Origin of the sequence: Hoylesella oralis ATCC 33269 (genome assembly GCF_000185145.2) — a bacterium.
Lineage (GTDB): Bacteria > Bacteroidota > Bacteroidia > Bacteroidales > Bacteroidaceae > Prevotella > Prevotella phocaeensis.
On the sequence record NZ_GL833119.1, the window covers coordinates 1,668,806 to 1,726,476 of the forward strand.

The 57,671-nt window shown below is 43.1% G+C and carries 39 protein-coding genes, 4 tRNA genes and 2 pseudogenes (2 of these 45 running past the window's edge); 33 read left to right on the top strand and 12 right to left on the bottom strand.

Annotation, left to right across the window (positions count from 1 at the left end; genetic code table 11):
• The 4 genes from HMPREF0663_RS09385 to HMPREF0663_RS09405 form a co-directional block, all read left to right on the top strand.
• Positions 1-3,590: the 3' portion of a hypothetical protein gene (locus HMPREF0663_RS09385; RefSeq protein WP_004370252.1), read on the top strand. It extends 1,219 nt beyond the left edge of the window; the window shows 3,590 of its 4,809 coding nt (coding positions 1,220-4,809); its start codon lies off the left edge, out of view; its stop codon occupies positions 3,588-3,590.
• Between the two features lie 349 nt (positions 3,591-3,939).
• Positions 3,940-4,086: a hypothetical protein gene (locus tag HMPREF0663_RS12210; RefSeq protein WP_016665164.1), complete on the top strand. Its 147-nt coding sequence runs from the start codon at positions 3,940-3,942 to the stop codon at positions 4,084-4,086.
• 254 nt (positions 4,087-4,340) lie between these two features.
• A complete protein-coding gene (locus HMPREF0663_RS12345) occupies positions 4,341-8,048 on the top strand; it encodes a hypothetical protein (protein ID WP_004370256.1) in 3,708 nt (1,235 codons plus the stop codon).
• A gap of 256 nt (positions 8,049-8,304) precedes the next feature.
• Positions 8,305-8,508, top strand: coding sequence for a hypothetical protein (locus tag HMPREF0663_RS09405; RefSeq protein ID WP_004370257.1), 204 nt, complete (start codon positions 8,305-8,307; stop codon positions 8,506-8,508).
• A 190-nt stretch (positions 8,509-8,698) separates the two neighbouring features.
• Here HMPREF0663_RS09405 and mobC read toward each other — a convergent pair.
• From mobC to HMPREF0663_RS09435, 5 genes and pseudogenes are all read right to left on the bottom strand, one after another.
• Positions 8,699-10,666 (bottom strand): annotated as a pseudogene (gene mobC / locus HMPREF0663_RS09410) (conjugal transfer protein MobC).
• A gap of 136 nt (positions 10,667-10,802) precedes the next feature.
• Positions 10,803-12,088 (bottom strand): annotated as a pseudogene (mobB, locus tag HMPREF0663_RS09420) (conjugal transfer protein MobB).
• A 178-nt stretch (positions 12,089-12,266) separates the two neighbouring features.
• Positions 12,267-12,340: transfer RNA gene (locus HMPREF0663_RS09425), tRNA-Asp, on the bottom strand.
• Positions 12,341-12,376: 36 nt separating this feature from the next.
• A tRNA-Asp gene (locus tag HMPREF0663_RS09430) sits at positions 12,377-12,450 on the bottom strand.
• 139 nt (positions 12,451-12,589) lie between these two features.
• The gene (locus tag HMPREF0663_RS09435; protein ID WP_004370262.1) at positions 12,590-13,924 is read right to left on the bottom strand and encodes an NADP-specific glutamate dehydrogenase; all 1,335 of its coding nucleotides are present in this window, start codon (positions 13,922-13,924) and stop codon (positions 12,590-12,592) included.
• A gap of 482 nt (positions 13,925-14,406) precedes the next feature.
• Here HMPREF0663_RS09435 and dnaB point away from each other — a divergent pair, with 482 nt between their 5' ends.
• The 7 genes from dnaB (at position 14,407) to HMPREF0663_RS09470 (ending at position 23,188) form a co-directional block, all read left to right on the top strand.
• A complete protein-coding gene (gene dnaB, locus HMPREF0663_RS09440) occupies positions 14,407-15,912 on the top strand; it encodes a replicative DNA helicase (RefSeq protein WP_004370263.1) in 1,506 nt (501 codons plus the stop codon).
• A gap of 316 nt (positions 15,913-16,228) precedes the next feature.
• Positions 16,229-17,731, top strand: coding sequence for a 2-isopropylmalate synthase (locus tag HMPREF0663_RS09445; protein ID WP_016665158.1), 1,503 nt, complete (start codon positions 16,229-16,231; stop codon positions 17,729-17,731).
• 43 nt (positions 17,732-17,774) lie between these two features.
• A complete protein-coding gene (leuC, locus tag HMPREF0663_RS09450; protein ID WP_004370265.1) occupies positions 17,775-19,166 on the top strand; it encodes a 3-isopropylmalate dehydratase large subunit in 1,392 nt (463 codons plus the stop codon).
• Between the two features lie 32 nt (positions 19,167-19,198).
• Entirely contained in the window at positions 19,199-19,789 is a 591-nt protein-coding gene (gene leuD, locus HMPREF0663_RS09455) for a 3-isopropylmalate dehydratase small subunit (RefSeq protein WP_004370266.1), read from the top strand.
• Complete coding sequence (locus HMPREF0663_RS09460) at positions 19,768-21,339, top strand: hydroxymethylglutaryl-CoA lyase-like TIM-barrel protein (protein ID WP_004370267.1); 1,572 nt, start codon at positions 19,768-19,770, stop codon at positions 21,337-21,339. Before leuD ends, HMPREF0663_RS09460 begins: the two co-directional genes overlap by 22 nt.
• 4 nt (positions 21,340-21,343) lie before the next feature.
• On the top strand, positions 21,344-22,405 hold the full coding sequence (gene leuB, locus HMPREF0663_RS09465; RefSeq protein ID WP_004370268.1) for a 3-isopropylmalate dehydrogenase: 1,062 nt from the start codon (positions 21,344-21,346) through the stop codon (positions 22,403-22,405).
• Between the two features lie 105 nt (positions 22,406-22,510).
• Positions 22,511-23,188, top strand: a complete 678-nt coding sequence (locus HMPREF0663_RS09470) for a tetratricopeptide repeat protein (protein WP_004370269.1) — start codon at positions 22,511-22,513, stop codon at positions 23,186-23,188.
• 151 nt (positions 23,189-23,339) lie between these two features.
• Here HMPREF0663_RS09470 and HMPREF0663_RS09475 read toward each other — a convergent pair.
• From HMPREF0663_RS09475 to HMPREF0663_RS09490, 4 genes are all read right to left on the bottom strand, one after another.
• A tRNA-Gly gene (locus HMPREF0663_RS09475) sits at positions 23,340-23,412 on the bottom strand.
• Between the two features lie 29 nt (positions 23,413-23,441).
• Positions 23,442-23,514 (bottom strand) — tRNA-Thr (locus HMPREF0663_RS09480).
• A gap of 62 nt (positions 23,515-23,576) precedes the next feature.
• The gene (locus HMPREF0663_RS09485; RefSeq protein ID WP_016665157.1) at positions 23,577-24,836 is read right to left on the bottom strand and encodes a type IX secretion system plug protein; all 1,260 of its coding nucleotides are present in this window, start codon (positions 24,834-24,836) and stop codon (positions 23,577-23,579) included.
• Between the two features lie 3 nt (positions 24,837-24,839).
• A complete protein-coding gene (locus tag HMPREF0663_RS09490; RefSeq protein ID WP_004370271.1) occupies positions 24,840-27,218 on the bottom strand; it encodes a TonB-dependent receptor in 2,379 nt (792 codons plus the stop codon).
• Between the two features lie 152 nt (positions 27,219-27,370).
• Between HMPREF0663_RS09490 and ileS the strand changes: the two genes are divergently transcribed.
• The 7 genes from ileS to HMPREF0663_RS09525 all read left to right on the top strand — a co-directional run bounded on the left by ileS (position 27,371) and on the right by HMPREF0663_RS09525 (position 37,228).
• Positions 27,371-30,976: an isoleucine--tRNA ligase gene (ileS, locus tag HMPREF0663_RS09495; RefSeq protein ID WP_004370272.1), complete on the top strand. Its 3,606-nt coding sequence runs from the start codon at positions 27,371-27,373 to the stop codon at positions 30,974-30,976.
• A 49-nt stretch (positions 30,977-31,025) separates the two neighbouring features.
• On the top strand, positions 31,026-31,406 hold the full coding sequence (locus tag HMPREF0663_RS09500; protein WP_004370273.1) for a TraR/DksA family transcriptional regulator: 381 nt from the start codon (positions 31,026-31,028) through the stop codon (positions 31,404-31,406).
• Between the two features lie 3 nt (positions 31,407-31,409).
• Positions 31,410-32,111, top strand: coding sequence for a lipoprotein signal peptidase (locus HMPREF0663_RS09505; RefSeq protein WP_004370274.1), 702 nt, complete (start codon positions 31,410-31,412; stop codon positions 32,109-32,111).
• The gene (locus tag HMPREF0663_RS09510) at positions 32,104-33,045 is read left to right on the top strand and encodes a DUF4296 domain-containing protein (protein ID WP_004370275.1); all 942 of its coding nucleotides are present in this window, start codon (positions 32,104-32,106) and stop codon (positions 33,043-33,045) included. Before HMPREF0663_RS09505 ends, HMPREF0663_RS09510 begins: the two co-directional genes overlap by 8 nt.
• A 6-nt stretch (positions 33,046-33,051) precedes the next feature.
• Entirely contained in the window at positions 33,052-33,900 is an 849-nt protein-coding gene (nadC, locus tag HMPREF0663_RS09515; RefSeq protein WP_004370276.1) for a carboxylating nicotinate-nucleotide diphosphorylase, read from the top strand.
• A gap of 99 nt (positions 33,901-33,999) precedes the next feature.
• Positions 34,000-35,574: a M23 family metallopeptidase gene (locus HMPREF0663_RS09520; protein ID WP_004370277.1), complete on the top strand. Its 1,575-nt coding sequence runs from the start codon at positions 34,000-34,002 to the stop codon at positions 35,572-35,574.
• Positions 35,575-35,581: 7 nt separating this feature from the next.
• Complete coding sequence (locus tag HMPREF0663_RS09525) at positions 35,582-37,228, top strand: dipeptidase (protein ID WP_036875498.1); 1,647 nt, start codon at positions 35,582-35,584, stop codon at positions 37,226-37,228.
• Between the two features lie 576 nt (positions 37,229-37,804).
• Here the strand turns inward: HMPREF0663_RS09525 and HMPREF0663_RS09530 are convergent.
• From HMPREF0663_RS09530 to rfbA, 3 genes are all read right to left on the bottom strand, one after another.
• Entirely contained in the window at positions 37,805-38,233 is a 429-nt protein-coding gene (locus tag HMPREF0663_RS09530; RefSeq protein ID WP_004370279.1) for a BT0820 family HAD-type phosphatase, read from the bottom strand.
• Positions 38,234-38,306: 73 nt separating this feature from the next.
• On the bottom strand, positions 38,307-40,814 hold the full coding sequence (locus HMPREF0663_RS09535; protein WP_004370280.1) for a GumC family protein: 2,508 nt from the start codon (positions 40,812-40,814) through the stop codon (positions 38,307-38,309).
• A 15-nt stretch (positions 40,815-40,829) separates the two neighbouring features.
• Complete coding sequence (gene rfbA / locus HMPREF0663_RS09540) at positions 40,830-41,705, bottom strand: glucose-1-phosphate thymidylyltransferase RfbA (protein WP_004370281.1); 876 nt, start codon at positions 41,703-41,705, stop codon at positions 40,830-40,832.
• A gap of 201 nt (positions 41,706-41,906) precedes the next feature.
• Between rfbA and HMPREF0663_RS09545 the strand changes: the two genes are divergently transcribed.
• From HMPREF0663_RS09545 to HMPREF0663_RS09620, 15 genes are all read left to right on the top strand, one after another.
• Positions 41,907-42,536 (top strand): DUF8491 family protein, encoded by a 630-nt coding sequence (locus HMPREF0663_RS09545; RefSeq protein ID WP_004370282.1) that lies wholly within the window; start codon positions 41,907-41,909, stop codon positions 42,534-42,536.
• A gap of 645 nt (positions 42,537-43,181) precedes the next feature.
• A complete protein-coding gene (locus HMPREF0663_RS09555; RefSeq protein WP_016665154.1) occupies positions 43,182-43,475 on the top strand; it encodes a coiled-coil domain-containing protein in 294 nt (97 codons plus the stop codon).
• Positions 43,476-43,484: 9 nt separating this feature from the next.
• Positions 43,485-43,787 (top strand): cell division protein ZapA, encoded by a 303-nt coding sequence (locus HMPREF0663_RS09560; RefSeq protein WP_004370285.1) that lies wholly within the window; start codon positions 43,485-43,487, stop codon positions 43,785-43,787.
• 112 nt (positions 43,788-43,899) lie between these two features.
• Positions 43,900-45,435, top strand: coding sequence for a ribonuclease Y (gene rny / locus HMPREF0663_RS09565; RefSeq protein ID WP_004370286.1), 1,536 nt, complete (start codon positions 43,900-43,902; stop codon positions 45,433-45,435).
• 346 nt (positions 45,436-45,781) lie between these two features.
• Positions 45,782-46,777: an AAA family ATPase gene (locus HMPREF0663_RS09570; RefSeq protein WP_004370287.1), complete on the top strand. Its 996-nt coding sequence runs from the start codon at positions 45,782-45,784 to the stop codon at positions 46,775-46,777.
• 38 nt (positions 46,778-46,815) lie between these two features.
• Positions 46,816-47,688: a DUF58 domain-containing protein gene (locus HMPREF0663_RS09575; protein ID WP_004370288.1), complete on the top strand. Its 873-nt coding sequence runs from the start codon at positions 46,816-46,818 to the stop codon at positions 47,686-47,688.
• A gap of 96 nt (positions 47,689-47,784) precedes the next feature.
• Entirely contained in the window at positions 47,785-48,837 is a 1,053-nt protein-coding gene (locus HMPREF0663_RS09580) for a BatD family protein (RefSeq protein WP_004370289.1), read from the top strand.
• Between the two features lie 51 nt (positions 48,838-48,888).
• A complete protein-coding gene (locus tag HMPREF0663_RS09585; RefSeq protein WP_004370290.1) occupies positions 48,889-49,887 on the top strand; it encodes a vWA domain-containing protein in 999 nt (332 codons plus the stop codon).
• Positions 49,888-49,930: 43 nt separating this feature from the next.
• A complete protein-coding gene (locus tag HMPREF0663_RS09590) occupies positions 49,931-50,953 on the top strand; it encodes a vWA domain-containing protein (protein WP_004370291.1) in 1,023 nt (340 codons plus the stop codon).
• 5 nt (positions 50,954-50,958) lie between these two features.
• Entirely contained in the window at positions 50,959-51,654 is a 696-nt protein-coding gene (locus HMPREF0663_RS09595; RefSeq protein ID WP_016665152.1) for a tetratricopeptide repeat protein, read from the top strand.
• A gap of 47 nt (positions 51,655-51,701) precedes the next feature.
• Positions 51,702-54,293 (top strand): BatD family protein, encoded by a 2,592-nt coding sequence (locus HMPREF0663_RS09600; RefSeq protein WP_016665151.1) that lies wholly within the window; start codon positions 51,702-51,704, stop codon positions 54,291-54,293.
• A gap of 30 nt (positions 54,294-54,323) precedes the next feature.
• Positions 54,324-55,025, top strand: coding sequence for a phosphatase PAP2 family protein (locus tag HMPREF0663_RS09605; RefSeq protein WP_004370294.1), 702 nt, complete (start codon positions 54,324-54,326; stop codon positions 55,023-55,025).
• A 16-nt stretch (positions 55,026-55,041) separates the two neighbouring features.
• Complete coding sequence (locus tag HMPREF0663_RS09610; RefSeq protein WP_004370295.1) at positions 55,042-56,256, top strand: S-adenosylmethionine:tRNA ribosyltransferase-isomerase; 1,215 nt, start codon at positions 55,042-55,044, stop codon at positions 56,254-56,256.
• Between the two features lie 20 nt (positions 56,257-56,276).
• Positions 56,277-57,497 carry a DUF2027 domain-containing protein gene (locus tag HMPREF0663_RS09615; protein WP_004370296.1) on the top strand — a complete coding sequence of 407 codons (1,221 nt, stop codon included), beginning with the start codon at positions 56,277-56,279 and terminating at the stop codon, positions 57,495-57,497.
• A gap of 20 nt (positions 57,498-57,517) precedes the next feature.
• Positions 57,518-57,671 carry the 5' end (the start) of an NAD(+) synthase gene (locus tag HMPREF0663_RS09620; RefSeq protein ID WP_004370297.1) on the top strand. It continues 1,880 nt past the right edge of the window, so the window shows 154 of its 2,034 coding nt (coding positions 1-154); it begins with the start codon at positions 57,518-57,520; the stop codon falls past the right edge of the window.

The following is a 57,671-nucleotide window of genomic DNA, read 5'->3' on the forward strand; positions in this document are numbered from 1 at the left end:
CCGACCACTACGACGCCCATTCTTTCTCACAGGAATTTATCGTGGTGCGCACCGACGAGAATAACACCGTTCTGATAAAAGACAAAAACGAGTGGGATATGTTCGCCTTTACGGTGAACGATCTTGGTTTTAACACGCTCAACGCCCACCTCGAAGCCGACATCAATCTCGGCACGAGCATCACGATGGTGGGCACCAGAAGCGGACAGAAATACGCCGGCACCTTCAACGGCAACGGGCACAGCATCACGATGAACTGGACGGGCGACAATATCGCGCCATTCAGTTTGGTGGAAGGCGCCACGTTTATGAACTTGCGCACAAAAGGACAAATCACCACCCGAAACGAGTTTGCGTCGGGACTTATCTCCGAGGCGTATGCGTCTTGCACCATTTCCAAGTGCGTGAGCGAGGTAAGTATTACATGCAATGCCAACAAACGTTCCGGTTCTGCCGGTTTTATAAAAAACATCAAGACCTCTGCCAAAGTTACATTCGACGATTGTGTTTCTTCGGGCACGTTCAACGGCTCGACAAGTGCGGCGAAAGAGGGCTGGGCAGGTTTTGCCCGCTACAACAACGGCGAGTGCACGCTTAACAACTGTCTTTACATCGGCACGAACAACGCCGGCAATAACAGCTACACCTTTACTCCCAATGCCAAGACAAAAAACTGTTATTACCGCGATGCCTGCGGCGAGGCACAGGGCACGCAGATAACCGCAGAGCAGCTGCGGAACGGCGAGGTGGCTTATCAGTTGCAAAAGGGCAGAAATGAGCAGGTGTGGGGACAGACCATCGGCACGAACAACGAGCCGCGGCTCATCGCCTTCGACAACTCGGCGAAGAAAGTATATCAGGTGAACTTCACCTACAACAACGAGGTGAAAGCCTCACGCTACGCCAACAGCGGCAAGACCGTCAGCCTGCCCACCCTTACCGCAAAAGACCTCTTGGGCACCGGCTACAACGAGCACCATTATTACACCCTCGCCTTTGCTGAAGGCTTCAACGAAAACACCACCGTTACGGGCGACAAGCAGGTGCGCATCAACCTCACCGAAAAGGATTGCTACGAAATCACATCGAAAGCCGACTGGAAAGCATTTTGCGACCTCGTGAACGGCGGACAGAACAAGCTCGACGCCAAGCTGACGCAGAATGTCGACCTCGGCGGGGACATCGTGCAGGTGGGCACTTACAATAAAGATTACGGCGGCACCTTCGACGGGCAGAACCACACGCTCACGCTCAACTGGAATGCCACCGCCAGCGACATCGCCCCCTTCCGAAGAGTGAGCGGCGCCACGATCAAGAACCTGCGCACCGAAGGGACAATCAAGTCGAGCCATATGTATATAGGAGGACTGATTGACGAGGCGTATGGCGAAAACACCGTCACGGGCTGCGTCAGCAATGTGAACATCACAAGCACCTTTTCCACCAACAGAAGCGGAGCAGGAGGATTGATTTCCTATATAGGCAGCAAGGGCAGCGTCAACATCACCGACTGCCTCGTCAAAGGCAAGATCGACGCCACCACCGAAAAAGGCAAGGAAGGTATAGGCGGATTTGTATATGCTAATAACGGCGCCTGCACCATGAACAACTGCCTCTACCTCGGCGAGAACAATGCGACCAACAACACCGGCGAAAGCCATACCTTTGCCAACCGCGCCACTATCACCAACTGCTACTACCTCAACCCCTGCGGCGATGCACAGGGCGACCGGGTGACCGCAGAGCAGCTGCGGAACGGCGCGGTGGCTTATAAGTTGCAGAACGGCAGAAGCGAGCTGTTCTGGGGACAGACGCTCGGCAGCGACAACGAGCCGATGCCCACCGACAAGATAGAGAAGCGGGTGTATAAAGTGGAGTTCACCCTCAACGACGAGGTGAAGGCCTCACGCTACGCCAACAAGGGCGGCCACGTGGCCAGCCTGCCCACGGCCCAGGAGCTGCTCGGCACGGACTACGACGCAAGAAAAACCTATACGCTCACCTTCGACGGCGACTTCTCGGACGCCACCACCATCGATGCCAACCGCACCGTGGCTGCAACCGTGGCAGTAAGCTGCTTCAACATCGCCACGAAAGACGACTGGAAGGAGTTCTGCGACCTCGTGAAGAACGGACTGGACAAGCTCAACGCCAAGATGACCGCCGACGTCGACCTCGGCGAGGAAATCGTGATGGTGGGCACAAATGTCGCTTATCGTTATTCCGGCACCTTCGACGGACAGGGACACACGCTCTCTATCGACTGGCATCCCAGTTCAGACGACATAGCCCCCTTCAAGTATGTGAGGGACGCCACCATACGCAACCTGCACGTCAAAGGGAAGATCACATCTGGAAGTTGCTGGATTTCCGGATTAGCTTATGGCGTGTCCGGCACAACCACCATCTCCAACTGCGTCAGCGATGTGAATATCACGAGCAGCTATGCCGATGACTTTTGCTATGCGTCGAGCATGATTCGTAGAATATACAACAGTGGTTGGGTTACATTTAACGACTGTCTCGTAAAGGGAACGCTCAACGCCACGACGGACAAAGGCAGGGAATATATGGGCGTATTTGTATCTAAGCAGTTTGGCAAATGCACCCTGAACAACTGCCTCTACGCAGGCACGAACAACGCCAGCAAAGGCGGCTACACATTCGCTCCGAACCCCATCCTCAACAACTGCTACTACCTCAACCCCTGCTGCAACAAACAAGGCATACAGATAACTGAGAAGCAGCTCAAGAACGGCGAGGTGGCCAAGATGCTGCAGGGCGACCGCAAGGACAACAGCTACTGGGCACAGGTGCTGGGCGAGACGCCGAGTCCTTACAGCGAAGCCGACAAGGCAAAGGCCAACTATGTATATTATAATAAGGTGAACAACGACTGGATGTGCGACAACTTCGTGCTCACCGACGAAAAGCCACTGCCCATCGGCATCGACTTTACTGCTGCCAACGCCACCTACGAGCGCGACTTCACCGCGGAAAAGGGCACTCTCTGTCTGCCTTACGAGCTGCCCGTCAGCGGTTTCAAGGCATACATCCTCTCGGGCGGCCAAGGAAGCAAAGTCTACTTCAATGAAGTGAACGATAAGCTCGAGGCCTATAAGCCGTATCTGCTCACAGCCAACGGCACGCTGCAGCTCGGCGGCACGAACATAGAGGTGAAAGCATTCAAAGCCGACGCCCTAAAGACCACCGTCGGCACGGGCCACAGCATGACAGGCACGGTAGACGGCGTGGACAACGCTTCCGCTGCCGCCGCCAACGCCTACATCTTACAGCCCGACGGCCTGTTCCACAAGGTAACAGCCGGCAACACCGCCGCCATGGTTCCCGCTTATCATGCCTATATCACTTGTCCTAAGGGCTCGGGTGCCAAGCAACTCTCCATCATCTTCGACGACGAGACCACCGGCATCGATGGCGTAACGACGGACGGTGCGACGGACATGAAGAACGGTCCGGTGTATGACCTGCAAGGCCGCCGCGTGGCCGACCGTCTTGACGACGCCGCACGCCACCAACTGCCCGCGGGCGTGTATATCGTGGGAGGACGGAAGGTAGTCGTGAAGTAAAATATCTTTTCATCGGGGGCGCGGCGCAGGGGCGTGATTTATCATGTTCCGCTCCAACCGGAAACGGGCGCGCCCCCGATAACCCGCAACCCTATATATATATATAATAAGGTGAAAACGACAAACGACGGCAGGCTTGCCGGGCTCGGGGAACACATCCCGACAAATGCCGAGAGGCTTGCAGAACCTCTGCAAACGCCAAAGTATAACGGATGTTAAATGCAGAACCTCTGCAAACGCCACGGCAAACGACGGCAGACTTGCAGAACCTCTGCAAACGCCACGGCAAACGACGGGACGAAAAACAAGAAATATGTTTTAATCATTTAATCAAAAAAAAGAATTTATTATGGCAAACGAAGGTAAAATCATTCAGATTGGCAGTATTCACCTGTCGGCTCATCAACTCGTCTCGGCGAAGCTGACTGAAAGAGTGTGCCTCACGGCACAGAAATTCTACAAATCTGGACAAATTGAACAAATAGAAAAGAAATAGATAATGATAAAAATTGGAGGATTTGGAATGATTTGGAAAGATTTGGGGGATTTCTCGGCGAAGCCGACTGAGGGAGTGCCCTGCGGGCAGAAATCCTACAAATCGGGACAAATCATAACAAATAATTATTTTCAAACTTCAAATTTCAAAACGCAACGCTTATGGTTTAATTTCAAATTCAATCTTAATGATTCATTTCAAACTTTAATTTCAAACTCAATGTTTAATTATTTAAATTTTAATTTCAATTTAACATGAAACATTTAATTACAATTCAGAGGCTCTGCCTCTTTCTATTAGTCTTCTTGCTGGCCGCGCCGGCGTGGAGCAAATCCGAAACATGGAAGGCACGCGACCGAAAGAAACGCGAAGTAGAGGGCACACGTACGTCCGCCGACGGTATTGTTACCGTCACGTGGAGCGACTGCAAGACCGGGCCGGCATTGACGGCTGCCAACCGCAACTGGGTGATGAAAAATGGTTCTTCCGTTACCATCAGCTGTAAGGATGGCTGGCGGGTGCGCGGTTTTCGCATCCGCGAACAGCTGGAGAACCCAACCTACATCAACTGCGTGGATGACAATCGCTATAAGAAAACTTATTATGGATCCAGTGACGAAACTCATGAAAAATCACTAAATATCAGCTGCTGGGACGCGCCCAGCCAAGACATTAGGATAGAAGCGATAAACGACGTGGAGTTCGCGGTGTACGAGATAGATTATGTAAAGGCCGTCAGCGTGGGATTTAAGCATTCACAGTATAATGTATACTCCATGTCGGGTTGGATAACGCCCGAAATCATCTCCAATGGGCACACCGGCAATGTCCGGTACTCTCTGGAGAATAATGGCACTATCGCGAAAGTCCTCGATGGGGGTAAGTTACATATTATGCGCCCCGGAAAGGGAGTCTTCACCGTCACTTACCTTGCCAATGGCACATATGCCAAATCGGAGGGTAGCACTACTATCAACGTGATGCGCGACAAGGTAACCTTCAGTAAGAAAAATGAGGTCAACCTGATTTCCTGCGGCGATGATTACGGCATATTCGAGTTGTTCAACCATAACACGAGCAGTCACAGAGATTACAATACGAACAATGGGGGATTCAGCGTTACCAGCAGCAATCCCAATGTCATCAAATTTGACGGCAGGCTTAGGTGTGGCAGTAAGGCTGGCGAGGTGACCATCACCATCAAACAGGCGCAGAACGATTACTACGAGGCGGCCTCCTTCTCGCAGACTTTCTATGTGATACGCAGGGACCGCAACGGCGCGATGCTCATCAAGGACGCCGACGAGTGGAAGCTGTTCTGCAAACTCGTCAACGAAAAGGGCATGACCAATCTCAACGCCCGCCTCGACGGCGACGTCAACCTCGGAGGGGACATTGTGATGGTGGGTACTTCCAGATCTTACTCCGGCACCTTCGACGGACAGGAACACGCGCTGAAGATCAACTGGAATAGCGGCGATAGAAAATGGATAGCTCCTTTCCAAAATGTGGACGGCGCCACGATCAAGAACCTGCGCACCGAAGGAGAGATCAATTCGAACACCCACTTTTTGTCAGGATTGATTTGCAACGTCTATGGCACCACCACCATCTCGGGCTGCGTCAGCGCAGTGAACATCACGAGCACCTATAACGGTAGCGGATGCGACGCGGCGGGCATGATTGAATGCGTATGGCATAATGCCAAGGTTACCATCACCGACTGCGTCGTCAAGGGCAAGTTCAACGCCACGACGGAGAAAGGCAAGAGATATATGGCCGGATTTGTAAATAATCAGTATGGCACCTGCACTCTGACCAACTGCCTCTACGCCGGCGAGAACAACTGCTCCAGGGGCTACACCTTCTGCACGAACTCTTTCTCCGGCACCACCCTCAACAACTGCTACTACCTCAACGCCTGCGGTGAGGCACAGGGCACGCCGGTAACCAAGGAGCAGCTAAGGAACGGCTACGTAGCCTATAAGCTGCAGGCCGGCAGGGGGGAATACACGATTTGGGGACAAGATCTCGACAGCGACGCGCAGCCGATGCCTACCAACGCTCCCTTGAAGATGGTGTATGAAGTGAAGTTCAGCTACAAAGGACAGGTGAGAACCACCCGCTACGCCAACCGCGGCAAGGGTATCTACGGCTCGCTGCCCACGGCGAAGGAGATATTGGGCAGCAACTTCAACCCTCAAGATACTTATAATTTCACTTTCTCAGGCAAATTCACGACTTCCACCCCCATCACAGCCGACCGCACCGTGATTGTAACCATACTCATAAATAACTGTTACATGATAGGTTCGAAGGAAGAATGGAAAGAGTTCTGCGAACTCGTGAAGGACGGACAGACTAATCTCGATGCCAAGATGACTGCCGACATCAACCTCGGCACGGACATCGCGATGGTGGGCAATAATGAGTACAGCTATGCCATCGTCGGTTCCGGCAGACCCTACACCGGCACCTTCGACGGGCAGGGGCATACGCTCAATGTCAGCTGGTATCCAAAAGAAGGCTACAAGATAGCCCCCTTCCAAAGTGTGAACAACGCCACCATCAAGAACCTGTGCGTTACAGGAAACATAAATTCTGAAATGGATAGAGGTATCTTTGGCGGATTGATTAGCAATGCGGACGGCAATACCACTATCACCAACTGCATCACCGATATGCGTCTAACGATTAAAGATGGCGATGTTGGCGGCATGGTTTGCGAGATATTAGGAGGTAGTCTTACCATGACCAAATGCGTTACTAATGGCGTGATCACACTTGACAACAGGGGATATGGCGCCGGCATGATTTACTCTGGATATAACGCCTCGATTACCATGACCGACTGCCTCGTCAAAGTATTTTTCCGCCCGTCTGACTGGGCCCGACTTACGATGTCCGGGTTTATATATTCTCTTGATTATAAGAACGAGCCTACAACAAAACCAGTTACGCTGAACAACTGCCTCTACCTCGGCGCAGGCAATGTTACCCAATTGTACGGACCTTTAAGAACCTTTGCTCCCGAGAAGTACACCACCCTGAACAACTGCTACCACCTCAACAAATGCGGCGAAACGCCACAGGGCACGCAGGTAACCGAGAAGCAGCTCAAGAGCGGCGAGATAACCAAGCTCCTGCAGAACAACCGCACCGACGTTTGCCATTGGGCACAGGTGCTGGGCGAAATGCCCAACCTCTACCACGCGCCCGACAAGAGCAGGACCAACTACGTTTACTACGACGAGGCGAACAGCCGCTGGACGTGCGAAGACTTCCGCCTCACCGACGGCACACCGCTGCCCATCGGGCTCGACTTCCTTGCCGTCAAGGCTACCTACGAGCGCCCCTTCAGCAGCAAGAACAACGCCACGGTGTGCCTGCCCTACGAGCTGCCTCGTAACGGAAGTTTCGATGTCCACACCCTCTCGGGCGGCCAAGGAAGCAAAGTCTACTTCAAGCCTGTGAACGACAAGCTCGAGGCATACCGGCCGTATTACATCACGGCCAACGGCACGCCGCAGCTCGGCGGCACGAACCTGCAGGTGAAAGCTTTCCATGACGACAATCTGAAGACCACCACCGGCACGGGCCACAGCATCACGGGTACGGTAGACGGCGTGGACAACGCCACCGCAGCAGCCGCCAACGCCTACATCCTGCAGGACGACGGCCTGTTCCACAAGGTAACGACCGAGCACTCCGACGCCACGGTTCCCGCTTACCGCGCCTACATCATTTGTCCGAAAGCCTCGGGCGCCAAGGAACTCTCCATCATCATCGACGGCGAGACCACCGGCATCGACGGCATGACGGACGATGCGGCAGGCACGAAGGACGGTCCGGTGTATGACCTGCAGGGCCGCCGCGTGGCCGACCGCCTCGACGACGCCGCACGCCACCAGCTGCCCGCAGGCGTGTATATCGTGAACGGCCGTAAGGTAGTCGTGAAGTAAAATCTCTTTTCATCGGGGGCGCGGCAGGCGCAGGGGCGTGATTTATCATGTTCCGCCCCATCCGGAAACGGGCGCGCCCCCGATAACCCGTAACCCTATATATAATGATAAAAATTGTAGGATTTGAAATGATTTGGAAAGATTTGGGAGATTTACTCGCCTGTCGGTTCATCAACTCGTCTCGGCGTAGCCGACTGAAAATTACCAATCCATTTTTATAAACATTCAAAATCAACTTTATAAACATTCAAACAAAATGAAAAAGTACATCAAACCAGAAATGAAATCGAAACTCATCGAGTTAGAAAACTGCATCCTCGCCGGCTCCATCAGCGTGCCCATCGGCGACGACGACGATCCCGCAACGGGGCCGGCCCTGTCGAAGGATAACATCTTTGACAAGGAGGAAGAGGAAGAGGGCAACTCAGACTGTTTCTCATTCTCGCTGTGGAACGATTAACGCTCTCTTTTCATCGGGGGCGCGGCGTGCAACAGGTGCCGAGCCCTCCCGATGATTAAAAAATAGACGCACATATACAGTCCTAAATATATTCTCTCGAACATCTATCTTTCCATTTCCAATGGTAAGGTAACTATTCTCGGATCCTTTGCAATAAACAGATGCTCGGAGACATCGGTTGGTAAATGGGTTACTCCTTGTTCAAATGGGCAAGAGTCGGGTCCGTCTTGATGCGTTCCTTCTCTGATTCCACAAGTGAGAGAATCTCTTTTTTGATGCGTTTATAGTTGGCTTCGATGGTCTCTTTGAGATTATCGGAGCTGTCTTCGTTTGTAAAGTCGGCAATCGTGGGAATAGGTTCGTAAGCCTTTGTTTCTGCAGATACCTTGGCAGAATCCACCACAATCTCTGCATGGAAAATTTTCTGGTCGATGCGCTCGTCGAAGTTGTCGGACACAGTTCCCACGAACATACCCTGTGTAAGGTTTAAAATCTTACTTGCAGGGATGAGACTGTCCATCTGGGTGGGGATAGAGGTGGACTTATTGTTGCGATTGATGGTCATCGAATGCCGTTGCTGAAGCACCTTACCGAAACGTTCTGAAAGCGTCTTGGCGGTTTCTCCCACGACCTGCCCACTAAAAACATTACCAACCGTGTTCTGTATCACTTTACTCTCCTTGTCTCCATAATCACGGGTATACTGTGAGAAGTCCTGAAAGCCCAGACACACCGCCATCTTATTGCTGCGCGCCGTGGCAATAAGGTTGTCGAGTCCCTTGAAATAAATCGTGGGCAGCTCGTCGATGATGACCGACGATTTGAGCATCCCTTTCTTGTTGATGAGTTTTACTATGCGCGAGTTATATAACCCCAGCGCTGCTCCGTAGATATTCTGGCGGTCGGGATTGTTGATGTCGAGCGTGAACTCATTGCTCGTCATCACCCAGTACAACTGCGGTGAAATCATCCTTGACAGCGGTATCTTTGCTGAGGCAATCTGTCCTGCCAGCTGCTCCATCGCTTCGCCTTGCCACGCGTCCATGAAGGGAGAAAGATAATTCTCCAATTCGGGATACGACGTGAGAATGGGAAACACATCTTCATATTTGCGGTTGAGCAGTTCAATGGCGTGCGGAAACGTGCAATACTTCCCGTCCTGATAAATGCGCAGATACCAGATAATGGCGGAAAACAGGATAATAGGACTTTCCACAAAGAAATCGCCTTGCTTCTGCACCCACGTTTTGTTGAGGTTGAGCATGATGGTGTAGGCGCTATCGTAAGCATCCAATATATCCGTCATAAAGGCAGGATTGATAGGATTGCAGCGGTGGCTCCTGCGAGGATCATCAAAGTTAATCACGAAGAATCGCGGCTTTACCTTGTAAGCGTCCAAATGATGAAGCAGGTGGTTGTAGGCAATCTCGGAAAGGTCGGGAAACTTGTAGTCATAGATGTACATGGCAAAACCCTTTTCTATCTGTTGCTTGATGTAGTTGTTCACTATGGCGTAGGACTTACCCGACTCCGGCATACCGAGCACCATCGAGGCGCGGAACGGATTGACCACATTGATCCAGCCGTTGTTCCATTTTTTCTTATAATAAAAACGTGTGGGTAGATTGACCGAGTATTCATTCTCCATCAGTCGGGTTTCCTACATGAAACTCTCGTTCTCCGTGTTGAACACGTCGTCCATGAGGTTATTTTTGAGCAGTCGGCTCATCCATACGCCACCCATCAGCAGGCAGATATAACCCACTGACAGCGTGAAGATATAAAGTGAAGCTGCTCTGACCTTACCGATGGGCAGTGCCAACAGCCACCAGTTGAGAAAGAAGAACACAAATCCGGCGAAAAGCACTGTCCAAATCTTTGGCCATGTGATTTTCTCCTCCTTCACTCCTTTTGTACCCAAACAGGACAAGGCAAGGAATACCACACAGAAGAGTTTCGTCCAGAGGATGGACGAAAACAAGCCCGTAGTGCGCTGGAAGTTCATCAGTATCTTGTTGATGATACCGAGCGTGAAGTGCCACTCCTGAAACGCCTCGTAGCAAAACCAATAACAATTTATCAAGAGGAATATCACCGATATACCCCGCATAAAGTCCATGACTTTACCTAATGCCCTTAAATCGTCTTCTTGTGCCATAATTGAATAAAATTTTGTATCCGCCCTTATGTCTAAAATGGTCTTATAAGACATTTTAATTCTCCTATAAGACAATTTCGAGCGGTGGTTTACATTGTTGTTAGAATACTTTTTGATTGCTGTTTGAACGAGAGATTTACCGATTCCTTCGTCTAAGATTGACCTTGCTCTGCTTGCGGAGCTTACGCTGCCAAGCTGCCTCCTTCTAATCATCGTTGCCTGTAGATATAAATGAGTCATCAACCATATCCTCGACGAGTTCATCGACAAGGTTGTCGCCCTCCTCAGTGTCCTGTCGCAAGGGTTGAATGATCGATGGTTCCAAACGAGCGGTGGGACTGCCATACAGCGTTTCGTCCAAGAATGGGTTGTGCGTGGTATTGGAGAAATTGGCGTTGAACACATTGGCAGCATACCCCTTGCCCAATTGTGAGCCATTGAGAGCAATGCCCTCTTCGTGGTTTATAAAAGTGATATCATAGATTCGACCACTTTCATTCTTTCGGATAAACACACGCAAGCCTTGGTCCTCAATCTTTGCCGAAGTTCTTCCTCTGTTTGGGGAGAGGTGCGCATTGTTTGTAATATCTTGTTACTGATGGTGGGTATCAGCGGCTTGATGGCTTGTTTGGATTTTTGCATTCTGTTCTGCACGGCAGTATAGCCCACACCACGACCGATGTCTGAGGCATGGATGGGTGTGCTTACCTTGTTACCCTTATCGTCTGTGGGCACATAGACCAGTCCATCGTATTTCTTTCCCCGAAACTCCGTCTTCACTTCTTCCACTGCAAGATTGTATTTACTCAGGATGGCGTTCAGTTCGCCCAAGGAACAGAAGCGATAATGCTTCAGCACCATACGGACAACACTTGCCACCTGATCCTTGATATTCCCTTTGTTAATGTCAATCTTGGGTGTTTCATTCATCACTTTGTCAGCGATCTTTGAGCTTGGAATAAGATTGTATTTCCTTTCCAAGGCATCAGTAATCTTCTTGCTCCTTCGCTTTTCAAACTTGTCGTTGATTTTCTTTCCCTCACCGTCTATCCGAAGCGACACAATGTGGATATGCTCACGGGCAATGTCGTTGTGCTTGAACACGATGTAGGGTTGCTTACCGTAGCCGAGAGCCTCCATATACTCCTTGACTATCTCTGTGAGTGTCTCTTTGGATAGTTTCTCGTCCGGGTGAGGATTGAGGGAGCAATGAAACACCGTTTTCTTGGTACGACATTTCTTAGGTATCAATGCCTCCATATCGGCAAACACCTCCTCCATCGTATAACGTCCCTCCTTGTTCTGATACAATTCAGCGGCAAGAAGAATGCTTGCTTCCCCTTTGTCCACCTTTTTGAAGTTGTAGCCGAGTGCACCTCCAAGGTTCTCCGTACTTGAAATCTTGGCTACATTTTTTGAAATTCAGAAATTTCTGTAGCTGAATTGTAGCCGCTGTGGAGTCTTTTGGGATATTTTAGTGTATCTACACATACTCTGAAAAGAGGAAGTGGTATAAAACAAAAATATCATAACTCTCTGAAGTTATGATACTTACGATTTTCTTTCAAAAACTCTGATATTGTTTTTAGAGTATTAAAAGCGGTGCGTACGAGACTCGAACTCGTGACCTCCTGCGTGACAGGCAGGCATTCTAACCAACTGAACTAACGCACCCGATTGATGCAAATCTTTATGATAGGTAGTGTGAAGCGGTGCGTACGAGACTCGAACTCGTGACCTCCTGCGTGACAGGCAGGCATTCTAACCAACTGAACTAACGCACCTCTAAATACGCCAATCGTTTTGATTGCGGGTGCAAAGATAACGATATTTTTTTTCCCTACCAAATATATGTTCCGTTTTTTCATAAAAATAATGGACAGTACGAGGAACGAAATCGTACTGTCCATAAACGATTGGCAATTATACAATACCCTGCGCCATGATGGCTTTGGCAACTTTCAAGAAGCCTGCAACATTGGCACCCTTAACGTAGTTCACATATCCATCGGAAGTCTTTCCGTATTTTACGCAATTCTCGTGAATATCGTTCATAATATCGTGAAGTTTTGCATCTACTTCCTCACGGCTCCAACGCAGGCGTTCAGAGTTCTGACTCATCTCAAGACCAGATACTGCAACGCCTCCTGCGTTTGCTGCTTTGCCCGGTGCATAGAGGATTTTTGCATCTTGGAACACTTTTATAGCTTCTGGTGTAGATGGCATATTGGCACCTTCAGACACGGCAAACACACCGTTTGTAATAAGTGCTTGGGCTGCTTCTTCGTTTATTTCGTTTTGTGTAGCGGAGGGAAGGGCAATGTCTGCCTTCTCGAACCAAGGTTTCGCTCCTTCTACATATTTCACTCCGTACTTATCTGCATATTCACGAATACGGCCACGCTCTATGTTTTTCAACTCCATAATATAATCGAGTTTCTCTCGATCGATGCCTTCGGGATCGTAAATATACCCGTCGGAGTCTGACATTGTGACGGGTTTTGCACCGAGTTCGATCAGTTTCTCTACCGTATATTGGGCAACATTTCCTGCTCCAGATACAAGAACAGTCTTACCGGCAATGTCTATATTGCGTGTTTTCAGCATGTTTTGCAGGAAATAAACATTACCGTAGCCCGTGGCTTCGGGGCGGATACGCGAGCCTCCGAACTCCTGTCCCTTGCCTGTAAGTATGCCGCAGAATTGGTGGGTTAGCTTTTTGTATTGCCCGAACATATAGCCTATTTCACGGCCTCCTACGCCAATATCGCCTGCCGGAACGTCTTCATCGGGACCGATGTGGCGGTATAGTTCGCTCATGAATGCCTGACAGAAGCGCATAACCTCTGCATTACTCTTGCCACGGGGCGAAAAGTCGGAACCACCCTTGGCGCCTCCCATCGGTAGAGTGGTAAGAGAGTTCTTGAAGGTTTGTTCGAAAGCAAGGAACTTCAAAATGGAAAGGTTCACTGAAGCATGGAAACGTAAGCCTCCTTTGTATGGTCCAATGGCATTATTATGCTGAATGCGATAACCCATATTGGTTTGTACGTTGCCTTTATCGTCTACCCACGTAACACGGAACTGCACTAAACGGTCGGGAATACATAGACGTTCGATCAGATTAGACTTCTCGAACTCGGGATGTCTGTTATATTCATCTTCGATCGTACCTATCACCTGACTTACTGCCTGAATATATTCGGGTTCGTTGGGAAATCTTCTTTTTAGGCTTTCTAATACTTCTGTCGCTCTCATAATCTTTTTACTTTAAACGTTATCTAAATCTTTTTAAAAGCTATTTTCTACTTGCAAAGTTATTTGTTTTCTGTGAAAAACGAAACAAAAAGTAAGTTTATTTTCTAAAAATGTAGAAAATAGTAAGTGTTGGCCGTTGTTTTGTGCCTTTTTTATTCTCTATACATTATTATATTAAGACGGGTGTGTGCCTGCCGGTTTGTATATTGGGCTGACATACTTGCATGATATTTCTGTTTTAGGAGTGCGGTATATTGCATTTACATAGTGTATCTGTCTGCGGCAGATGTTATGTGTAATCTTCTTATTGGGTTTATATGGCTCTCTATTACAATGTTTACATAAGTTTTTTAGACCACGGATGAGAGGAAAAGAATATCCCTGTTGCCGGCTTTGTTGCAAGGCAGAGTTTAAAAAGTTAGCAAGTATTGTTGATACCTTGAAAGTTTTTGTGTAAATTTGCAATCCAATATAATATTAGAATGCCAGATATAGATAATAAGCGAAAGAGGCGTCAGCAACCGCTCGATAGTTCGTTCGGGCACCTTCAACCGCAGGCACTCGATATAGAGAAAGTGGTTCTAGGGGCATTGATGATTGATAAAGATGCGTTTTCAATGGTCAGTGAAGTATTACGTCCGGAAACTTTTTACGAGCCACGTAATCAGAAAATTTACAATGCAATACAGGCTTTGAATATGGAGGAGAAGCCTGTAGATATCATGACCGTTACCGAAGAACTCAAATGCGAGGGCACTCTTGAAGATGTTGGAGGGCCTGCTTATATCGTAGAACTCAGCTCTCATGTGGCTTCTTCGGCACATATAGAATACCATGCTCATATTCTTGCACAGAAATTCTTGGCTCGCCAATTGATTTCTTTCGCCAGTGTTATCGAAACAAAGGCATTCGACGAGACAATCGATGTAGACGAACTGATGCAGGAGGCAGAGGGTTCGCTTTTCGAATTGTCGCAAAAGAATATGCGACAGGACTATACTCAAATAGAACCGGTTGTAAAGCGTACCATCGAAATATTGCAGAAAGCGTCGGCTAATACGGAGGGACTTACAGGAATACCTTCGGGATATACTAAGCTCGACGAGATAACAGCGGGCTGGCAGAGTGCCGATCTGGTTATTATAGCCGGCCGACCGGCCATGGGTAAAACATCGTTTGCGCTGAGCATTGCCAAGAATATAGCTGTAGATTATAGTGAACCTATAGCCTTTTTTTCGTTGGAAATGAGTAATGTGCAGTTGGTGCAACGCCTTATTTCCAATACGTGTGAGATTGCCGGCAATAAGATATTGAGCGGACAGCTGGCTAAGGATGAGTGGGAACGGCTGGATAAGAATTTAAGTAAATTAACGGGAGCGCCTATTTATGTCGACGATACGCCCGGCTTATCTGTATTCGAATTGCGCACAAAGGCACGGCGTCTTGTCAGAGAAAAGGGAGTAAAAATCATCATGATAGACTACCTTCAGCTGATGAATGCAAATGGAATGAAGTTCGGAAGCAGGCAGGAAGAGGTTTCTACCATATCGCGTTCGCTGAAAGGTTTGGCCAAGGAACTGGAAATACCTATATTGGCTTTATCGCAATTAAACCGTACTGTAGAGAATAGAGAGGGCTTGGAAGGGAAGCGACCTCAGCTAAGTGACTTGCGTGAGTCGGGGGCTATAGAGCAGGATGCGGATATGGTACTCTTCGTTCACAGACCGGAGTATTATCATATCTTCGAGGACGAGAAAGGAAACGATCTTCACGGAATGGCGCAGATTATTATAGCTAAGCACCGTAAAGGGGCAACCGGCGATGTTCTTTTGAACTTCAAAGGCGAGTTTACGCGCTTCCAAAATCCCGAAGATGCCTATATGGCTTCGATAGGTCCATCTATTAACGGCGAAATTCTTGGTTCCAAGATGAACAGGGATGAAGATCCGTTCGATATACAACCGAACAATGGGGGAGCTCCTTTTTAATTGTAACTTACGGTTTAAAATAAAATAAGCGTATAAATTAGCTGATTTGATGTATAAATGTGAAAAATGTATTATTTTATTTTGATTGTTTAAAATATTATTATACCTTTGCACAAGTTTAATAAACGAATAAGCGAATGATTACTTCACAGATTATTATTAGCATTCTTGGTATTCGACTATATCCTTGTAGTTGGAAGTGTTGAGGTATGCATGTAATAACAGATGAAGAAATAAATAGAAGCCTTTCACACTTCCATGTGGGTGTGAGAGGCTTTTTTACATATTTGGCGATCGAATAATAATTTAAATAATGATGAGTGATAGATTATTTATTTTTGATACGACTTTAAGAGATGGCGAACAGGTGCCCGGCTGCCAGCTGAATACTATAGAGAAAATTCAGATAGCCAAGCAGTTGGAGCAGTTAGGAGTAGATGTAATCGAGGCCGGTTTTCCCATCTCGTCGCCGGGAGATTTTAATTCTATCGTTGAAATAAGTAAAGCCGTTACGTGGCCAACAATCTGTGCATTGACTCGAGCTGTGGAGAAAGATATCGATGTTGCAGCCGAATCGCTTCAATATGCAAAACGTAAACGTATTCATACAGGCATCGGAACAAGCGACAGTCATATAAGATATAAATTCAACAGTACACGAGAAGAAATTATAGAACGGGCTGTGGCTGCCGTGAAGTATGCTAAAAAGTATGTTGAGGATGTAGAATTTTATGCAGAAGATGCCGGACGTACGGATAACGAATATTTGGCAAGAGTTGTAGAAGCGGTGATAAAAGCCGGCGCTACCGTTGTCAATATTCCCGATACCACGGGCTATTGTTTACCGGAAGAATATGGGGCTAAGATAAAATACTTGGTCGAACATGTGGATGGGATGGATAAGGCAATTCTCTCTACACACTGCCATAATGATTTGGGAATGGCCACTGCAAACACATTCAGTGGCATCTTGAACGGAGCACGTCAGGCAGAAGTAACCATTAACGGTATAGGCGAGCGGGCTGGAAATACATCTCTTGAAGAAATTGCCATGATATTGAAATGTCATAAACATTTGAATATCGATACGAATATCAATACTGCAAGGATATATCCCACATCGCGCATGGTATCGAGTTTAATGAATATGCCTGTGCAACCCAATAAGGCTATTGTGGGTAGAAATGCCTTTGCCCACTCGAGCGGTATACATCAAGACGGCGTATTGAAGAATGTTTCTACCTACGAAATTATAGATCCGAAAGAGGTAGGACTCGATGATAATGCGATTGTATTGACAGCCCGTAGTGGTAGAGCGGCGTTGAAATATCGTTTACATGTAAATGGCATCGATATGGAAGACGATGTCAAACTCGATAATGTTTATCAGAAATTTTTGAAATTAGCAGATAAGAAGAAAGAAATCAACGATGATGATTTATTGATGCTTGCCGGTGCAGATGCAGCAGAGACACATGCCGTGAAACTCGACTTCCTGCAAGTAACGACAGGAATGGGAGTAAGAAGTGTTGCAAGTATTGGACTTGACATCAGCGGACAGAAGTTCGAAGAGGCTTCGACCGGTAACGGACCGGTGGATGCTGCTATCTGTGCGCTGAAAAAGATTATCCAAAAGCAGATGACACTTAAGGAATTTACGATACAAGCCATATCGAAAGGTTCCGATGATGTGGGCAAAGTGCACATGCAAGTGGAATATGATGGAAACATATATTATGGCTTTGGCGCGAATACCGATATTGTTACGGCATCGGTAGAGGCATATATCGACTGTATTAATAAGTTCCGCCACAAGTAAAACAGATGAGAAGTTTAATATGAAATAATTATATTATATTGCAATGAATACTTTATTTGATAAAATTTGGGATAAACATATTGTGCAACAGGTGGAGGACGGGCCCACGCAATTGTATATAGATCGGTTGTATTGTCATGAGGTTACGTCGCCTCAGGCATTTGCCGGACTTCGTGAACGTGGACTGAAATGTTTTCGTCCGAAGCAGATATTCTGCATGCCGGATCACAATACACCGACGCATGATCAAGATAAACCGATCGAAGATCCTATATCGAGGAAACAAATCGATACCTTATATAAGAATACAGAGGAGTTTGGAGTTGCCGATTTCAAGATGAATACGCCTGACAACGGTATCATCCACGTGGTCGGACCAGAAAAAGGATTGTCGCTTCCGGGTATGACTATCGTTTGCGGGGACTCGCATACCAGTACGCATGGGGCCGTAGGAGCTATAGCTTTTGGTATTGGGACATCGGAAGTAGAAATGGTGATGGCGTCGCAGTGTATTCTTCAACAGAAACCAAAGTCTATGCGTATCAATATTAATGGCAAACTTCAAGCCGGTGTTGTTGCAAAAGATGTTGCGCTATATCTTATGTCGAAGCTCACGACATCTGGTGCTACGGGCTATTTTGTGGAATATAGCGGTGAGGTAGTCCGTGATTTAAGTATGGAAGGACGCCTAACCCTTTGCAATCTCTCTATAGAAATGGGAGCGAGAGGTGGTTTCGTTGCGCCGGACGAGAAGACTTTTGAATATCTTAAAAACAGAGAGTATGCTCCGAAAGGAGAAGAGTGGAATAAGGCTGTTGCATATTGGAAAACTTTGAAAAGTGGTGAAGACGCAGTATTTGATAGAGAACTTCATTTTGATGCTGCGGATATCGAGCCGAGAATAACTTATGGTACTAATCCGGGAATGGGTATCGGTATTTCAGAAAGAATACCCGCATTGGACGAAATTCCCGAAGTTGGACAAGCCTCATTTAGGAAGTCTCTCGAATATATGGGATTGAACCCGGGGGAAAAGTTATTAGGTCATAAGATCGATTATGTATTCTTAGGAGCTTGTACAAATGGACGAATAGAGGATTTCCGGGCATTTGCATCGATCGTGAAAGGAAAAAGAAAGGCCAATCATGTTACTGCATGGCTGGTGCCGGGAAGCTGGACAGTGGATAAACAGATACGTGAAGAAGGGCTTGATAAAATATTAGAAGCTGCCGGTTTTACTATTCGACAACCGGGATGCAGTGCTTGTTTGGCTATGAACGATGATAAAATTCCCGCCGGAATGTACAGTGTATCGACAAGTAACAGAAACTTTGAAGGGCGTCAAGGGCCGGGCAGCCGGACGATATTGGCGTCCCCATTGGTCGCAGCAGCGGCAGCTATAACAGGAGTAATTACCGATCCGCGTCGATTGTAAGAAGGATTAACACACTATTAATTAGAATAGATATGAAACAGAAATTTGATATAATCACGTCGACTTGCGTTCCGCTTCCGCTTGAGAATGTGGATACGGATCAAATCATCCCTGCCCGTTTCCTGAAAGCGACAGATAAAGAGGGGTTCGGAGATAATTTATTTCGTGATTGGAGATATAACAAAGACGGTTCGCTTAAAGAAGATTTTGTACTGAACGATACTTCTTACGGCGGTGTAATATTGGTTGCGGGCAAGAATTTCGGCTCCGGATCGAGTCGGGAGCACGCTGCATGGGCGATAGCCGGCTATGGTTTCAGGGTTGTAATCAGCTCTTTCTTTGCCGATATCCACAAAAATAACGAATTGAATAACTTTGTATTGCCGGTAGTTGTGTCGGAAATGTTCCTTAGAGAGTTGTTTGAGAGTATCGACAAGGATCACCAGACACAGGTAAAAGTCGATCTGCCTAATCAAACTGTGACCAATATGGCGACCGGAAGCAGCGAACATTTTGAAATAAATGCCTATAAAAAGCATTGTCTTATGAATGGATTGGATGATATTGATTATCTCCTCCAAAACAAAGATAAGATAGAACAATGGGAACAGCAGAACAAATAAGCAGATATAGGCGTACTCCTCCGGCGGTAGAGATCATGGATTGTACGCTTCGGGATGGGGAACAAACCAGCGGAGTCTCGTTTTTGCCGCATGAAAAGCTGATGATAGCCCACATGTTGCTGCATGATATAAACGTCGATAGGATAGAAGTAGCCTCGGCACGGGTATCTGAAGGAGAGAAAGATGCTGTAAGAATGATTTGTCGTAATGCGGAGCGTGACGGTATGCTCGGTCGTATAGAGGTGTTGGGATTTATAGATAATAAGAAATCTATAGATTGGATAAGTGATTGTGGCGGCAGGGTAATCAACTTACTTGCCAAAGGTTCCTTGAAACATTGCATGCAACAGTTACACAAGACACCCGAAGAACACATCTCTGACATATTGAAAGAATTGGAATATGCCGAGCAACAACGCATGACGGTAAATCTTTATTTGGAAGATTGGAGTAATGGAATGAAAGATTCTCCCGAATATGTATATCAGGTAATGAAAGGGCTTGTGCACACTAACATAAAGAGATTTCTTCTTCCCGATACGCTTGGAATTATGAATCCTCTGCAATGTGTGGAATATATGCGTAAAATGTTGAAGCATTTCCCCGATCAACATTTCGATTTCCATGCCCACAATGATTACGATCTTGCTGTGTCGAATTCGCTTGCTGCGGTATTAAGTGGTTGCAAAGGGTTGCATGTTACGGTTAACGGACTGGGAGAGCGTTGCGGAAATGCGCCGCTTGCAAGTGTACAAGTTATATTGAAGGATCAGTTTCAGGCAAAGACTAATATTAATGAAAACAGACTGAACGAAATCAGTAAGTTGGTAGAAAGTTACAGCGGTATTGCCGTGGCACCTAACCAACCCATTGTGGGTGAGAATGTATTTACGCAGGTCGCGGGAGTACATGCCGATGGTGATAACAAGGATAATCTTTATTGTAATGATCTTGTACCCGAGCGTTTCGGCAGGAAGCGCGAATATGCGCTTGGGAAAAACAGCGGAAAAGCCAATATTGCAAAAAATCTCTGTGAATTGGGACTTGAGCTTACACCGGAGCAAACCCGTAAGGTTACGCAACGAATTACCGAGCTCGGAGACCGAAAGGAATTAGTTACGCAGGATGATCTTCCATATATAGTAAGCGATGTATTAAAGCACGACACCGTACAGAACAGAGTAAAACTTGTAAGTTATATGGTTTCTACTTCTTATGGATTGAAGCCGATTGCCAGTATTAAGATAGAGGTAGATGGACAACAATATGAAGCTGACTCTACCGGAGACGGTCAATACGATGCTTTTGTAAAAGCATTGCGCAAGATTTACAGAGACAATTTGAACCGTACATTCCCCACGCTTGCCAATTATGCCGTAACAATTCCTCCCGGAGGTAGGACGGATGCGCTGGTCCAAACCGTTATTACATGGCAGAATGGAGATAAACAATTGCGCACGCGTGGTCTTGATGCCGATCAAACAGAGGCCGCAATCAAGGCCACTTTCAAGATGTTGAACATCATAGAAGATAAACAAAATTCAGAGTAAAGTTATGAAATTAAAGATTGCAGTATTGGCCGGTGACGGTATAGGGCCGGAGATAATGAAGCAAGGTGTTGCCGTAATGGATGCTATAGCCGAAAAGTTTCATCACGAAGTGGTGTATGAGGAGGCGATATGCGGAGCACATGCGATAGACAGGATAGGCGATCCATTTCCGGAAGAAACCTATAAAGTGTGCATGAATGCCGATGCTGTGTTATTTGCAGCGGTGGGCGATCCGAAATACGACAATGATCCAATGGCGAAAGTTCGCCCGGAACAGGGGCTCTTGGCTATGCGTAAACGACTTGGATTGTTTGCCAATATACGGCCGGTACAAACATTTAAGTGCTTATTGCATAAGTCTCCGTTAAAAGACGAGCTTATAAAGGGTGCCGACTTCATCTGCATTCGTGAGTTGACTGGCGGAATGTATTTCGGTGAAAAGTATCAAGATAACGACAAAGCCTATGATACGAACTATTATACCCGTCCGGAAATTGAGCGTATTCTTAGGGTGGCTTATGATTATGCACGCAAGCGCCGCCGCCATCTTACGGTGGTTGATAAGGCTAATGTGCTTGCTTCGAGTCGTTTATGGCGCCAAGTAGCCAAAGAACTTGCACCGGAATATCCCGATGTGGAAACCGACTATATGTTTGTAGATAATGCTGCGATGCGTATGATAGCCGAGCCTACGTTTTTCGATGTAATGGTAACGGAAAATACTTTCGGCGATATTCTGACCGATGAGGGCAGCTGTATTTCCGGTTCTATGGGATTGTTGCCTTCCGCATCTACAGGTGAACACACGCCGGTGTTCGAACCTGTGCATGGTAGTTGGCCTCAGGCAACCGGAAAGAACCTTGCTAATCCGATAGCACAGATACTCTCTGTTGCCATGATGCTCGAACACTTTGACTTGAAAGAAGAAGGTGCATTGATAAGAAAGGCCGTAGATGAGAGTCTTGATGCCAATGTGCGTACACCCGAGATACAAGTTGAGGGAGCCACACCATACGGAACCAAAGAGGTTGGATCATGGATTGTGGATTATATAAGAAAGGCATGATGTGAAAAAATAGCAATTAAGAATTAAAATAATTAATGGCAGACGGTATTTATATCATCTGTCATTTTTTTGCATATCTTTGCGGTGTTTTATTGTTAGAGCATCATGTTCAAGAAAATTTTATTCCTGTTTTTCGGTCTTATAGCGATATGCAAGAGCTATGCACAGAGTACAAATCCGATCAGAGATTCTTTGTCTGTGGCGATGGAACAGTTGGCTTATCATCCCGACAGTATAGATTTATGTCTTAAAAAGGCAGGATGGAATATACAGTTACAGCAGTGGCAGTATGCACAAGAAACCTATGATAGGGTGCTGAAACGTGATCCTGATAATATTGCAGCGTTATATTATAGGGCCTATGTGAACGAGAAACAAGGGCGATACAGCTTTGCAAGAATGGATTACAATAATCTTTTGAAGATTATTCCCGGCAACTTCGAGGCACAGTTGGGCTTAGCACTGCTGAACCAGAAAGATCATCATTACACAGAAGCAATGGAACAGATCAACAGGCTGGTCGAACAGTATCCCGACAGTGCCGTTGCATACGCGGCGCGTGCCGGTATCGAATGCGAACGGAATATGTTCGAATTAGCCGAATACGACTATGCAGAAGCTGTAAAAAGAGATGCAGGCAATACGGACTACATCCTTAATCGTGCAGATTTATTGATACGACTGAACCGGAAGCAGGAAGCAAGGAAAGAATTAGACCGCCTTGTAGCATTGGGAATACCGAGAAACAGCTTGAACGAGTATTACAAAAAAGTGAGAAAATAGGGTAATGCTTATAGAGAAGACGGTTTATGCCGCATATAGGCATGCCGAACAGCACAGGTAGAAATAATGCCTGTCGACGATAGAAGCATGGCGTAATACGCGCAGAAGTGCATGCAGTTATCGCGAAAATATAAAAGTAGAGCAGGAAAAGAGCGGTAAACGGGGTTCGAACCCGCGACCTTCGGCTTGGGAAGCCGACGCTCTGCCAACTGAGCTACTACCGCATATTAAGTGAAACAATAGGATTTGAGTGAGCCGATACCCGGACTCGAACCGGGGACCTATTCATTACGAATGAATTGCTCTACCAACTGAGCCATATCGGCATTTCGTAATTGCGTGTGCAAAGATATGAGATTTTTTTGTAACAACCAAATTCTTTGTCGTTTTATTTTATACGTATGCTGTTATAGCCTACAAGCCTGTCGGTGCGTTCTCCGATGCCTTTGAAATATACCAGAGCCTGATATCGGTTTTCTGTTTGGTAGAAATTGCCTTCAGACGGTACGGGAACGAGTGTATGATCTGGTTTCATAAGCAAATATTGGTACGAATAGTAGCCTTGTTTCAGTTTTACGGCCGCTTCATAGCAGCCTTGCGTATCGTTGTATTGCATTTTGTATTGCGGCAAAAACCTATCATTCGTCCACGCACCGTTGAGATATATGTCGCCAGTTTGGTGTGGAGTTTTCAGACGGAAGTGTACAATAAGATAATCGGATGCCGTATTGTTCTCCACATTATCACTGTTTCTGATACAGAAGGCACCATTGGCATCTTCATCGTATATATAACTTAGGCGTGGTTCATCGGTCCATACGTAAGCATGGTAGTTGCTTCCGTCCCAGTCGATGGTCTCTATTCCCATGGTAGGATGGTTTACATCGAGCGTTTCGAACTTGCGGTACTCATTTCCCCCCGCAAAAATAAGGTCTCTGTTGTGGCTCCATCGCAGTCCGTCGTTTGTAATATACTGCGGTTTGCTATTGATAACAGCATTGTCCCACCTGCCGTTTTGCATGACTACGGTTTGTATCTGATTTTGCGGATCGGTAACGTTTAGCGGGCCATAGTTCAGGTTCATGGAAACTTGTTGGTGGGAATTATTGATATCGATATCGGTATTGGTAGATACGGAGAGAGATATACCGGCAATAGGTTCTACGATCCAGAAGCATGCACTAAGGACCGGTTCCTGATGATTGTTATCATCGTATACGGTAAGTCGGTAGTTTCCACTCATTCTGATGGCGCAACGTTCGTTGGGAATAGATAGGGAATAGTGGGTATAAAGCTGGTTTGTGTTAACAGATTGTGCTATGTTATCTATCGTGTTGCCTTCGCTAAAGCCCTCAATATAGTCGCTTGCAAAAAGATTTTCCGAGGTCTTCCAGTCTGCTTCGCAATGTTCAATGGAGTAAGTGTAACGGTGATATTCGTGTGTCATGTCATCGAAAGAGATATTGATAGGCGTCTTGGCCAGATCGTTTAAATTGGTTATAGGAGGAACGAGCCAATTATTGCCAACCATTACCTGCAATGAAGCAATGCGACTGTTATAGATTACGTTCCGTTGAGCCTTACAAATGATGGCATATATCATAAAGATAGCCATGATACAGGTATGTTGTAATCCTCTTATATGCATAGTTTAAAATTCACAAAGTATACGTGCGTTGATTTGTCTGCCCGTGAGATAGTTAGGTACAGCATACTGATGATTGGTGACATCGGTAATCCAATAATACGAATTTACGTTGCTGATGCCGAATAGGTTCAGGCAGTCTATGCCTAACCATATGTTCCTGAATATGCTGTTTGATGTTTTATGTTCGTTATTAAGCAGCCTGTAACTCATTCCGATATCTGCTCGTTTATAGGCAGGTGCACGGAATGAGTTGTTTTCTATTTCCTTATGTGGAGCCGAGAAAGGCAGCCCATCGGCATAAGCCAGCTTCAGCGACATCTTCCATCGTTCTGTTCCGGGAAAATAATCGGTAAAAAACAGATTGACAGCATATCTTTGATCGGTAGGTAAGGGGATGCTCTTGCCATTGAGTTTCATTCTCGTATTCATGACAGACAAGCTGATCCAAGAATCTGTTCCGGGCACGAATTCTCCGTACAGTTTAAGATCAATCCCCATAGCATGCCCGCTACCGATGTTATCGCCATAATATACTACCTTTACATTGTTCACACTGTAGGGAACAAGGTTACTTAAAGCCTTGTAATATGTTTCAGCTGTGAATTTAAATGGTCGTTGATTAAGATAGAAGCGGTAGTCGAAACCGGCGATGAAATGGATGGAACGCTGGCTTTTAGCTTTCTCGTTGAGCCGAGCATAGGTAACTCCGTTGACGGTCGAAGTGTCTCTTAATTCTTTGAAGAATGGTGCCTGATAATAGATGCCTGTGGCAAAACGCATGGTTACATTATGGTTGAATGCCGGAATAATGCCGAGAGACAGTCGAGGACTTATGATGGTTTCTTTATTAAAACTCCAATGGCTTATCCGTACACCGTAATTCAGTGTAAAGAATGCATGGGAATTGGTGCTCGTAAACCTATAAGTATCTTGTAGATAAGTCTCTATGCGATTTGCATCAAGTGTATTGCGTGCGCGTAACGAATATACCATATTCAGGTCTCTGCCGGTATGAGGAATGCTGTAACCACTCGAGTCTCGCATCTCATATTCAACAGATTTTTCTTCGATATGTTCCCGTTTGAAGGTGAATGCTCCCTCGAAATTATGCTTCTTGGTTTTATGGCTAAGCATGAGCTTTACGCTTTCGACGTGAGCTTTCAGGTAATTGCGTGCATGCAAGAAGTAGGTTCCAACGCCGAGATTTTCGCTTGTTTCCGTCTGCGTGAGCCAATATTGTCCTTGAATGTCGTACTTTTCTTGCTCCTTTGTAGAGAATGCTGATGCCAATACGGCGATCGAAGTGCTGTCGGTGATGTTGCGCCTAATGCCCAATGTTCCGAAATATGTTCTGAAAAGGTCTTTCTCTTGTCCGTCGAAATAGACGCGGAATGACTTTACATTTTGCAATGTGCCGAACTTAGTTTCACGGTCTTCCGGTTCAAAGTTGTAGTGGTTGTCGGAAATGTTGCCTATAAAATCGATCGTCCATCGCCTGTTGGGTTTATAATTAAGATAGGTTTGGTAATCTAAGAAAGAAGGTTTGTATTCTCCATTGGTTTCAAGAGTGCCCAACAGATATTTGGTTGTTTTGTATCTGATGCCGTTAGACCACGAGAATTTCTTATTTCCAAAGCCGACGTATGCACTTGCTCCCAGCAGACTTGCTGCCACTGAGGCTTCGAATTTTTTAGGAAGTTTATAGGTAATATCGAGGGCTGAAGACATTTTGTCGCCATACTTGGCTTCAAATCCGCCGGTTGAAAAGCCGATCTTTTCTACCATGTCCGGATTTATAATAGAGAGGCCTTCCTGCTGTCCGCTTCTTACGAGAAACGGACGATATATTTCTACATTATTGATATATACGCTATTTTCATCGAAGGCGCCTCCGCGAACGTTGTATTGTGAGGAAAGTTCGCTGTGTGTAGATACGCCAGCCTGACTCTGTATCAGAGCTTCTACACCATTACCCGAAGCGTTTGGCGTCAATTTCATGTCTTCCTTTTTCAGTTCCTGAGTTTGTCCGCTTTGTATACGTTGCCCCGTAATCTGCACTTCATTTAAAGTTGTGTTGTCTGAATACAGTACTATTTGAAGGTTTTGTGTACCTTTTGGCCTCCTCAATACACGTGTCTTGGTTTTATAACCGATCATAGAAAACCTGACGACAACAGAGTCTGCCGAATGTAACTGCATGCTGAACTTTCCGTTTAATGATGTAAGAGTTACTTTCCCTTGCTTCAGCACCGAGACTGTAGCTAATTCCACGGGATTTTGATCTTCGTCTGTAACCTTACCTTGCAGGGTGAAAGTCTGCGCTGTACTGCAGATGGCATGCAGCAATAGTATGATATATAAAATCGAATACTTCTTTCTCATATGTTACAAATAACGTATTTATCGTATTTATATTGTATGGATGTTAAATTATAAGGTGTATATTAAAATAAGTATATAATTTGTACATGAAATTATTTTTTACTATCTTTGCCCACCAAAATATTATTATATAATAAAACGAAGGTATAAAGATGGCTAAGAGATTTGCCGAACATAGTGGTCTCGATTTAACAAAGACGAATAAAGAAGTATTGGCTGAGTGGAAGAAAAGGGATATCTTTCACAAATCGATTGAGGAACGTGAGGGTTATCCGCAATTCGTATTCTTTGAAGGGCCACCTTCGGCTAACGGTCATCCGGGCATTCACCATGTACTTGCACGAAGTATTAAAGATACGTTCAACAGGTATAAGACCATGAAAGGCTTTCAGGTTCATCGGAAGGCGGGATGGGATACGCATGGATTACCCGTAGAGCTCGGCGTTGAAAAGGAGTTGGGCATTACCAAGAAGGACATTGATAATAAGAAATCCGAGAAATATATCTCTGTTGAGGATTATAACCGTAAGTGTCGCGAGAATGTGATGAAATTCACGAAAGAATGGCGCGAGCTTACAGAGGAAATGGGATATTTCGTAGATTTGGATCATCCTTACATTACGTATGATAATAAGTATATCGAAACACTTTGGTGGCTTTTGAAGCAGTTGTATAATAAAGGGCTGCTATACAAAGGTTATACGATCCAACCTTATTCTCCTGCTGCCGGTACAGGGTTGAGTTCTCACGAATTGAACCAACCCGGATGCTATCGTGATGTAAAAGATACTACGGTTACAGCATTGTTCGAGGCTTTGAACCCTAAGGAAGAGTGGGCGATATGGGGGACACCTTATTTCATTGCATGGACGACAACTCCGTGGACTTTGCCTTCGAATACATCTATTTGTGTGGGACCCAATATCGATTATGTGGCTGTTCAGACATATAATCCTTATAACGCAGAGCCGATAACCATTATCATGGCCGAAGCTCGTATGGATGCCTATTTGAAACCGGAAGGCAAAGAACTGAAGCTGGAAGACTATAAAAAGGGCGATAAGGTTATTCCTTATAAGGTTATCGGTAAGTATAAAGGCAAGGATTTGGTGGGTTTAAAGTATCGGCAGCTTATGCCTTGGGTAAAACCATGCCAGAAACTCGATGCAAATGCTTCTGATTTTGTGAAGCAATATGCTGCTGCTCATCCCGATAGGGTGTTTGAAGACGAGAGCGGGAAGAACCAGTTTGTTGAGATGGAGTCGGAGGCTTTCCGTGTTATTCCCGGAGATTATGTGACTACAGAGGACGGAACCGGTATCGTACACATTGCGAATACCTTTGGTGCGGATGATGCGAGAGTTGCCAATACCTACAATGTTCCTCCGATATTTTTGATTAATAAGAAAGGCGAAACGCGTCCTATGGTCGATTTGCAAGGTAAATATTATGTTGTAGAAGAATTGGATAAGAACTTTGTAAATAAGTGTGTCGATCTTAAGGAATACAGTATTCATGCCGGAGATTATGTAAAAAATGCTTACGATCCGAAATTCAATCCCGACGGAGTGTGGGATGTAAAGGCATCGGAAAGTGCGGAAGACTTGAATGTTGTTATCTGTATGGAGATGAAAATGGCAGGGACGGCCTTCAAGATCGAGAAGCATGTGCATAATTATCCCCATTGTTGGCGTACGGATAAGCCGATATTATACTATCCTCTCGACAGTTGGTTTATCAAAGATTCTGCCTGTAAAGAGCGTATGGTGGAGCTGAATAAAACCATTAATTGGCAACCAGCGTCGACAGGTAGCGGCAGATTTGGGAATTGGCTTGAGAACTTGAACGATTGGAACCTAAGTCGTTCGCGCTTTTGGGGTACTCCACTTCCTGTATGGAGGGATGAAGACGGCGAGGAAATTTGTATCGGATCGGTCGCAGAACTTTATCATGAAATAGATAGGAGTGTAGAAGCCGGTTTGATGAAAGTAAATCCGTTGAAAGTAAAAGGATTTGTTCCGGGAGAATATGCACAGGATAATTATGATAGGATAGACCTCCATCGTCCTTACATGGACGATATAGTGCTGTTAAGCAGTACGGGTAAGCCGATGTATCGCGAAACAGATTTAATCGATGTGTGGTTTGATTCCGGTTCTATGCCTTATGCCCAATTGCATTATCCGTTCGAGGGCGAAATGGCTTATGGTACAGAGAGTGATCGTAAGGCTATGATTGAAAGCAATTACGATAAAACTGCAATTCCGCCGAAATACTATCCTGCAGACTTTATCAATGAAGGAGTGGACCAGACAAGGGGATGGTTCTTTACCTTACATGCCATAGCTACGATGGTATTCGATAGCGTCGCCTTCAAGAATGTAATCTCTACGGGACTCGTACTTGATGCAAAAGGCAACAAAATGAGTAAGCATCTGGGGAATGTAACAGATCCTTTTGAGATGATGAGCAAGTATGGTGCCGATCCTGTTCGTTTCTACATGATGACGAATTCGGAGCCGTGGGATAATTTAAAGTTCGATCCGGAAGGCGTAGATGAAGTGCGTCGTAAATTCTTCGGTACATTATATAATACATACTCATTCTTTGCATTGTATGCAAATGTGGATGGTTTCGATCCGAAAGTACAACCGATAGCTTTTGATAAACGCCCGGAGATTGACCGTTGGATACTTTCTGAATTGCATTCGTTGATAGAGAATGTCGATACGGAGTTAATAGAATACGATCCTACACGTGCCGGCCGGCTGATAGATTCGTTTGTTAATGATGACCTCTCCAATTGGTTTGTGCGCCTTAATCGCAAACGCTTTTGGGGGAAGGAGATGAGCGAAGATAAACTTTCTGCATATCAAACTTTGTATGAGTGTTTGATGACGGTAGCTAAACTGCTTGCTCCTTTTGCGCCATTCTATGCGGATCAGTTGTATCATGATTTGGGAGGAAAGTTAGAGAGCGTGCATCTTGATGTTTATCCGGTTGCAGATAAGAAGTTTATTGATAAGGAACTTGAAATACGCATGGAGATGGCACAGAAAATAACCTCGATGACTTTGGCATTAAGACGCAAGGTTAATATTAAGGTGCGCCAACCATTACAGCAGATAATGATACCTGCTGTAGATGAAAGTCAAAAGCTCCATATCGAAGCAGTAAAGGATTTAATTATTCATGAAGTCAATGTAAAGTCGCTGAACTTTATTGAAGGACAGAATATCCTCGTCAAGAAAGTAAAATGTAACTTCAGAGTAATGGGAAAGAAGTTCGGTAAATTGATGAAAGATGTTGCTTCCAAGATCAATGAATTATCGCAAGACCAGATTTCTACGCTCGAAGCAAACGGCTCTATCGGTTTGAATATCGCAGGCGAAGAAATTACTATAGAGGCATCTGATGTAGAAATAATCAGCGAAGATATTCCCGGATGGCTTGTTGCAAATGAAGGAAACCTTACTGTTGCTTTAGAGGTTGAACTGACAGATGAACTAAAGCAGGAAGGTATGGCTCGCGAATTGATAAACCGTATACAAAATCTTCGTAAAGAGTCTGGATTGGAAATTACCGATAGAATTAATGTGCAGGTTTCTTCCAATGAATTCAGTAATGCTGCAATTCGGCATTTCGGTGAATATATAAAAACGCAAGTATTGGCCGATGTTATCGAAATAGCATCTAATAATGGTGTAGAAACCGACTTCGAAGACTTTAAACTGAATATTAAGATACAAAAAATATAATAATTATGACTATTCGATTTCGGTTAAATAGTCTTTAAGCGATCAAAATATGGCAGAGAAAACACGGTATAGCGATGAGGAGTTAGAAGAATTCCGCGCTATTATAAATGAAAAAATTAAGTTGGCTCGTCGAGATTATGATGCTATGATGAGACAGATTATGAATGCGGACGGCAATGATGTTGATGATACGTCACCGACATATAAAGCCCTTGAAGAAGGAAGTTCTACCCAAACTAAGGAAGAATTAGTGCAGATGGCCGGTAGACAACAGAAATTCATTCAAGGGTTGGAGGCTGCACTTGTAAGAATTGAGAATAAAACGTATGGGATCGATCGCATTACAGGAGAATTGATACCTAAAGAGCGTTTGAGAATTGTTCCTCATGCAACGTTGAGCGTGGCATCAAAGAATGCTCGTAAACATTGAGCAATGGAGATGCAAAGAGGCACGAAGTGTCATGATGGGTGGCTTGCTATTATTATAGTTGTAGGTATCCTTGTTATCGATCAGATTGTAAAAATCATGGTCAAGACCAATATGTCGTTAAGGGAATCTATTTTTATTACGGATTGGTTCCAAATAAACTTCATCGAAAATAATGGCATGGCATACGGAATGACTTTTTTAAATAAAGTCGTGCTAAGTGTATTCCGTATTATAGCAAGCGGCTTTATAGGGTACTATATTTATAAACTCGTTCATTTAAAACATAGGACTTGTTATGTCGTAATGCTCTCTATGGTATTGGCCGGAGCTATAGGTAATCTTTTCGACTCTATGTTTTATGGGTTGATATTTACAGAGTCTACGCCATATACAGTTTCACAGTTTGTGCCGTTTGGGACAGGGTATGCTCCCTTTCTAATGGGGAAGGTTGTCGATATGTTCTACTTTCCATTAATTATAACGACATGGCCCGATTGGGTTCCTGTTTGGGGAGGCGACGAATTTATATTCTTTTCACCTGTATTCAATTTTGCAGATGCGTCTATCAGTGTAGGCGTAGTACTGCTTCTTTTGTTTTGTCGTAAGGACTTGGAAAGTTTTACCGTCGTTCTTTTTCATGGAACGAAATGGGAAAAGAATGCAAAAGGTATCAATGCTGAAAAGGAAAAGAAAGAGAATGCATAATAGGGAAAGACGGTATCAGACGTATTTCTTTCTTTTCGTACTGGTATTATTACAATTTTCCTGTAAACCGTCTGTGCCAAGTAAGTATATTCAGCCAGACGACATGGAAGATATTCTATATGACTATCATCTTGCCGATGGTATGAGTAATCAGAATGGAGATTACCGTTCGCTGATAATGTATAAGACAGCAATACTTAAGAAATATAATGTAAGTAATGCTGATTTTGACTCTTCAATGGTATATTATGCTCGGCATACGGAAGAATTGCATAAAATCTATGAACATCTGGCAGAACGTATCGGTGCCGAAGCTGTTTCGTTAGGAGCGACAGCTAATGATATAAATAAATATGGCATGATAAGCTCTAAAGGTGATACTGCAGATGTTTGGAGTGAAGCTAAAACAGCGATATTATCTCAATACGACTCGTTCAATTTGAAGTCTTATTCCATAAAAGCCGATACGGCATATCATAAAGGAGATAGGTTGGTATTGAATTTTGATACACAATTTATATTTCAAGAGGGAATGAGAGATGGTGTTGCTGCGTTGGCTATTGTCTTTTCGAATGACAGCGTTGCCAATCAGATTGTTCATATGTCTTCGTCCAATCATTATTCTGTACAAGTTGGTGATGACAATCATTTAGGGATAAAGGAAATAAAAGGCTTCTTTTTGTTAAATGACGGTGCGAATAGCCAGTTACGATCATCTACAACGTTGCGTATAATGATTCTCTATAATATTCGTTTGATAAGGATTCATGAGTCTGATGATAAGGCTATAAAAGTAAATACGGATAGCATACATAAATCGGATTCTGTGAATATGCAACGATCGTCTGCTGCGCATGAGTTAGAAACACCGCAAATGGTAATAGATGGCGGCAATGCTCTATCATTGAAAAAGCAGGTAAATGTTAGGAGATAATTTTTTATGGTATCAGTGGATGAATTAGAAGATAAGTTGATAGATTTGGCTTTTGCCGAAGATATTGGAGACGGTGATCATACAACATTGTGCTGTATTCCCGAAGAGGCTTTAGGCAAATCGCTTTTGTTGATCAAAGAAAATGGTATTTTGGCCGGTGTAGAAGTCGCCAAGAACATCTTCTATCGTTTTGATCCAACTCTGCAAGTGCAAGTTTTTATTAATGATGGAAGCAAGGTGAAGGCTGGAGATATTGCAATGGAAGTGAGCGGAAAGATACGTTCTTTATTGCAAACAGAGCGCCTCATGCTAAATGTAATGCAGCGTATGAGCGGTATTGCAACGATGACAAACCGTTATGTGGAAAAACTGAAAGGTACGAAAACACATATTTTGGATACTCGAAAGACTACTCCGGGAATGCGAATGCTCGAAAAGCAAGCCGTGCGTATCGGCGGAGGAATGAACCATCGTATCGGACTTTTCGATATGATATTATTGAAAGATAATCATATAGACTTTGCCGGAGGGATTGTCAATGCCATTGATCGCTGCCACAGATACTTGAAAGAAAGGAATTTAAATCTTAAAATAGAGATCGAAGTGCGCAGTTTTGAAGAATTGAATCAGGTGCTCGAACGTGGAGGTATACACCGTATAATGCTTGATAATTTCTCTGTTGCGGATACTAAAAAGGCGGTTGACAAGATTTCCGGACGCTATGAAACAGAATCTTCGGGAGGTATCACGTATGATACAATCAGAGATTATGCGGAACAGGGCGTAGATTTTATTTCGGTAGGGGCCTTGACGCATTCGGTAAAGGGGCTGGATATGTCGTTTAAAGCATGCTGATATTCTTGTTACTCATTTAGTTTAATTGCATTGAACCTACTTGCTTGTTTATTATTATCAGTCATTGCGTATCAATCTCCGGTACATTATGAAATCTCTTTGGCTGGGAATTTCGGAGAACCACGGCCTAATCATTTTCATGGAGGTATAGATATAAAGACCGGAGGAATAGAGGGGAAACCGATCTTTTCTATCGGGGATGGCTACGTATCTTGTGTCACGGTCGGTGTAGGGGGATATGGTAACGCCGTTTATATTCGTCATCCGGAAGGATATACAAGCGTTTATGCTCATTTAAAGAAGTTCGCTCCGCAGATCGAGGCAAACGTAAAGCAATGGCAGTATGCGCATCAATCTGCCAATGCGACATTGGTTTTTCCTCCCGCGGCGATACCTGTATCAAGAGGACAGTTAATTGCTGTCAGCGGTAATAGCGGTGCTTCTCAAGCACCACATTTGCATCTTGAAGTCCATCATACGCATTCTTGGGATATGATGGATCCTTTGGATTTTATCGGAGAGAAAGTTAAAGATGCTTTACCTCCTATGGCACATGGTTTTATGGTCTATCCTGTTGCCGGAGAAGGAAGTTTCTGTGGCGGTGCCGGCAAGCAGTCTTTCCCTTTTACGTCGTATTATTTAGAGAGAAAGTTTACAGCTTGGGGAAAGGTGGGATTTGGTATTTGGGCTAACGATTATATGGAGTCGACCTATAATCGGTACGGAGTCAGGAAAACGGAACTTTATGTTGATGGCACATTGGCGTTCAAGAGTGATGTGAAATGTATTCCTGCTGATTTAAATTTGATGGTAAACAGTTGGGGCGACTATGAGCATTTTCTTAGATACAACGTGTGGTACATGCGTTCTTATGTGAAGTCCGGAGTTTCGTTGCCGATATTTACGACCAATAAAGAAAGAGGAATTGTCGATTTTAATCAAGAGCGGGATTATCTGTTGACTTATGTTCTGACGGATTTTAAAGGTAATGAGAGGAAATACAGTTTTACAGTTTCCGCCAAACGTGCACCTTTGACTAAACAAGCAATACAGCAGCATCCGCTTAGAACATTGAGATGGAATACTACGAATTTTTACCAACTGCCGGGTATGCAATTGTCGTTCGGTATTGGTTTTTTGGCAGAAGATAAAGAATTGTCGCCTACCATCAGGCGTGGAATATATTCAGATCAGTATTCGCTTACGCACACCTCACTTCCCTTGTTCCATTATGCCGGCCTTGCTATCAGATTGAAGAAAACCGTGTCCGATCCCTCGAAGCTCTATATCGTTTCCCATTCTTCGCGAGATCGGTTTATGGGCGGTTTCTATAAGAATGGATGGGTACATGGTAAAGCACGTGAATTAGGGGCTACTTACGAGATTGCTTACGATGATATTCCGCCGACGATAACCCCCGTCAATCAAGGGGCATGGAACCAAAAGCATATTGTTACGCTTGGTGTTAATGACAGTCAGAGTGGGATAGAAAGCTATAAAGGCTATATGGATGGGCGGTTTATTTTGTTTAAAGAGGTGCCTAAGAGTCCGTGGGTAAGGTGTAATCTGCAGGAAACGCCAATTAGTCGGACGGGTAAACTGCACCGGTTCAAATTCATATTGCAGGATAATCGCGGAAATGTACGTATATTTACAAGTCAAATAAAATATTAATGAGATGATGAAAAAGCTATTTTTACTTTTGATGGTTGTTTTGGGAACCATGAAGATGTTGGCCTGTACTAATTTTATTGTCGGCAAAAAGGCATCTGCCGATGGTTCTGTCATCTGCACATACAATGCCGACGACTATGGCATGTTCATCGGGCTTTGTCACTATCCTGCGGCAAAGCATCCGGCAGGTACGATGCGCGAAATTTACGATTGGGACACTAACGTGTATCATGGTGCAATACCTGAGGCTGCCGAGACCTATAATGTTATCGGCAACATCAACGAGTATCAGCTGACGATAGGGGAGACTACCTATGGTGGGCGCGAAGAAATGGTGGATTCTACGGGTATGATAGATTATGGATCGTTGATTTATCTCGGACTGCAACGTGCCAAAACTGCACGCGAGGCGATACGTGTGATGACATCTTTAGCCGAGCGTTACGGTTATAATAGCGAGGGTGAAACTTTCACAATCTGCGATCCTAATGAGGCTTGGATTATGGAAATGATGGGGAAAGGTGCTGGTTCGAACAGTGTGGTATGGGTGGCTGTGCGCATTCCCGACGATGCTATTTGTGCTCATGCCAACCAAAGTCGTATCGGAAAGTTCAACATGAAGGATAAAAACAACGTAATGTACAGCAAAGATGTTGTAAACTATGCCCGCAAGATGGGCTGGTACGCAGGAAAAGATGCCGATTTCTCATGGAAAGAAACCTATGCCAAGCCCGATTTTTCGGGCCGCCGTTTCTGCGATGCAAGGGTGTGGAGTTTCTTTAATCATTTCAAGGATATGAGCAAATATCTGCCGTGGGCGTTGGGAAAAGACGAGCATGCCGAAGATATGCCCCTATGGATAATGCCCGACCGCAAGGTGAGCGTGCAGGATATAGAGGCATGCATGCGTGATCATTATGAGGGCACGCCGCTTGCGCTCGACAGTACGGATATCGGCGGAGGACTCTGGCAGATGCCGTATCGCCCTACGCCACTGATGTTCGAGGTGGATGGAAAGAAGTATTTCAATGAGCGCCCTGTGAGCACGCAGCAGACCGCTTTCTCGTACGTTGCACAGATGCGCAGCTGGCTGCCGCGCGAGATCGGCGGCGTGTTATGGTTTGGCAACGACGACGGTAACATGATTGCCTACACGCCAATCTACTGTGGCAACACCGTGCAGCCCGAATGTTACAATACCGCGGGTGCCGACGGCGTAACCTTCTCCGATAAAAATGCTTTTTGGGTATGCAATTGGGTGAGCAATATGGTGTATCCCCGATACGCTCAGCTCTTCCCGTCGCTTAGGGAGGTGCGAGACAGTCTGGAAGCTGCCTATTTTAAACAGCAACCAAGTATAGAGGCTGAAGCCTTGAAATTGTACAGTTCAAATAAATCTATGGCTTTGCAGTTCCTTAACGACTACAGTAATGCACAGGCGCAGCAGATGCTCGACCGATGGAAGAAGTTAGCCACCTATTTGATCGTGAAATATAATGATATGGCCGTTCGTCCCGACGATCACGGCACATTCCGGCGCACGCGAACGGGATTGGGAGCACGTGTTATCCGTCCGGGCTATCCTCGTTCGTTTGCCCGAAAGCTTGTAGAAAGTACGGGCGATAAATTCGAAGTGCCCGCGGTTCACAAATAATTTCTGTACGTTCTTAAGAGCAAACGGTGTTGCAACAATTATTTGCGATACTCTTAATGCTCTGCGTTTTCGAATTCATGTTTGGGATAAGATTAAAATATGATAGGATTGCCGTCGAGCGAGTTTCTTGGGCTGAAAATTGTTTTTTGATGCCGTCAAGCGACTTTCTTGGGCTGAAAATTGTTTTTTGATGCCGTCGAGCGACTTTCTTGGACCAAAAATCGTTTTTTGATGCCGTCGAGTGACTTTCTTGGGCCAAAAATTGTTTTTTGATGCCGTCGAGCGAGTTTCTCGGGCTAAAAATTGTTTTTTGATGCCGTCGAGCGAGTTTCTTGGGCCAAAAATTGTTTTTTGGTGCCGTCAAGCGACTTTCTTGGGCTAAAAATTGTTTTTTGATGCCGTTGAGCGAGTTTCTTGGGCTAAAAATTGTTTTTTGATGCCGTTGAGCGACTTTCTTGGATTTAAAATAGGTTATAATTATCGGATGGTTATATTACAATACAGGCGAGTTTTCGATCATAGTCGAAAGCTCGCCTGTTTTCTTCTGAATAATATTTTATAGAATTAGCGTAGATATTATTTTCTTTGCCACCAATGCTTTTTTCGCGGAGCTTCGGCCACGGTTCCCATTGCTTCTTTAATAATCCGGCGATAACTTTTGCCGGATGAAATAATCTGATATATCTGGCCCCAGTCTGGCAGGCCTCCGACGTTTCTGTCGTCGATAAAACAATCGGCCTTGAGTTTGCGGCTGTAATGGTTGTTGTTGTCTGTACCGTTTTCTTCCGGATAATCTCGATTGACAGCCCAAAATTCTATCCCGCGCTCTTTGCACCAGTTTACCGCATCCTCGAGTAATTTGCCTTCGCGTACGCTCCATAATATTAAACGATGATGATCTTTGATCAACATTTTCAGCGTTTCGGTAGCGAAAGGAATTTCTTCTCCGATTTCAGGATACTTATGTTCTACGATCGTTCCGTCGAAATCTACTGCGATAATCATTATTCTATTCGTGAATGAATTAAATTAAAGAGCAGGAGAATTACCTGCTCTACGGTTGCTTCAGCCGAGTTTATCAGAGTTTGACAGAAGTGTCGTTCTTATCTCCATAGTGGCTATTGCTGTAATTGCCATAGTTGCCATAGCTTCCATATTTATTGTTGCCATAGCTGTAATGGCCGTAGCGGGCATATTTGCCGTACTTACCGTAACCATAATAGTAGCCGTACTTTTTCTTAGACATGTCTACGCCATTCAGTACGATACACATATTGGGCAGCTTTTGTTCGAATGCCAAATCATTGATGAGCCTGAAACTCTCTTTTGGCGTATAATCGGCTCTGCACAGATATACGGATGCATTTGCTATGCGCCCAATCTGCAGAGTATCGGTAACAAGGCCGACCGGCGCTGTATCGATAAGCACGTAGTCGTAATGTTGTTTTAAGTTATTTATGATATCTTCCAAGGAAATTCTAGAGATTAATTCGGTGGGGTTGGGCGGAATTGGACCAGCCATAAGTAAGTCTAAATTGTTGTTAATGCCCGACGGCAGTATCTGCGCTTGGATATCAGTCCAATTGGGATTATCTTTTACCAGTAAATTGGTGATACCATGATGATGATCGTCAATTTCAAAAAGTTCGGCTAATCGTGGTTTACGAATATCGAGACCTACTAAAACAACTTTCTTTTCGAGTAAAGCGAAACTTACAGCGAGGTTGGCTGCAATAAAAGTTTTGCCTTCGCCCGATGTTGTGGAAGTGAAAAGTATAACTTTTTCGCCTTCTTTCATCATGAATTGCAAGTTTGTACGTATACTGCGGAAAATTTCTTCCATCTGATTATTCTGGTCTTTGTGTACAACAATGTCGGCCTTAGTTTTCGCAGTATCGCTTGCAACAGCCACATCGGCCAAAATCGGAAGTTTGGTGAGCCGGACAACGTCATCATGTCCTTCGATTTTGTAACGGAAGAACTGAATAAGAAATACTACCAATGATGGAATAGCGAGGCCAATGAGTAGGGCAATGAGCAAAATCATCGATTTTTTGGGACTCACCTGACCGGCCATTTGCGGAGTATCTATCAGCCTTCCTTTATCGGCTGTGGCAGCTAATGAAATCGAATTTTCTTCGCGTTTCTGTAATAACATCAGATATAATCCTGCTTTCACTTCCTGTTGGCGTCCTATTTGTTGCATTGTTTTCTGTTGCCCGGGAGTCTCCTGTATCTGACTTTGATATTTTCCATATAGCGATGCAACACTGTTACGCTGTATTTCCAAGTTGCGGCGTGCTATGCTGACGGCACGCTGGATACTTCCCGTGAGCTCGTCAAGTTGCGATGTATATGGTATGACCGTAGGACTTGTTTCGGAAGCACTGCGTAAAAGTTTGTTACGCTGCATAACGATATCGTTGTATTTGTTGATAAGCGAGGTTGCACTTTGATCGTTTAATCCTACATTCGATGGCAGTGGCTGATATTTATTTACCGGATTGTTTATTTCTTCGCTGATGCTATTGAGCAAATATATTTGCGTGTTAGCCTCTACGAGTTTTTGATTATATGTATCTGCATTTGTAACCGCTTGACCTGCATTTAGCTTTAAATCGACTAAATTGTTCCGTTTTTGATAGTTTTCCAATTGTCCTTCCGTAGTGCCAAGTTCGGTATTGATCTTTTGAAGACGCGTATTTATAAACATCTCTGTACGGCGTGCAATCTCATTTTTGTCTTCGTTGGCCTGCCGGTTATAGCATACTACGAGTTGCTTCAGATAGTCTATAGCACGTTGCGGTATTTCATCATTAAGCATCAGCTGGACTATCGTTGTGGTCTTTGGGGCCTGCTTAGTAGAAAACATTGCTACATACTTATGGGCAATGGTAGGGGGAGGAGTTATGGCTACTATTAAATGTTGTCCATCGGATAAATTATTGTAGGAATTTTTACTTAAGGTAAGGATTCCTGCACGTGTGCTAATGGTGGATGGGAACGTTGAAATAGTTTTGTTGATACTATAATTTTCTCGTGTGTTTCCCTCCAAATTTTCAACAGAATAATTTCCCGTTACATAGTATTGATTACCTGTACGCTGTATTGTTAAGTTGATAGGATATTTAAGTAGATTTAGATGAGCGGGATCTATATCGACATTAATCGCCTGTCTTCCATAAATTAGCTGGTCTTTTATTCTGCCTTCTCCCATATAGGTGACATAAAGTTTAAGATCGCGTACAGCTTGTTCCGCAAGTGTCAGCGAACTTAGTATTTCCATTTCGTTATCGATACCGGCCGAATTGGAAATCATTCCCATATAAGCACTATTAAGAAGGGCATTACTTCCACCTCTACTTTTTGAGTTGTTTTCATCTTTGATAAGCAGTTTTGCGAATGCTTGATAAACCGGAGTAGTATATCGCAGATATAAGACGGCACTTCCCAAACAGATGATTAGTGAAACTACAAACCATTTCCAGTTTAAAATAAGTGCAGTGTAGATGGTTTGGAAATCGAATGTCGATTTTTCCTCTCGTTCCAAAAACTCTGCAGAAAGTAAGTTCTTGTTTTCTTCCATTATAATGAATGTATATTATTTAGTTTCAATTAACTCCAATAGATATTTTCCATAGCTGTTCTTCTTCATAGGAAGTGCTAACTCTCTTAATTGTTCTTTACCGATCCACCCTTTTTTAAAAGCAATCTCTTCAAGGCATGCAACTTTTAACCCCTGACGCTTTTCTATGACTTCAATAAAAGTACTTGCTTCAGAAAGACTATCGTGAGTACCGGTATCTAACCATGCGAAGCCTCTTGGAAGTGTTTGTACTTTTAGTTGATTATGCTTTAGATATTCTTGATTTACAGTTGTTATTTCCAATTCTCCACGTTTGCTCGGTTTGATATGTTTGGCAATCTCTACCACGCTATTGGGATAAAAATACAATCCTACGACAGCATAATTGCTCTTAGGGAGTGCCGGTTTTTCTTCTATACTGAGGCAATTCCCTTCATGATCGAATTCAGCAACTCCATAACGTTCTGGATCATTAACATAATATCCGAAGACAGAGGCTTTATTATGTTCTGCATTATAAACGCTATTTTCCAACATATTGGTGAAACCTGCTCCGTAAAATATATTATCTCCAAGGACCAAACAAACGTTGTCAGAACCGATAAATCGTTCTCCGATGATAAAAGCTTGCGCGAGACCATCCGGTGAAGGCTGTTCGGCATATTGGAATTTTATGCCAATCTCATGCCCATCGCCTAATAGTCGCTTAAATCCCGGCAAATCGAAAGGAGTTGAAATGATAAGTATTTCTCTAATTCCGGCCAGCATGAGAACCGAGATGGGATAGTAAATCATGGGCTTATCAAAAATCGGTATCAATTGTTTACTGACACCTTTGGTAATAGGATAAAGGCGTGTACCCGATCCTCCTGCTAAAACTATTCCTTTCATACTTGCGCTCTTATTTAAAAAGGCTTATCGTATTTTACACAAATAAGCGTACAAAGATACTAATAAAAAGTATAAGTAGGTTATATATTAATGAAAAATGTTACTTTTCGTTTTGATTTTCCTGATAATTCAATTAACTTTGCACAATAGAAATAAGTTGAATTCTATTGTGAAACGATAATTATAAGTTAAATAAATAACATGAGTATTTTAACAAATCTTTTTAGAAAAGATAAAAATCCTAAGGCTACAGTAGGAATGGAAAACTACATGATGCTTGTACGAGTGTACTTCCAAGCCTCATTAGCTTCAAATATCGGTATTAATAATTTGGCAATGCTTCCGGACCTTAGAATGTTTAAAACAACACTTCATGTTCCAACGGTGAATAATAAATTAGGAATAGGGGAGAAAATTCATTGTAAGAAAATGTTAAAGGAGTTATATAAGACTGATGATAATTTCTTTAAAGAAATCGATCAGAGTATCCGTAAGAACTGTCATAAATTACAAGATGTGCAACCTTATTTGATACAATTTCAAGGATTTACTCAAGATATCGTTATGCTGATGGGAAATCTGATGAAATTCAAACTACGTATTCCTTCTTTTTTAAAGAGTGCTATTTATACGATGACGGAGAAAACGGTCAATGATATTTTCAATAAGAACGACTTCTCTGATACCGGTGTCATGAAAACAGTTATTGCTATCAGACAGTATGATAAGCGTTTAGGATTTTCACAGAAATGGATTACAGACTTTGTTTATCAAGTGGTAATGCTTGCTAAGAAAGAACCGAAATCTAAAGTTAAAAATGAAAGCAAGTAATTACCTAAAGCTAAAGATGTAGATGGGGCAGATTTGTGATATAATAAAGAAATAAGAAGACATGTTGTTTTCTGCCCTTTGTCAGTGTTGTTGTAAAATGTTGATAACCATTTAAGAGCTGATAATTTTGATATGATGTTATGACACTAATATGCAGAAAAGGTTCATGTGTCTATCAATTAAAAACAAAGCTTATCTTTTGTGACCTTTTACACCTACCTTGTATGAAAGATACAAGGTAGGTGTAAGATGGAGATATATTATGTTTATTTGACTTCTTTCTATCTTACTTTCAGCTTAGATACAGATATAATTCTTTTATATTCAATAACTTTTAGCTGTCATGAAAGTATGACAGAAAAAACAAACAATATAAAGAATATATGTGCAGAAAAGATATTCTGTCGTAATTCTAAAAGGATTTATGATATTAACGATTGTTAGTAAGGTTGTAGCATACAACCCTGATTAAGGAAGAACAATCGTTGTAAGATAATATATCATGAAAGTGTTAAATAATGTTATTTGGGTTGTTTGTTTTTTTTCTGAAGTTTGGCATGAACTCTTCTTGATTTCAAAAAATACAGGAAATAATTTGCATTTATCAATTTATTAATTTAAATTTGCACAAAATTGTAAATCATTGTGAATTCTAATGAGAAGACTTTAACTACATTTTCCACTCGTGTAAGGCAAATGATTCTCCATTATTCTAAGATGAAGAAAGAAAATAATGATTTGTACGAGATGGTTGATGAACGTGATTCAAGAATAAAACAGCTTGAAGCACGGTTAACTCAAGCAGAAAATGATTACAATAGCCTGAAGATGGCAAAGATGATCGAAATTTCTGATGCTGATATGAATGGAGCAAAGAAACGATTAGCTAAGCTTATCAGAGATGTAAATAAATGTATCACGCTACTGAGTGAGAAATAACAGGATGTGATGACAGAAGGCAGTTCAAGCAAGTTACATATAAGATTACACGTATACGATACGGAAATCTCCGTAAATGTAGTTCGCGAAGATGAGAAGTTTTATCGTGATGCCGCGAAACTTATAACGGATACGGTAAATACTTACGCGCAATTCTTTAAAGGGAAAAAAAGTGATAAGGAATTGCTGTATATGGCGTTGATCGATATTGCATTACGCTATGAGAAAGAACTGGAACGTAATGATACGGTACCTTATAGTAATACACTTGAGAAACTGACTTCTGAGATTGAAGATATATTAAGAGAGTAACAGAGATTTATTCTTTCAAAATTAATATTCAAAATATACTTCTTGTTATTTTAAGTTAATGTGCGGATTACGTGTGTTGATAAAAAAGTACTTAAACTTAAAATATAATTGAATGGTTGGAATAATAATAACTGGGTTAATTGCAGTGGTAATCGGCGGTTGCGCTGGCTATTTCATATTTAGGTATATCCTGAAAGGAAAATATAATGAAATTATTTCTACAGCCCAAAAAGAGGCTGAAGTGATAAAAGAAAAGAAACTCCTAGAGGTAAAAGAAAAGTTTCTGAATAAAAAGTCAGAGCTTGAGAAAGAAGTCCAAGTGCGAAATCAGAAGATACAGCAGAGCGAAAACAAGCTAAAACAAAGGGAATTGAGTCTAAATCAGCGGCAGGAAGAACTTGGACGTCGTAAATTAGAAGTGGAGCAAAGTCAGCAACGTGTAGATAATGAGAAAAAGTTGTTGTCTGTAAAGCAGAGTGAGTTAGAAAGGATGCAGTCGCAAGAACGCGAAAAACTAGAAGAATTATCTGGGTTAAGTGCCGAAGAAGCAAAGAATCGTTTAATAGAGAGTTTGAAAGATGAGGCAAAGACAGATGCAGCAAGTTATGTCAATGAAATTATTGATGAGGCTAAGCTCAATGCTAACCAACAGGCTAAGAAGATAGTTATACAAACCATACAGCGTGTAGCTACAGAGACAGCTATAGAAAATTCCGTAAGTGTTTTTCATATTGATAATGACGAAGTCAAAGGACGTATTATCGGTAGAGAGGGGCGTAATATCCGAGCTTTAGAAGCTGCAACGGGCGTAGAGATTGTTGTTGATGATACTCCGGAGGCTATTGTCATCTCTGCATTCGATCCTATTCGTCGTGAAGTTTGCCGTCTTGCACTCCATCAATTGGTGGCTGATGGGCGTATACATCCTGCTCGTATAGAAGAAGTGGTGTCCAAAGTAAAAAAACAACTTGATACGGAAATAATAGAAACCGGAAAACGTACAACGATCGACCTCGGTATTCACGGGTTGCATCCGGAGCTCATTCGCATTGTGGGCAAGATGAAATATCGTTCTTCGTACGGGCAAAATCTTTTGCAACATGCGCGTGAAACTGCAAATCTATGTGCAATTATGGCGGCTGAATTGGGCCTGAATCCTAAGAAAGCCAAGCGTGCAGGACTTCTGCATGATATCGGAAAGGTTCCGGATGAGGAAAGTGAATTGCCACATGCCCTTTATGGAGCCAAAATTGCAGAGAAATATAAAGAAAAACCAGATATCTGTAATGCAATCGGGGCTCATCATGACGAGATAGAGATGAATACGTTGCTTGCTCCGATCGTACAAGTTTGCGATGCTATTTCAGGTGCACGTCCGGGTGCACGTAGGGAAATAGTAGAGGCATACATTAAACGTTTGAACGATCTTGAGGCTATTGCGATGAGTTATCCCGGGGTTACAAAGACTTATGCTATACAGGCAGGGCGCGAACTTCGTGTTATTGTCGGGGCAGACAAAATGACCGATGAAGAGACGGAGAAGCTTTCGTCGGAGATAGCAGATAAGATACAGAATGAAATGACCTATCCGGGACAGGTTAAAATCACGGTTATTCGTGAGACTCGTTCTATTGCTTATGCCAAATAAACGATAAAAGACAGCATTTATAGAAGCGTGCTGAAAAGGTGATCCGTAAAAGATCACCTTTTTTATTGTTCGTTTTTTTGTGGGCGGTCTATGTAAAAGGCTTTGATTAGCTGTATGTGTATTGATAATGGAATATATGTTTGTGAACTATAAACAGATGGGTTATCTTAGATATTTATAATCTCTGAAATCGATGGTTTTCAGAGATATGTATATAAGTCAAAAGTTCTTAAAATATAAGGTTTCAGATATATTTTTAATATAATTTAGTTTGCTTCATTCGCACTTATCTTTTTTATATTGTACTTTTGCGTTTAGTTTTTTAAAAAGATAAATATTAAAAAATATGGCAGAAGCGATTGATATCCGCGAATTGAATATTCGGATAGAACAGCAAAGCGGTTTCGTTACCAATTTAGTGGCAGGTATGGACCGTGTAATAGTGGGGCAGAAGCATTTGGTAGATTCATTGCTCATTTCATTGTTAAGTGATGGACACATATTACTTGAGGGAGTGCCCGGTTTGGCAAAGACATTGGCAATAAAAACTCTATCGCAACTAATAGATGCAGTTTACAGTCGTATACAGTTTACCCCCGATTTGCTTCCTGCGGATGTTGTGGGAACGATGATCTATTCGCAGAAAGGCGAAAAGTTTCAAGTAAAAAGAGGGCCGGTGTTTGCCAACTTCGTGTTGGCTGATGAAATCAATAGAGCTCCGGCAAAGGTGCAGAGTGCATTGCTCGAAGCTATGCAAGAGCATCAGGTAACGATTGGTGAAACCACATTCTCGCTTCCTAATCCATTTCTTGTAATGGCCACCCAGAATCCCATTGAGCAGGAGGGAACATATCAGTTGCCGGAAGCTCAGGTTGATCGTTTTATGTTGAAAGTAGTTATTGGGTATCCGACGATAGAGGAGGAGAAATTGATTATTCGTGAAAACCTGCAGGGAGAACTCCCGAAGGTTAAGCCTGTTACGACGGCCGCCGAGATATTGAATGCACGTAAGATTGTGAACGAAGTATATATTGATGAGAAAATAGAACAATATATCGCCGATATCGTATTCGCAAGTCGTTATCCGGAACGCTACGGATTGCCGGAATTAAAAGATATGATAACATTCGGTGGCTCTCCTCGTGCAAGTATTAATTTGGCCAAGGCAGCCCGTGCTTATGCTTTTATTAAGCACCGCGGTTATGTTGTTCCGGAGGATATTAGGGCTGTAGCGCATGATGTGATGCGGCATCGTATAGGATTAAGTTACGAAGCAGAGGCAAGCAATGTAACCAGTGAGGATATTGTAAGTAAGATTATCAATAAGGTGGAAGTACCATAAGAAGTTAATTACATTGCAAATTTATAAAAAGCGAGAGTTTGGAAACGCAAGAGATATTAAAGAAAGTACGTAAAATAGAGATTAAGACTCGAGGATTGAGTCAAAATATCTTCGCAGGACAATACCATTCGGCATTCAAAGGACGAGGTATGGCTTTCTCTGAAGTGAGGGAATACCAGTTCGGCGATGATGTTCGTGATATCGATTGGAACGTTACGGCTCGTTTCCATCGCCCGTTTGTTAAAGTGTTCGAAGAAGAACGCGAACTTACGGTAATGCTCCTTATTGATGTTTCCGGTTCATTGGATTTCGGAACAAGGCGGCAATTTAAGCGGGATATGGCAACAGAAATTGCGGCGACGATTGCTTTCAGCGCCATTCAAAATAATGATAAGATCGGCGTAATATTTTTTTCCGACAGAATAGAAAAGTATATTCCTCCTAAGAAGGGGCGTAAGCATATACTTTATATTATAAGGGAAATGCTCGATTTTCATCCGCAAAGCAAGAGAACCGATATCGGTGCAGCTATAGAGTATCTTACAAGAGTGATGAAACGACGCTGCACAGCATTTGTGTTAAGCGATTTTTATTCGCAGAACAGTTTCCTGAATCAATTGCAGATAGCTAATAGAAAGCACGATGTCGTGGCTATTCAGGTGTACGATCCGGCTGCTAAATCTCTACCTAATATCGGTTTGATGAAAGTAAAGGATGCTGAGACCGGATACGAGATGTTTATAGATACCGGTTCGAATAAACTTCGCAAGGCGCATGCCCGCTATTGGTTAGAGCGTGAGCATGAACTGAAGGAGACGTTTGCCAAAAGCAATGTAGATTGGATAAGTATTGCAACAAATGAAGATTATGTAAGAGCAATGATGCTTCTTTTTGCACAAAGAGGAAACTGACGGTGTGTGAGCAAATCGGTAATTTGAGTTTTTTTGAAGTGAGATATTAATATATAAATATTGGTGAGATCGAGATATTTTAAACATATAGTATTGATGCTTGTATGTGTAGTTCATGCATTAACGGTCATGTCGCAGGTATCTGTTGTACAGAAAGTCGACTCAGTTGGAATTATGATCGGGCAACAGGCTCATTTAACCGTGGACGTAACCGCTCACAAGGGTGCTCGTATTATCTTCCCAGCATTGAAACCTTTGCATTATCTCGTTCCCGGAGTAGAGTTACTTGATATTTCCACCGGTGATACGACATCGTTAGACAATGGCATGATAAAGGTTTCCAAGACGTATACCATTACTTCGTTTGATGAAAAACTTTATGCGATACCGGGAATTAAAGTAAAAATAGATGGCAAAAACGTAGAAGGAAATACCGTAGCATTGAAAGTTGTTACAATGGATGTGGATACATTGCATCCCAATCAGTTTTTTCCTCCGAAAGATGTACAAAATAATCCTTTCCTTTGGAAAGAATGGAGCCCGATGTTTTGGTTATCTTTGCTTGTAGCAATACTATGTGCAATAGGGGGATATCTTTTTATAAGGCTAAAACAGAATAAGCCGATTATCACGCATATTAGGATCGTAAAACATATTCCTGCGCATCAACGTGCTATGAACGAAATAGACAAAATCAAGTCTGATCGCATGAATATATCTGAAAATCAAAAGGAATATTATACGCTTCTGACCGATACATTAAGGCAGTATATACAAGAACGTTTCGGGTTCAATGCCATGGAGATGACAAGTTCCGAAATCATATTCAAACTGCAAGAGGCAGGTGACCGGAAGATGATCGATGAACTTCGGGAACTTTTTCAGACGGCAGACCTTGTAAAGTTCGCCAAATATTCTACGCAGATCAACGAAAACGATTTGAATTTGGTCAATGCGATAAACTTTATCGATCAGACTAAGATAGAAGGGCAGCCCACAGAAGAACGTATTGTTCCGGAACTTAGTGCCGATGATATTAGGTCGAGACACTACAGATTGACTACCAAGATATTGCTGTATGCAATTGCTGCTATGGTTGCCGGTCTGCTTATTTACGTGGTATATAATTGTTATGAGTTGTTGTTGTAACAGTCTTTTTGACTTTCTTCTTGCAGCTTCTAACGTTTAAATGAAAGAAAAGTGGAATTTGTAAACAAAGAATATTTCCTTCTACTGCTATTGCTGATACCATATATTTTATGGTATTTTATGTATCGTAAGAAGAGCGAGCCAACGATGCAGCTGAGTGATACGCATGCCTATCAGTTTGCACCGAAGAGTTGGCGCATTCGGTTGATTCACTTGCCAATGTTACTTCGGTGTATTACCTTTACGCTTATCATCATTGTACTCGCTCGTCCCCAAACACATAATGCGTGGGATAAAAAATCTGTAGAAGGTATAGATATTATGCTGGCAATGGATGTCTCTACTTCGATGCTGGCGGAAGACCTGCATCCTAATCGAATAGAGGCTGCAAAGGCTGTTGCCGCAGAGTTTATAGCAGGGCGTCCTAATGATAACATAGGGCTTACAATATTTGCAGGCGAGGCATTTACACAATGCCCAATGACGACAGACCATGCTTCTTTACTCAATCTTTTGCAAAACGTTCGTACCGATATTGCTGCCCGTGGATTGATACAAGATGGTACGGCCGTGGGAATGGGACTTGCCAATGCCGTTTCGCGGCTGAAAGATTCTAAGGCGAAGAGCAAGGTAGTTATCTTATTGACCGATGGAAGTAACAATATGGGTGATTTATCTCCGATGACTTCGGCACAGATAGCGAAAAGTCTTGGTATAAGAGTCTATACTATAGGTGTGGGTACGAATAAGGTGGCAAGATATCCGATGCCTGTTACCGGCGGCATACAATATGTCAATATCCCAGTAGAAATAGATACTAAAACATTGAGCGATATTGCTGCAACTACCGATGGAAACTTTTACAGAGCAACTAATAATCGTGAACTTAAGCAAATCTATAATGACATAGATAAACTGGAAAAGACGAAGATGGACGTTAAGAAATACTCAAAACGCTATGAAGGTTACCAACCTTTTGCCATAGCAGCAATCTTATGTCTGTTGCTCGAGATACTATTAAGGACGATAGTATTTAGGAGAATACCTTGATTACGTTCTTATTAAGTTGTTGATAATTAATGATTAAGTAAGTATGTTTAGATTTGAAGATTCCATATATCTTTGGCTTTTATTGATAATACCCGTATTGGTTGTTATCAGATTTTTCGTATGGGAGCGTCGGAAAAAGAAATTGAGAGCATTCGGAGATATTGAATTAATTAGGAGATTAACTCCTGACGTATCTAAATATAGACCTACAGTGAAGTTCTCATTGCTTCTTTCCGCCTTGGCTTTATTGATTGTTATGCTTGCCCGTCCGCAAATGGGGACAAAAGTATCACATGAAAAGCGTAACGGTATAGAAGCTATTATAGCTTTAGATATCTCGAATTCTATGATGGCCGAGGATGTTACTCCCTCGCGTCTTGCCAAAAGCAAATTGCTTGTAGAGAATTTAGTAGATAACTTTACTAATGATAAAATAGGTTTGATAGTATTTGCAGGGGATGCTTTCGTACAGTTGCCGATAACAAGCGATTATGTAAGTGCCAAGATGTTCTTGCAAAATATCGATCCCTCTTTGATTGCAACACAAGGAACCGACATTGCCGGAGCTATTAATTTGGCATCGAAGAGTTTTACTCAACAAGATAAAGTGGGTAAAGCTATCATAGTAATTACCGACGGTGAAGACCACGAAGGCGGTGCCATTGAGGCAGCTAAGGCGGCAAGGGCCAAGGGATATAACATATTTATATTAGGCATAGGCAGTACGAATGGGGCGCCTATACCTATGGCCAATGGCGGTTATTTGCAGGATGCATCCGGACAAACTGTAATGACTAAACTTAACGAACAGATGTGTAAAGAGATTGCACAGGCCGGCAACGGAACTTATATCCATGTAGATAATACGAGCGATGCACAGGAGAAGTTAAATGATGAGTTGACCAAGCTCCAAAAGGGGGAGAGTGATAGCGTGATCTACAGTGCGTATGATGAGCAATTTGTTGCTTTCGGTATCCTTGCATTGCTGCTCCTGATAGCCGAAGTATGTATTCTTGAAAGTAAAAATCCGCTGTTGAAAAATGTACGGTTGTTTAAAAAGAAATGATTGGAATGATGAATAATTTCCTACGTTACATATTTGTTATGCTTGTTTTGGTGCTATGTAATAATGCTTACTCGCAGACCGATCGACAGTCCATTCGCAGTGGAAACAGATTGTATCGGCAGCAAAATTACGCGAAAGCTGAAGTCGAGTACCGAAAAGCATTAGGGAGAAATCCCAATAATGTACAGGCTATGTATAATTTGGGTTGTGCCTTGATGCAGCAACAGAAAGATTCGGCTGCAGTCATTCAGTTTCAGAATGCCGGTAAAGCAGAGAGCGGAAAGGCAAGAAAGGCCATGATCTATCACAATATCGGAGTTGTATGCCAAAAACATCAGATGTACAGTGAAGCTATTGAGGCTTATAAAGAAAGTTTGAGGAATAATCCTGATGATAATGAAACTCGCTATAACCTTGCTCTTTGCAAAAAACTCTCCAAGAACCAGAAACAAAATCAGAACAAAGATAAAGATAAAAAAAATAATAAGAATAACGATAAACAAAAGCAAAATAAGGATAAAGACAAAGATAAACAAGATAAAAACAAGGACAAACAGCAACAACAACCTAAAGACCAAATGAGTAAAGACAATGCAGAACAGCTTTTGAATGCAGCTATGCAGGAAGAAAAAGCCACTCAACAACGGCTCAGGCAAGCTATGCAGCAGCAGCGTTCCAAACGTTTACAGAAGAATTGGTGATTATGAGGCATTGTTGTGTTGGTAGATATATGTTAATAAAGGCCATTATGAATAACTGTTTCAGATATATATTCATTCTTATAATATCCGTTGTATACGGTCGAGGAACAGTCTACGCACAAACTATTTCTGTTTCTGTTCCGTCACAGGTTGCTGCCGGAGAAAATTTCCGACTTGCATATACGGTTAGCACTGATGAAGTGGAAGATTTTAGAGCCGGTAATATTCCTGCAGCCTTGGAAGTTATTGCAGGGCCATACACATCCCGACAATCAAGTTATCAAATGGTTAATGGGCATACAAGCAGCTCTTCGTCCATTACTTTTACTTATACGCTTTATGCTTCTAAAAATGGTACTTTTACGATACCGGCTGCTCATGCTGTTATTGGAGGGAAAACTGTTGCATCGAAAGCTGTCAGAATAAGTGTTTCGGGGAAAGCTCGTAACAATGGCGGAGCTCCGAATATGCATAACGACTATGACGGCTCTCAGGTGCGTTCTGCCGGTTCTGCTATTTCGGGTAACGATCTTTTTATTAAGGTTAGTGCCAATAAAAGGAGAGTGCATGAGCAGGAACCTATTTTGCTTACTTACAAAGTTTATACTTTGGTTGAGCTGACACAACTTGAAGGTAAGATGCCCGACCTTAATGGTTTCCATACTCAAGAAGTAAAGCTCCCGCAACAGAAGAGTTTCCATATAGAGAAAGTAAACGGAAGGAATTACCGCTGTGTAACATGGAGTCAGTATGTAATGTATCCTCAAATGACGGGTAAACTTGAAATTCCGAGCATCACGTTTAAAGGTATAGTGGTTCAGGAAAACCGTTCTGTCGATCCTTTCGAGGCGTTCTTTAACGGAGGTTCCGGTTATGTAGAAGTCAAACGTAATATTGTGGCTCCGAGTGTTGCCATACAAGTAGATCCGTTGCCCCAACGTCCTGCAGGCTTCTCTGGTGGAGTCGGTAAATTTAATATTACTGCCCAGATAAATCATAATACTGTGAAAGCAGGCGATCCTGTTTCGTTACGTGTAGTTGTTGGCGGTATTGGTAATTTGAAGTTGATTAAGCAACCCGAATTACAATTACCGAAAGATTTTGATAAATATGATCCCAAAATAATCGATAAAACTAAGCTTACGGAGAATGGAGTAGAGGGAAATATGATATATGATTTCCTTGTGGTTCCCCGTAACCAAGGAAATTATACCATTCCGGCAATCGCTTTTACTTATTATGATACATCTATTGATGCTTATAAGACTATCAAAACGCAGGCTTTTCATATAACAGTAGAGAAGGGGGATGGGAAAGGAGGTGCCATAACCGATTATTCTTCGGAAGAAGACAAGGATATCCACGCACTTAAGTTAGGCACAACCGTTTTACATAAGGATGGGGAATTCTTCTATGGAAGTAATACCTATTGGATTTGTCTTCTCTTTTTATTGATGGTTTTTGTAGCACTTCTTGTTATTTTCCGCAAAAGAGCTCTTGATAATGCAGATATTGTAAAGATGCGTGGTAAAAAGGCTAATAAAGTTGCAACCAAACGATTGAAGAAAGCCAATAGCCTGATGTTGGCTGGTAGGCAGAACGAATTCTACGACGAAGTGCTACATGCTCTTTGGGGATATGTAAGCGATAAATTGAATATGCCGGCAGAACAACTCTCGCGAGAGAACATTGCAGATAACCTGCATCGGTATCAGATAAACGATGAAACGATCGGTAAGTTCATTTCTGCGCTTGATGAATGTGAATTTGAACGTTATGCTCCCGGAGATACAGCCGGTAATATGAACAAGACTTTCGAGTCGGCAATGACCGCAATTATGGATATTGAAAGAGTAATGAAAAAGGGGCATGGATCGAAAGGCCGTATCTTTACAAATCGTACCGTGCTGTTGTTGTTACTGATTATTTTTGTACCATTGTCTTCATTGGCAATAACAAAAGAAAATGCCGATACGGAATATCGTAAAGGTAATTACCAACAAGCAATTAAAGATTACGAAGAATTGCTAAAGCAGGGAGTATCTGCAGATTTATATTATAATCTGGGTAATGCCTATTTCCGTACTAATAATATAACACAGGCAGTATTGGCTTATGAACGTGCTTATGTGTTATCGCCCGGAGATAAGGATATTCGTTTCAATTTACAGTTCGCACGTAGTCGTACGATAGATAAGATTACGCCGGAAAGTGAAATGTTTTTTATTACTTGGTATCATTCGCTTGTTAATTTGATGAGTGTCGATGAGTGGGCTGTAACAGCTATCAGTTCATTGATTATCGCACTGATTTTAATGTTGCTCTATTTGTTCGGGCCTCGTCTTGTGTTGCGCAAGATTGGTTTTTATGGCGGAGTAGCTTTCGTATTGCTTTTTCTTTTAAGCAATGTATTGGCTTATCAACAGAAATTGCAGTTTGAAAAACGAACGGGAGCTGTCGTTATAGCTCCCTCGGCCGGTATAAAAAATACGCCTGTACATAGTGGTAATGATGAGTTTGTGATACACGAAGGCACGCGTGTAGACGTCACTGATGATAGTATGAAGGGGTGGCGTGGAATACGTCTTGCCGATGGCAGGGAAGGATGGATATTGACTTCGCAGATTGAAGAAATCTAAGAAAGAACGCGTATAAAATAATATCGATTGATGGATATACAAGGATTGATAGAGGCAGATAGGATGTTGTTAGGTTTCTTCAACGGTTCCGACTCCTTATTCTTGGATGGCTTGATGGTAACTTTTACATCCGGCCTGACATGGCTGCCTTTATATTTATCTTTGTTTTATCTTGTTGTCAAGAATAATGAGACGATGGGACAAATATGTCTGATTATCGGTTGTGCATTGTTATGTGTGGTTCTTGCAGACGGAATGGCCGATGGAATAATGAAACCCCTTGTGGCACGCAGCCGTCCGAGCAATGATCCTATCATTAAATATACTATTGATATCGTCGACAATATGCGTGAAACAGGTTATAGTTTCTTCTCTGCTCATGCTGCTAATACATTTTCTTTGGCCTTGTTCTTCAGCTTGCTTGTGAAGGATAGGATTTTTACCGTTTTTATGATCGGATGGTCTGTCTTGAATTGCTATACCCGTTTATATTTAGGAGTGCATTATCCTTCAGATATCTTGGTAGGTTTGTTATGGGGAACCATTTGCGGAACACTCTCTTATATTCTTTTTAGGTACGTTTATAATCGCATATCACCCAAAAACAATTATGTGTCGTCACAATATACTGTTACAGGTTACGCACTTACCGATATCAATATCGTGATCACGGTTGTATGTCTGATACTTATATATGCAGTTCTCCGCGCATTGTTCGTATTTTATATTTAATGTCTTACCTAAATTGATGGATACAAAACATATACATATCAGTGATTACAATTACCAACTTCCCGATGAACGTATTGCTAAATTTCCCATTTCGCAACGCGATCATAGTAAATTGCTTGTCTATAAGCACGGCGAAGTGAGTGATGATTTATTTTATAATCTTCCCGAATATTTGCCGAAAGGTGCTCTGATGGTCTTCAATAATACGAAGGTTATTCAGGCAAGAATACATTTTCGTAAAGAAACGGGAGCACAGATTGAAGTATTTTTACTTGAGCCTGTCGATCCTACAGATTATGAATTGATGTTCCAAACCTCCGAACATTGTTCGTGGCTTTGTATGATTGGCAATTTAAAGAAGTGGAAAGAGGGAATATTAAAGCGCGATTTCGAAATAAATGGGCATCGTCTTACGCTTATAGCTGCCAGAAAAGAAGAATATGGTACTGGCCATTGGGTGGATTTTAGCTGGAATAATAACAAAGTATCGTTTGCCGAAATCCTTGAAACTGTGGGTGAACTACCTATACCTCCCTACCTGAATAGGGATACGCAAGAGAGTGATAAGACAACTTACCAAACTGTTTACTCCAAGATAAAAGGTTCTGTAGCTGCACCTACTGCCGGTCTTCATTTTACCGACAGCGTGTTGAAGGATCTCGATACCCACGGTATAGACCGCGAAGAACTTACGTTGCATGTAGGTGCAGGAACTTTTAAACCGGTGAAGAGCGATGAAATAGAAGGCCATAAGATGCATACTGAGTACATTTGTGTACATAGGCAAACACTCGAAAAGCTATTGAAACACGATTGTCAGGCCATTGCTGTGGGTACTACAAGTGTGCGTACGCTGGAAAGTCTTTACTACATGGGTGTGTACCTTGCTGCACATCCCGACGCTACAGAGGAGGAACTCCATGTCGGGCAGTGGACTCCTTATGAAACAAAGGCTATGCTTACGCCTATGGAAGCTATTAAGAATGTGCTCAGTTACTTAGATAGAAACGGGCTTAGTGCATTGCATTCATCTACTCAAATTATTATTGCGCCCGGGTATGAATATAAAATAGTAAAGATGTTGGTAACCAATTTCCATCAACCACAGAGCACCTTGTTGCTTTTGGTCAGTGCTTTTGTGTATGGAGATTGGCGTACAATCTACAATTATGCTCTGTCGCACGACTTTAGGTTTTTAAGTTATGGTGACAGCAGTTTGCTTATTCCTTAACTTATAATATAGTAAAGATTATGAAAATAGGAGATAAAGTTCGGTTTCTCAGTGAAACCGGTGGTGGAAAGATAGCCGGTTTCCAAGGCAAGAATATCGTATTGGTAGAAGATGAAGACGGTTTTCAGATACCTACATCTATTCGCGATGTGGTGGTGATAGAGAATGAAGATTACAGTATTGCCAAGGTTATCGACAAAACAGTATCGGCTCTATCTGCGAAGCAAATGGGCGGTGCAGCCGTAGACGGGCAGTCTGTGAAAGCTAAAATAAAGGAAGGAATGGATGAGGCGATAGATATGAACGTAGAAAGCTATGATCCTGCCGATAGAGAGATATCGTTTCAGAAACCTTTGGAGGAGCGTAAAGGCGGAAATTTGCTAAGTGCATATCTCGCGTTTGTGCCTGTCGATATCAAGGAAATTACAAATACTCGTTTCGAATGTTATTTTGTAAACGATAGTAATTACTATATGCAATACGCTTATATGACCGCCGAAGGGCAAAACTGGTCGCTGAAATCGCAGGGAGAAATAGAGCCTAATACCAAAGAGTTTATCGAGGAATTCGGACGTGAAGACCTGAATTCCTTAGAACATGTGTCCGTTCAGCTCGTTGCTTATAAGCGCGACAAATCGTTTATCTTGAAACCATCGGTAGATGTCCAGTTCCGTATCGATAATGTCAAGTTCTATAAATTGCATACTTTCCAAGAAAACGACTTCTTTGAGCAGCCGGCTTTGCTTTATACCATTATCGAAAACGATAAGCCGGCCCGTCCTCTTGTAGCGGATGCTAAAAGTTTGAAAGAGCAAATGTATGCCAAGTCTTCCGATAATCAGCTTGCAAGTACAGTGTCTTCAAATGCTTCTACTGGTCATAACAACAGCTATGTAAGGAGATATGATGATAGAAAAAAACAAGCGAACCCGTTTCGGATAAAGCATCGGGGCGATGAAGACACGGTCGTGATAGACCTCCATGCCGAAGCATTGCTTGAAACTACTGCCGGTATGAATAATGCGGATATTCTGAATTATCAATTGAAAAAGTTCCGTGATACCCTTGCCGATTACAGTAGTAAGAAAGGACAAAAGATCGTTTTTATTCATGGAAAGGGTGAAGGAGTACTTCGAAGCGCAATCATACACGAACTCAACTACCGTTATAAGCGGTATCTGTATCAAGACGCCAGTTTCCAAGAATACGGATATGGCGCCACTCAAGTAACTATACGCTGATATCTTAATGCCGAAATAAAATGAAACAGGGATTTATAAAAGTAGCATCTGCCGTACCTGCGATTAGGGTAGCAGACTGTAAATATAATCTGGAACAGGTAGAAACATTGATTGTTCAGGCAGAAGGAAAGGGAGTAGAAGTAATTGTCTTTCCCGAGTTGAGCATTACCGGAT

Excerpts from the sequence above, each read along its gene's own strand:
- HMPREF0663_RS09525 (WP_036875498.1), top strand. The coding sequence starts at position 35,582 with ATGAAAAAGCTATTTTTACTTTTGATGGTTGTTTTGGGAACCATGAAG.
- HMPREF0663_RS09570 (WP_004370287.1), top strand. The coding sequence starts at position 45,782 with ATGGCAGAAGCGATTGATATCCGCGAATTGAATATTCGGATAGAACAG.
- HMPREF0663_RS09595 (WP_016665152.1), top strand. The coding sequence starts at position 50,959 with ATGATGAATAATTTCCTACGTTACATATTTGTTATGCTTGTTTTGGTG.
- HMPREF0663_RS09535 (WP_004370280.1), bottom strand. The coding sequence starts at position 40,814 with ATGGAAGAAAACAAGAACTTACTTTCTGCAGAGTTTTTGGAACGAGAG.
- leuD (WP_004370266.1), top strand. The coding sequence starts at position 19,199 with ATGAAACAGAAATTTGATATAATCACGTCGACTTGCGTTCCGCTTCCG.
- HMPREF0663_RS09530 (WP_004370279.1), bottom strand. The coding sequence starts at position 38,233 with ATGATTATCGCAGTAGATTTCGACGGAACGATCGTAGAACATAAGTAT.
- rfbA (WP_004370281.1), bottom strand. The coding sequence starts at position 41,705 with ATGAAAGGAATAGTTTTAGCAGGAGGATCGGGTACACGCCTTTATCCT.
- HMPREF0663_RS09405 (WP_004370257.1), top strand. The coding sequence starts at position 8,305 with ATGAAAAAGTACATCAAACCAGAAATGAAATCGAAACTCATCGAGTTA.
- HMPREF0663_RS12210 (WP_016665164.1), top strand. The coding sequence starts at position 3,940 with ATGGCAAACGAAGGTAAAATCATTCAGATTGGCAGTATTCACCTGTCG.
- nadC (WP_004370276.1), top strand. The coding sequence starts at position 33,052 with ATGGTATCAGTGGATGAATTAGAAGATAAGTTGATAGATTTGGCTTTT.
- HMPREF0663_RS09445 (WP_016665158.1), top strand. The coding sequence starts at position 16,229 with ATGAGTGATAGATTATTTATTTTTGATACGACTTTAAGAGATGGCGAA.
- HMPREF0663_RS09610 (WP_004370295.1), top strand. The coding sequence starts at position 55,042 with ATGGATACAAAACATATACATATCAGTGATTACAATTACCAACTTCCC.
- HMPREF0663_RS09560 (WP_004370285.1), top strand. The coding sequence starts at position 43,485 with ATGACAGAAGGCAGTTCAAGCAAGTTACATATAAGATTACACGTATAC.
- HMPREF0663_RS09590 (WP_004370291.1), top strand. The coding sequence starts at position 49,931 with ATGTTTAGATTTGAAGATTCCATATATCTTTGGCTTTTATTGATAATA.
- HMPREF0663_RS09605 (WP_004370294.1), top strand. The coding sequence starts at position 54,324 with ATGGATATACAAGGATTGATAGAGGCAGATAGGATGTTGTTAGGTTTC.
- dnaB (WP_004370263.1), top strand. The coding sequence starts at position 14,407 with ATGCCAGATATAGATAATAAGCGAAAGAGGCGTCAGCAACCGCTCGAT.
- leuB (WP_004370268.1), top strand. The coding sequence starts at position 21,344 with ATGAAATTAAAGATTGCAGTATTGGCCGGTGACGGTATAGGGCCGGAG.
- HMPREF0663_RS12345 (WP_004370256.1), top strand. The coding sequence starts at position 4,341 with ATGAAACATTTAATTACAATTCAGAGGCTCTGCCTCTTTCTATTAGTC.
- ileS (WP_004370272.1), top strand. The coding sequence starts at position 27,371 with ATGGCTAAGAGATTTGCCGAACATAGTGGTCTCGATTTAACAAAGACG.
- HMPREF0663_RS09500 (WP_004370273.1), top strand. The coding sequence starts at position 31,026 with ATGGCAGAGAAAACACGGTATAGCGATGAGGAGTTAGAAGAATTCCGC.
- leuC (WP_004370265.1), top strand. The coding sequence starts at position 17,775 with ATGAATACTTTATTTGATAAAATTTGGGATAAACATATTGTGCAACAG.
- HMPREF0663_RS09580 (WP_004370289.1), top strand. The coding sequence starts at position 47,785 with ATGCTTGTATGTGTAGTTCATGCATTAACGGTCATGTCGCAGGTATCT.
- HMPREF0663_RS09435 (WP_004370262.1), bottom strand. The coding sequence starts at position 13,924 with ATGAGAGCGACAGAAGTATTAGAAAGCCTAAAAAGAAGATTTCCCAAC.
- HMPREF0663_RS09490 (WP_004370271.1), bottom strand. The coding sequence starts at position 27,218 with ATGAGAAAGAAGTATTCGATTTTATATATCATACTATTGCTGCATGCC.
- HMPREF0663_RS09470 (WP_004370269.1), top strand. The coding sequence starts at position 22,511 with ATGTTCAAGAAAATTTTATTCCTGTTTTTCGGTCTTATAGCGATATGC.
- HMPREF0663_RS09545 (WP_004370282.1), top strand. The coding sequence starts at position 41,907 with ATGAGTATTTTAACAAATCTTTTTAGAAAAGATAAAAATCCTAAGGCT.
- HMPREF0663_RS09615 (WP_004370296.1), top strand. The coding sequence starts at position 56,277 with ATGAAAATAGGAGATAAAGTTCGGTTTCTCAGTGAAACCGGTGGTGGA.
- HMPREF0663_RS09460 (WP_004370267.1), top strand. The coding sequence starts at position 19,768 with ATGGGAACAGCAGAACAAATAAGCAGATATAGGCGTACTCCTCCGGCG.
- HMPREF0663_RS09485 (WP_016665157.1), bottom strand. The coding sequence starts at position 24,836 with ATGCATATAAGAGGATTACAACATACCTGTATCATGGCTATCTTTATG.
- HMPREF0663_RS09600 (WP_016665151.1), top strand. The coding sequence starts at position 51,702 with ATGAATAACTGTTTCAGATATATATTCATTCTTATAATATCCGTTGTA.
- HMPREF0663_RS09505 (WP_004370274.1), top strand. The coding sequence starts at position 31,410 with ATGGAGATGCAAAGAGGCACGAAGTGTCATGATGGGTGGCTTGCTATT.
- rny (WP_004370286.1), top strand. The coding sequence starts at position 43,900 with ATGGTTGGAATAATAATAACTGGGTTAATTGCAGTGGTAATCGGCGGT.
- HMPREF0663_RS09510 (WP_004370275.1), top strand. The coding sequence starts at position 32,104 with ATGCATAATAGGGAAAGACGGTATCAGACGTATTTCTTTCTTTTCGTA.